Raw genomic sequence first — 57525 nt, forward strand, 5'->3', positions numbered from 1 at the left:
GAGGCGCGGGTTTGTACTTATAACAATAAGCTTGGCAAATCCGGCAAATAGCCTGTATGGTGAGTGGGTAGGAAAGATTTGGCACAGCTTCACGAATAAGACGTTTCTCTGTTGTTACTGGTAGTGCATCGTCCTGTTTTTGATTCCGCACGTTTTTTTCCGCACGTCCGCTGACCAGCCATCATGTCGATGGGGTGGCAGCATTTAAAATGATCAATATCAGGATAAAGTATTATGTCGACTACTACCGGTACCGTTAAGTTCTTCAACGAAGCGAAAGGTTTTGGTTTTATCACTCGTGAAAGCGGCCCAGACGTTTTTGTTCACTACAGCGCTATTCAAGGCGGTGGATTCAAGACTCTGGCTGAAGGCCAGCAGGTAGATTTCACTGTCACTGAAGGCCAGAAAGGCCCTCAGGCAGAAAACGTGGTTGCTGTTTAATAACAGCTAACTGACGTAAAAAAGGCAGCTTCGGCTGCCTTTTTTAATGGCTGAAATTCCTACCCGACCCTGGGCTGGCCCCCTGTCTCCCCATCTCTTTCGCGCTCTCAAACAGCCGTCTTCAACAGATCTCCGGTACGTCCAGAAGGAATGACCACGGGAAAGCCCTCGGGCTGATGTGTGACCCGTGCAGCCAGACCGTAAACCTCCCACAGCGCCGTTTCCGTCAGCACCCACTGAGGGCAGCCCTTACTGTGCATTGACCCCGACCTGAGAAGTATCAGGCTGTCCCCATGCTGGGCCGCCAGGTTCAGGTCGTGGGCTACGGCAAGCACCCCGAAGCCCTGCTCATGGGCAAGCTCCTTCAGAAGCCGGAAAACCATCTGCTGGTGTGCCGGGTCCAGGGCCGAGGTGCATTCGTCCAGCAACAACAACCGGGGTGCCGGACTGCCCCATATTTGCGCCAGCACCCGGGCCAGTTGGACCCGCTGCTGCTCGCCACCGGAGAGGGTGGGCATGGAGCGGTTGGCCAGGGCCTGAACGTCAAGCAGCTCCATAAGCTCATCAATAACCGGGTCCGCTGCCCTGGCCGAGCGGGCCGGCCTGCCAAGGGTTATAACCTCCCGAGCAGTGAGCGGAAAATTCACCTCCACCCGCTGGGGCATGACCGCCCGGCTTCGGGCCAGCTCAGGGGGCCGCCATTCGTCCAGTCGCCGACCATTGAACAGCGCCTCCCCCCGGGTCAGGCAGAGATCTCCGGCCAGGGCCTTAAGCAGGGTGGATTTGCCGGCGCCGTTTGGGCCAAGGACGACCGTAAATTCTCCAGACCGCAGCCCAAAACTTATGTCGCCAACAATGCTTTTACCGGCCAGCTCAATACAGACCGCGCGAACATCAAGCAGCATCACACCATCCTCGTGCGTAAAAGCAGAGCCAGAAAACAAGGGCCGCCTATCAGGGCCATCATCAGCCCGATAGGCAGTTCCGCCGGCGCGACCACCACCCGTGCTATACAGTCGGCAGCCACCAGCAGGGTGCCTCCGGCCAGAGCGCTGTAGGGAATCACCGTGCGATGGCTGGCACCCAGCAACTGGCGCACAACATGGGGCACGACCAGGCCAACAAAACCGATCAGTCCGGTTACCGCCACCGCCGCCCCGACCCCGAGACCCGCAATCAGAATCGCCCCACGCTTAACTGCGAGGGTGGAATAACCCAGGTGGCCGACCACCTGCTCGCCCATCAGGAAGGCATCCAGCGGGCGGGCCAGCAAGGGGGCCAGAATGAGTGCCAGCAGTAACCATGGCCCTGCCACCACCAAGTCGTCCCAACTGGCCTGACCAAGACTGCCCATGGTCCAGAAGGTCAGGGATCTCAGCTCGCTGTCGTCGGCATAGAAGGTCAGCAGCCCGGTTCCTGCCCCGGCAACGGCGTTAATCGCGATGCCAGCCAGCAACAGGGTGGCCACTGAGGTCTGGCCGGCTCTTCGGGCAATTTTCCAGGCCAGGAAGACGGTGCCACTGCCGCCGGCGAATGCCGCCAGGGGCAGAGCCCAGCGCCCCAGGAGGTCAACCCAGCCACTCAGAACCGTGCCTCCGAGCACAATCACGGTAATGGCGGCCAGGGCGGCACCTGCAGAAACGCCAATTAGCCCCGGGTCCGCCAAAGGGTTGCGGAACAAACCCTGAAGAATGGCCCCGGATACCGCCAGCACTGAACCGGCCAGAAACCCCAGCAGCAGGCGGGGCATTCGAACCTCAAACAACACCATATGGTGAACCGGATCACTGCTGTCCTGGCCCCCGAGCAGACCCAGTATGTCAACGAGGGCCAGAGGATAGGCGCCGCTGGCCAGGGAGATCAGCGCCACAGCAAGAGCCAGGCCGCTCATAACAACCAGGGCCGGGCCTTGGCTAACGCGCCCGGCAGCATCAATGAGCATGGTGAGCCGTGCTTTGCGGGAGCAGGCGGATTTTAAAAGCTTCCTGAAGCGGCGGCAGAGCGGCGGAAAAATCCGCCAGCGCCTCGCCCAGGCGGGGGCCAAACCCCAGCAGGAGCATACTGTCGCCCACGTATCTGTGGCCCTCACGCCAGGCGGCAAGGGAGGCGATCTCAGGCCAGTCTTCAATACGGAACTGGCCCGGCCTGGCTTCTGCGATCACCACGGCATCCGGTGACGTGGCCAGAATGGCCTCTCGGTTGGCCGGCTTGTAGCCGCTCACACCCGCTGAAACGTTGCGGGCGCCGAGCATCTGAATCAGCGCATCCGCGGCCGTGTCCTTGCCCGCCACCATCACGCCGTGGTTTCCGGCAGCAAGCAAAAAGAGAACACCAGGGCCAGGCCCGGATTGCGCCCTCGCCCTGGTGGTTGCCCCAATGCTCGTTTCCAGATCACGGGTCAACGCTTCAGCCTGCCGCTCCCGGCCCAGAGCCGCGCCCACATTGCGAATACGCTCAAGGGCGTCCTCGGCAGAACGGGGCACATCAAAACGGACCACCGGAACCCCTGCCCGCTCCAGGCGCTGGAGGTTTTCCTCAGGCGCGGCCTCATGGGTTGTTATGAGCACATCCGGTTCAAGTGCCAGGAGCCCTTCCAGGGGCAGGGCCCGAAGGTAACCCACTTTCGGAAGATGGCGCACCGCCGGGGGATAGCTGCTGGTCGTGTCCACGCCTACCAGCCGGTCCCCTGCCCCGAGGGCATAGACAATTTCCGTAATGGAGCCATCGGCACTGATCACCCTTCGCGCCTCAGCCAGTGGCTGTGCTGACACACCCTGGGTCAGCAGGATAAGGACAATGGCAACTCCCCTCATCAAGGGCATAGCCGCTCCTCCAGTCTCTTCACTTCGGCCTGCCAGGTGGTGTCTTCGGATTGGCCTGGTTTGCGGTGGCCAAACAGGGTCAGCACCAGTTCCCCTGCCTCATTGAACCCTTCCACCGAAGTAATGATGCCGTCGGACGAGGGCCTCCGAATTATCCACCAATGAGCAATACCGGAGGTATTGGCATGAAGGTTGAACCCGGGGTCCAGTATGTTCAGCCAGTCGCCCATCCGGCGGACATTGGCCGGAACGCCAGTATGAATCTGCACGATGCCGACATTGCCTACGAAGACCATGATTGGGCATTGCGCATCCCGGACCTGCTCAAGAAGCGTATCCAGTGGCGATGTTTTTTCTGCTTTGCCGGTGGCTGAAACGGCATCTGCCAATCTGCGGGCCCAGTCAGCCCCGATCATCTCCAGAGCCGTCAACCGGTCCACCTTGTGGTCCTGCAGCAAGGCGTTGAAGTGGTGGACATCCTTGAGGTCCGCCCAGCCCCGGCGAAGGGATTCAACATCAACCGTTGCCGAGTCGGTTCGTGCAGGAACAGGGCGGACACCCTTTTTGCGCTGTTTCTGCTGACCCCTCCGGGCCAGATCATGGTCAGTGAACCTCTGCACCAGACTTTGCCAGGCTCCGGGGTCTGTTTTTTCCACCCGGTAGATCTTCTGGACTGGCATGCCCCAGGGGTCGAAGAACTGAAGACTTTCGCGGATACCGGACCGCACCTCTTCCCGAACCCAGTACCCCTCTGTCCAGTGACGGAAGAATACCCGCACGTCGACGTTGCCCACCGCAAGGCCCATGACACCGGAACTGCTGACCCGGAAATTCTGGAACTGACCGGTCACTTCATGGACCACCTGCTCATTGCGGGCCAGTACCATGACTTCCCCTACGGATTCCATGGCGGTCAGGATGTCACCGAACTCCGGACGCAGACGCTTCAGGGCTTCTGCCGGCCGGCATAGCAGCAGATCCCGTTCGCTGACACCCAGCAGGGAGGCCGCCTGGCGAATCCGGAGCTGGGGCTGTTCGGCCCGGAGGTTTTCCCACCGGGAGGTTAATTCGGCGTCCGCTGCCGTGCGGGTTGATTGTGAAACAGCCTGTTCCATCACCGTACCTCCCCATCAGTCAGGGCAACCTGTTTCCAGCGAATCACCGGCTGGCCACTGGTGCCGTCTTCACCGTAATAACTGATGATCTGAACCGCGTAAACGGGCGCCTGGTCGTCGCTGGGATCGGTGTGTACCAGATAAACCCGGTAGTTGGGCCAGAGTTTATGGTTACCCTCAAGGCTGTAGGCATACCAGGTGTGTTCCAGGAAAACGCCGGTGCTGACGTCTGCGGAATAATGCCCGGTCAGGTCACCGCCATCCGGTGAGGTGGTGGCACTGGTGTAGCTGGCCAGGGTGTCCCACTCAAAAGGTCCGAAGGCACCGCCGTCGCCCACCCCTGATGGGCCGCTGTTGGTCACCAGAGCCAGGGATCGGGTGCCAAAGCTTAGCTTCAGGTCCCAGAGCGCACCGTCACAGGCAACCTCGGCACCGCTGTCGAAGTCGTAGCACTGGTCGCCCCCCTGCTCTGGAATGGTGCCGGCCCAGGTGACATCAGTGGTGAACTGGCTTGTATTCTCGGGCTGCACGTTAAAAGCCAGCCTGAACGTGCGCGGGTCAGCCTGGTAGGCCAGCTCCTCGACCCGAACCCTGGCATAGCTGTTGCCTTCACCGGATCTAATCAGCCATCCGTTGGTATCATTGGCGGATACCTCATGGGTCTGGAAGTTGTAGACGTACCAGTCATTGCCAAATTCGCTGCCTACGGAATCGAATATCCACCGATCCGGGCGGGCGAACTCACCCGCAAGGTGCTCCAGTTCGGAGTCGGCGGTGGCGTTCAGGAAGACATTTGCCACAGGGTCGCCGCTGGCGTCGTAGAAATCATCCTGGACCGCGCCCAGGGCACCTGCGACGGAGCCGGAACCTGAAGCGCCGCCGTTGAGCTGCACCGTGGTTCTGGCGAAGGCCATGTGCCAGTCACCAGAGTCGTCTACCAGGTCGCCGGTCTCCAGGTTCAGGTACTGCGGATTGCTGGCATCCTGGGCGGAAACAGCCTTTTCGATGAAGGTTTCGGTACTGTCGGCAGGTTCAGCCGGGGCCTCGATCTCATTGGAGCTGCCACCTCCACAGGCAGCCAGCAGAAGCGCCAGGGCCGGGGTCAGTCGCATCAGGGAGGTTGTGGGTATGGTCATCAGGTTCTTCCTTGTTACTGGCTATTGGTAGACTGGCGGGCCAGCCGGGGTTTCGTGCTGATCAGGGCTGCTAAGGGTTCATCGGGTACCGAATTCGAGGGCCAGGCCGGTGTAGATAAACCGTCCGGCCACGGGTCGGAAATCATCCGGATCGGCGAAATCCCGCTGGGCTGCGGTGACGTTGTCGACACCGGCAAAGAGTGCCAGGGACTGGGTTGCCTGATAGTTGAGCTTGATATCCGTGGCTGTGAACGAGGGCGATACAGTGCCCAGGGCTGAGTCCACAAACTCGTCGCTCTGGTATCGGGTCCGGATGGACCAGCTCAGGCCCGGCAAACCACCCGGCCCGTCCAGGGCCAGCTTGGCCTGATGCCTGGGCCGACGGTTCAGCTCCTTGCCGGACTCCACATCCTCGGTTCGGGTGTAGGTATAGCCGGCGGTCAGCTGCCAGTCGCTAGCCGGACGGACGCCAGCCGTCGTATCCAGGCCCCAGGTCCTGGCCTCACTGACGTTGTGGTAGCGGTACACCGACACATTGTCGCCTCGGCTATCAGTTGCGTCCGGGTCAAGGCCAGTCTGGATCAGGTCATCGATTTCGTTAAGAAAACCGTTGGCTTCGAACCAAAGGGTTTTGCGATGGTGGAGGCCAAAGCCGAGCTGGTAGCCAAGGGAAGTTTCCGGCTCCAGGTCCGGGTTTCCCTCCACCACATACCCGAGCTGGCTGTGGTCAAACCGGTAGTGGCGCTCTTTCAGATTGGGCGCCCGATAACCACTGCCGATGCCGCCGCGGGCATAGAGCCCCAGGGCATCGTTATCCACAAGATCCAGGCGGACATTGAGGTTGGGCGCGAAATGTGAGCCAAAATCGGAATCTTCCTGGCCACGAATGCCAGCGACCAGTTCCCAGTGCTCCGAGGGCATCCAGGTGTCCTGGAGCCAGAGTTCATAGCTTTCCCGGGAGAACTCTCCGCTTTGGGAAAGCTCGGACCGGCCGTCTTTTACTTGCTCCAGGGTTTCCCGTCGCGTATCCGCCCCTAGTTGCAGGTCATGGGTATCGCCAACGGGAATCCGGAGGTGGCCCGAGACCTGAGAAAGGCTAATATCGGCCTCGCGGTCATCGAACCGGCTGATGGCTGAGTACTTGAAGGTGTCGTCCTCCAGCTCTTCGTGGACCACCGCCCAGAAGCCGGACAGGTCAGCAACAAGGTCGTGCTCGCCCCGCACTTCCGCCCGCCAGCGCTGAACTTCTTCCTCTTTGCCCTGACGCACGGTTCTGCCGGGCAGGCGTTCCGAGTAGCGGGAACCCAGGGACTCCTCAAAAACAGAAGCCCGGGCCACAAAACGGTTCGCCAAGGAAGGGCGCCAGTCAAAACGGGAGGCCAGTTCAGCCCGGTCATACTCATCGCCGGGGCGATGCCAGTCAGAGGGCTCCGGATCAATGCCGTCCGAGTGGTCGAAGCTTCCCACCAGCCGGGCGCCGAAGCTCCCACTCCCGGCCTCAGCCATGACTCGACTGCTGTAGCGGCCAAGGTCCCAGTCGTCGCCACTGGGGTTCTGGTCACCCCAGGTACCACCGTCAAGCCGGAGGCTGCCGGCGAGTCCCTGACCTACCGGCCGGGTAATCACATTGACCACGCCCCCCATGGCCGCACTGCCGTATTGGGCCGAGGCCGCGCCTTTTATGACCTCGATCCGCTCCACTTCGAGCAGGGTGAGCTGGCTGACGTCCACCGCCGATCCTGTGGTCGCGGTGACCGGCAGCCCGTCGACCAGTACAAGGATACGATCCGCGCTCACGCCCTGTAACCAGACTTCATGGCCCGCTTTACCATGGATCTCCCGAAGCTGAAGCCCCGGCACATTTTCCAGCGCTTCCTTGACGTTACGGGCATGGGCCTTTTCGATCTCCTCCCTGGTGACCACTTCGGTTCGCACCGGCGTTTCCAGTACCGACCTTGCGGTACGGGTACCCGTTACCACCAGCTCGTCCAGATAGGCTCCGTCGCTGTCGGCAAGAACCACACCGGTCCACCCGAACATAAGGGCGGGTAAAACGAGCGTAGACAAACCGAATTTCTTGCAGACCATCCCAGCCTTTCCTGTTTTTAATAATCGTAATACGAATCATTCTTATTTTAATAATGATCAATGTCAAGGCTGACAGGATTTATTCTTCTATCGGTAGAGGAGGTATTCCGAGAAGGATTGGGGCTGGGTTCACAGAGGCACCACGATTGCAGGGGGCCGGGTAAATTCGTAGCAAAGATAAAGCCCGAGGTGAGGCGCTCCGACCTCAGGCCTTGGGGGAAAAGAGTCCTGGCTGGACTCCGGGCTGCCGGTCTTTAGGCCTCGACCTCAAACGGTACCGGTTCGGGCAGGTAATTCCGCAGTACGACTGTGCCGGCAAGCTTGTCATGCCAGCCCTGCTTCTTACGGTCGAAAGCGATCCAGAGCATACCAAGGCACAGCGGAATTATGGACACGTAATAAGCCAGGTAGCGCCCGATGAATTGCCCTGATGAAGGTTTGCCACCGGTTCGCGCATCGACGATCACCAGTTTGGTGGCTATCTTTCCCGGTGTTGCAGACTTGTAGATCCAGAAGGCTATTACCGCGATGGCGGGCAGGACGTAGGTGAAAAGAAGGTTCCAGCCCCCGACCACAAAAGAGTCGGCACGCCAGTAATACTCACCGTAAATCATGGTCAGGATCGGGCCTGTGATTATCAGTACCAGCATGGAATCGATTAACGACGCCCCGGTTCTGATCCAGAATCCCGCGTATTCCCGATCTTCCATAGCAACTGTGTCCTTTGCACGGCCTTGCACCGTGTGTTGTTCATCCGAAACCAGTGCTCAGTCTAGGAAAAAGCGGGGCACCGCGGCAGGTTTGTTTTGAAAACAAATGTAGCTTTATGCGCCAGAAGAATAAAAAAGGGTGAAACGACCCGGGGTCGATCCACCCTTCTGCCACCCTTCTGGCACCCTTTTGACAAACCGGACCTTTACGAAAGTCAGATCTGCTTGGTGAGTACTTCAGACAACTGGCTGGGTTTGCCATCAGTATCCAGGGTGCGGATGGCGAAGTGCCAGGTCCCTTCACCCAACTCATCAATCAACAGCTCATCAATTGAAGCGTCACCAATGGCCATGCTCTGATCCAGTGCGTCCGGGTTAACTCCGTAGACCACTTCATAGCCGGCTATTTCACCCATGCTGAGGCTGTCGCCATTGACCCGCGTAAAAGGCGCTGTCCAGCTGAGCAGAGCAGCATTGGCGGGAACATCTGCGCCGGTCGTGGTATCCGTCTGATCGCTGTCAGTATCTGTACTGCCAGAATCAGTGCCGCCAACCAGAGTATCGGTCCCGGAAGTGGGCGACTCAACGGTGGCGTCATCGGTATCCGAAACTACCGGACCACTAACAGGATCGGTCACGGTTTCCGGGGAATCCGGGCCATCAGTGGTGTCCCTGTCGTTGTCCGCAATTGAGGTATCGGTGTCCTCGTAGACGTCGGCAATGGTCTTCAGACGATGCACATTGCGATACTCAACCAATACCAGCTTATGACTTATCACACTGGAATCCACCGCCAACTGAAGCTGGGATGCCTGCAGAGCGGCGGTTGAAACCACGTCGGCCAGCGCCAGGTTGACGCCGTCGCCGGTAATGTCGATCAGTCCGTTTGTTTCGATCTGGGCAGTCACATCCGCAAGCACATCGGCGATGGACTGCCACTGGGGCTTTTCGTTAACCAGAGCCAGGAAGGCTGCGTTGACAATCGCGACCTGAAGGGCATCGGCAGAGACGTTATCGGTGTCATCAAGCCTGGTCAGATCCGGTGGCGCCAGTCTCAGGGCGCCGGCAGAAAGATCAAACCAGCCTTCCACTGCCTGATAGGCGTTCGACAGGGTGGCCGGAGACAGGCCATCCTCGCCGCGTTCCGCCAGAGTTACAGCCAGGTGGGTAAGCGGTGTCAGGTAAATAGTCTCGGCACTCAGGTCGCCGGCGCCACGTAGAATAAACTCGCGATCCAGACCAAGCGTCTCGCCAAAGGCCACAGGCTCGGCATCGGCCTGATCGCAGGAGGGCACCACATCGCAGACCATACGCGTGCTATCGTCCGCCCGAAGCTCAACCAGTGCCCAACCCTCTGCCTTGCCCCTCATCTGCAGATTGTAGCTGCCATCATCGGCTGTCCTCACAGCCTTGGCCGCCACCCGACCCGGGCCGTAATGGCCGGTCTTCCTGTCGGCTTCAAGGCGGTTTGCCGTCACTATGCCCTGCCGGATCACCCCTTTTACAGCGGCGCCAGAGACAGCAACGCTCGAATCATTGGCATCACCCGAGCCGACCCCGGCGCTCACGCCGTCAGCCAGATCCAGACCGCAGCCGGAAAGCAAAGCAGCCAGAGGTAACATCAGCAATCCCTGCTTTGATAGTTTTTTGCCGCGATATGACATTTGTTTGCACCAGTTTATTGACAACGTGGAGCAGATCATATCGATGGAATGGGCGCGTTTTTGGGGTACAGATCCCTCTTCAGGGGCTTAAAATCGACGGAAAACTGACACTTACAGACGCATACACAACGACATCCAATGTCACCGCGCTGTAATCAGGGATCAGCCAGCCAAGTTATTAATTTTAATTTAGAAAGTCAGGAGAAGCGGTGATCGACGATGGGCAGTCTGGCGGCCGGACCGGCCGCCGGGATACAAATTGAAACAGCTGGTATTTCTATTTCAGTGCGGCAGATTAACCAGAGATTTGGTTCAACTCAGGCGCGGCCGAGAAACCGGCGCTCGTCTACGTTGACCCTGATTCGGTCGCCGGTTGAGATGTGCTCAGGCACCTGAACCACCAGCCCGGTAGACAGGGTGGCAGGCTTGGTCCGGGCGGTGGCAGAGCCGCCTTTTACCGACGGCGCGGTATCCACGATGTCCAGATCCACTGTGGGCGGCAAAGCCACCGCCACTGGATCGTCACTGACCAGAACCACCTGTATGCCCTGGGTGTCCTCGCTGATAAACAGCAACTCATCGACGATGGCCTCCCTATTCAGGGCATATTGGGTGTAGTCCTCGGTGTCCATGAACACGAACTCTTCGCCGTCCGAATAGGAGAAGGTGGCGGGCCTGCGGACCAGGTCTGCCAGGGTAAGCATGTCCGAGTCCTTGAAGGTCTCGTCAATCTTGGCATTGGTGACCACATCGTACATGCGCATCCGGTAGAGGCTGCCCCCGGCCCGGCCCTGGGGCACAGAGCGCTCGATGTCCCTGATCAGGTAGACCCGGCCTTCGTATTCCACTGCTGCGCTCTTCTTTATTTCACTGGCTCTTGGCATTCCCAAATACTCCCACAATCACCTGACGCCGTTAAGGGCCCGGGAGTCCGGTCTCACCGTCAGCCCTGGCTGTTGCCGCTATTGTCTTCGGTTTTGTGACCGGAGTACACTGCAGCCCGTCGCAACCAACGGTAAACCCGTAGCCGCGATTCCTTTCCCTCTCCAGAACGCCAACACGCCCTGGAGTCTTGTCCATCTTCAATGTTGTCAGCCGGCCATTAACCAATGTCGCAGCCTGTTTTTACGTTTCCGCCCCTGATTCAGCGCATGCTGCCTAGGCTTGAGCCCTGGTTGCCGGTACTTGCTTTTGCCAGCGGCGTTGCCAGCTTCGTGCTGGTGGACCGGCAGGAGGGACTGGCAAAATGGATCGTGCTGGCGATTCTGCTTGGCTGGGTCTGGCTGCTGCTGGAGCGGGGCCTGAGAAATTTGTTCACCCGTTATACCGGCCGAGAGATTCCGCCCGTGGTGGGCCGGCTCGGGGTTCAGTGGGTCCACCAGGAATCCTTTTTTTTCGTTCTGCCATTTTTCTATTTCACCACCTCCTGGAACAGTGGCCAGGCGGTCTTTACCAGTCTTCTGGCCCTGGCCGGGCTGTTGTCCATTATCGACCCTATCTATTTTGGCACCCTTACACGGCGCAAGTGGCTGCTGATGCTCTACCACGGCCTGGCCGTTTTTGCGCTGACGCTTACCGCGTTGCCGATCATGTTCGAGATGACCACCGGCCAGAGCTACTACGCAGCTATCGTTGCCCTGGCGACCGTCAGCGTGCTGACACTTCCGGGTTTCATCAAGACCCGACCGGACTGGGGCAAATCCCATTGGTTCGCGGTACTGGTCGCGTTGCCTCTGCTGCTTTCGATCGCCTGGTGGGGGCGCTACTGGGTACCGCCGGCGGCCCTGTGGCTGCAGGAAGCGGCCATCACCACACGCATCTACACCGCCGACAAAGTGCCCGGCAATAATTTCCGGGTGGTTTCCCATGATGACCTCCACCGCCAGGGGCTGTATGCCTACGCGGCCATACGGGCGCCCCGGGGCCTGAGAGAGACCATCTACCATGTCTGGCTGCACGAGGGCGAGGTGGTTGACCGCATACCACTGGCAATCGAGGGCGGCCGGGAAGCGGGCTACCGCTCATGGACCCACAAGCTGGCCTTCCCCAACGACGCCCGCGGCAAGTGGCAGGTCCAGTTGCTGACGGAGCACGGCCAGATGATCGGCGTGCTGAGATTCAGGGTGGAATAGCGCCCGGTTCTGCAGCCCTTGCGGCGCTGATCCTTCTGGTGGTGTCGTTGATTGCCCTTATCGCCTGGTATCTGATGCGGCGGGCAGAGCGTAAACGGCTGCAACCGCCCGAACCGCGCTACGCGGCAGACTGCCTGCGGTCCCGGACAGTCTGTATCCATTTGTAGAAGATGGGCACCAGCAATGTACCGAGAACGGTAGCTGCAACCATGCCGCCCAGCACAGTGATGCCGAGGCTGATTCTGCTGGCTGCACCAGCGCCGCTGGCGAAGACCAGGGGCAATACCCCCAACACGAACGACAGGGCGGTCATCAGTACCGCCCGGAATCGCAGAACGGCAGCTTTCTGAGCGGCCTCTTCCGTGCTCGTGCCCGACTGGCGCAACTGCATGGCAAATTCTACGATCAAAATGGCTGTTTTGGTGGACAGCCCGATCAGTAACACCAACCCTACCTGAGCATAGATGTTATTCGCCAGCCCCATCAGCCATAACGCTGCCATAGCACCAAACATTGCCAGGGGTACCGCCCCGATAACTGCAACAGGCAGGCTCCAGCTTTCATATTGGGCAACCAGAAACAGATACACGAAGACCAGCGCCAGCAGGAAGATCACAGCCGCCAGGTTACCTGCCTGTATTTCCTGCAGGCTTTGCCCGGCCCAGCTGAACTCGTATCCCTGCGGCAGATTTTCCGCGAGCACTTCCATTGTGAAGATGGCATCACCACTGGCAAAGCCGGCCGCGGCCTCACCTGAAATCGTTACCGACCGTTTCAGGTTGAAATGCTGAATGCTCGAAGGCCCAAGCACCGGTTTCAGGCTCGCCAGCGTAGTCAGCGGCACCATATCACCGTCCTGGTTGCGAACAGAGTAATACGAAAGATCGTCCGGACTTTGCCGGAACTCTCCCTCGGCCTGCAAGAGTACACGGTAGTTCTTGCCAAAACGGGTAAAGTCATTCACGTACAGTGAACCGAGCTGGGTCTGAAGAGTAGAAAATATATTTGACAGCTGGATACCCAGCGACTTGGCCTTGTCCCGGTCCACTTCCAGAAGGTATTGAGGAATATTGGCTCGGTAGGTGCTGTAAACACCGGCGAGCGCCTCCCGCTGATTGGCCTCGAAAATCAGGCCGTTCATAACCTGAGCCAGCTCGGAAACATCCCGCCCCTGGTTGTCCTGCAGGCGGAAATCAAATCCGGCCGATGTGCCCAACCCTGGGATTGGCGGCGGGTTGAACACCATGACCTGAGCCTCTGCGATCGACCACAGGCTGGAATAAAGGCGGGGAATGGTGTCAGCGAGACCCAGTTCTTCTGTAGTCCGAGCCTCCCAGTCCTTGAGGATCACGATGCCCAAACCATTGTTCGAGCCGGCACCGCCCAGCAATGAAAAACCTGAAACAGTGATGAAGTCTGTAACTGCCGCATCGTTCAGGACCATTCCGGTGACCTTTTCAAGCACCGCGTCGGTTCTTTCCAGTGAGGCAGCATCCGGCAACTGAACATCCACAAACAGGAAGCCCTGATCTTCCGGTGGCACGAATGCCGAGGGCACGGATTTGAACAATCCCGCTCCGGCAATGAGAATCACAATCAGGGTCACACCTATCAATGCCCCTTTGCGCAGGAGGCGGGCCACCAGGCTCGAGTAACCACTGGTTCCCATGGTGATCAGTTGTTCGAACGGTCTGAGCCAGCGAATGGGCGCGGCATCCTGCTTGCCCAGCAATGCCACACACAGGGCCGGGCTGAGAGTCAGGGCGTTGATCGAAGAGATGATCACCGCCACAGAGATGGTCACAGAGAACTGCTGATACAACTTGCCCGTAATGCCAGGCATGAACGCTACCGGAACAAATACGGCCAGCAACACCAGGGTGGTCGCTATGACCGGACCGGTGACCTCGGCCATGGCTTTGGTGACGGCCTCCCGGATAGGCAGCTGTTCCTCCGCCAGAATTCGCTCTACGTTTTCGATGATAACGATGGCATCGTCCACAACGATCCCGATGGCCAGCACCAGGCCGAACAGTGTAATGGTGTTGACGGAGTATCCCAGCAGCGCCATGACCGCGAAAGTACCGATCAATGAGACCGGAATGGCGATGCTGGGAATGAGCGTGGCGCGCCAGTTCTGAAGGAACAGGAACACCACCAGGATAACCAGGCCGACTGCCTGAAACAGGGTGACGATCACTTCTTCGATGGATCGACTGATGAATTCGGTGGTGTCATACAGCACACTGTAACGTACGCCGTCCGGGAAGCTGGCTGCAGCCATTTCCACCGCCTTCCTGACCTTTTCCGCGACCTCCAGTGCGTTGGCGTCGGGCAGCTGATAGATCACGACAAAAGCCGTGTCCTGATTGTTCAGCTTGGCTGTGGATGTGTAAGAGCGTGAGCCAAGCTCAATGCGCGCCACATCCCTGAGCCGGACAAAACCGCCGCCGGACCTGGCGCGAAGAATGGTGTCGGCAAACGCCTCAGGGTCGGCTAACCGCTCTCGAGTCTGGATGCTGTACACGAACTGCTGGCCTTCTGGTACGGGTGCCTGCCCTAGCTTGCCAGCGGCGACAATCTGGTTCTGTTCACGAAGCGCCGCGGCTACTTCGGTCACAGTGACATCGAGCGAGGCCATACGCCTCGGATCCAGCCAGACACGCATGCTGTAGTCTTTCGCTCCCATGACCTCAGCGGATGCCACGCCGGGGACCCGGCCCAAGGCTTCCACCAAATTGTTGGAGGCATAATTACTCAGAAAAACGCCGTCAAGATCGGGGCGGTCCGACGTGAGGTTGATGCCCATCAGCATGTTACCTGCCTGCTTGCTGACCACGACGCCCTGGCGGCGTACTTCGTCGGGCAGGTAAGGCTCAGCCAACGCTACCCGGTTCTGAACGCTGACCTGGGCGATGTCGGTATCGGTGCCGCTTTCAAAGGTAAGAATAATCTTCGCTGTGCCATCACTTGAAGCGGTGGACTCGATGTATATCATGCCCTCCACCCCATTGAGCTGTTGTTCCACCGGGCCGATAACGGCCTCTTCCACTACCTGGGAACTTGCACCAGGCAGGGAGGCAGTGACCTGAATCTGAGGCGGCGCCATGTCCGGGTACATGTTGACGGGCAGTACCTGCAACGCCAGAAGCCCAGCCAGGGTAATCAGGATGGATATTACAAAGGCAAACTTCGGACGGTGAATAAAAACGCGACTGATCATGGCGCAGTCTCGTCTGCTTTGGCGAGGGCGCCGGTTTGGCGATCAATAAGCATCTGAACCGGATTGACCTTAATCCCAGAGCGGACTTTCTGAAGCCCTTCAACGACCACCCGCTCGCCGGCCTCAAGCCCACTCTCCACCACCAGCATGGCACCCTGGCGCGAACCGGTCCTGATAAAACGCTGGGCTACGCGCTGCTGTTCATCGACCACCAGGACGAACTTGCCTTCGATGGTTTCCTGAACCGCCATCTGGGGAACCAGCACCTGTTTGTCGCCGGCTTGCCCCTCGATCCGAAGGTTCACATAGAGTCCGGGCACCAGCAATGTATCCGGATTCGGAAAGATCGCCCGCATTGCAACCGTTCCGGTGCTGGCATCCGTCTGCACATCCGCGAAGTCAAGGATGCCCCCCTGGTCATAACGCACCCCATCCGGAAGCGTCAGTTCCAGGAATAGCTGACTGGCGGGTGCAGGCTCGGTAGCGCCACTCCTGGTCCTCCGAAAGGCAACGTAATCCGACTCGTCAAGCTGAAACTCCACATACATGGGATCAGTCACCAACACCTCGGTAATCGGGCCACTGGCAGGACTGACTACCGCTCCCTCATCGAAATTCAACCGTCCAATCCAGCCGTCAAAAGGCGCCCGAATCTCAGCGTAATCCAGGTCGGTATCGGCTTTGCGAACTGCAGCTTCAGCAGCCTGGAGGCGACTCTCTGCGGCACTGAAACGATCCTTGAGCTTGTCCAGATCCACATCGGACAGGAAGCCCTTGCCCGCCACTTCTTCACCACGTTTCAGGTTCTTGTTAGCGGACCCGACCTCCGCCCTGGCCGCAGTCAACTCAGCTTGAGCCTGCTGGAGATCAGCGCTGGCACGAGTATCCTCCAACCTCACGAGAATCTGCCCTTTATTTACCCGTGAGCCCTCCTTAAAAAGGATTTCCCGGATTTCCGCTTCGATACGCGGCATAAGGCCAGCCCGCGCCGAGGCCGCTGTTCGGCCAACAAAATCACGGGAGGGGCGTACTTCGGAATCGTCAAGAACTACGATGGAAACAGCCACCGGGCCGGTTTCGGGGGGTTTGGCTGGTTCAGAGCAGGCAACCAAAGCAGCGGCAAAACTCGCCACCAGTAAAAAGCGCTGGATCGATCTGGAGGGAACAGCACACTTGAAACAAGGCATTTTCTGGCTTCCTTGCTTAGAGAGGTAGGTGCGACCGTGACACAACTCCCTGGCGGTTCGACATTAAGCTTAGTCGAGCCCTCAATCGCTGGCCAAGATCTTTGACCCGTAAAAAGTCTGCTATCTTTATTACGAACAGGATCAGTTTTCGCGTCTGGTCGTACGCAAATTTCAACGATCCTTTTACAGGTGAACACGACGATGAAAACGCGTTTTTTACCGGTACTAGTGGGACTTTCTCTAGCGGGCTGTTCCGCCCAGGACAAACTGCAAGTGGGTGTTGAAGACCCATGCGACTCCTTACAGGGCATCGTTGCCGACTATCCCTCGGGATTCGGCAACTATCGCGGTAAGGCAATCAATTTCCGTTCAGTCACCGTGTTCAGTGCCCGCGAGGAAATAATCAAAGGCCACTGCGAAATCTGGGAATGGGCCAACATGGACACCGCCTATGTCTGCTCAGCTACAGCGCCCAACAGTGACGTGGCTTCGGCACTCTACGACCAATCTGTGGCGTCTATCGCTCAGTGTCTCGGCGGCAACTGGAGCCAGGAGGAAACTGACCGCATCCGTGACGGCGAGAATGCCGGTATTGCAACCCGCTTTTCCGAGTCGACGCAGGCAGGACCTAACGTGTCTGTTCACCGGGTGGGATTCCGGCGCAACCATTCTATCTATGTGTATGTAGGAACACCTCGCCGGTTGACTGACCTGAGATCCTGCGGCCGCTTAAGATCGGTGAGTCAAAGAGTACGCAGAATCTAATTTTTCCAGTGATTGGTGACGCTCGCCTTCGTTTTGAAACCTGCCGTTAATGACAGAGCCCGAAGGTACTGGTATCCAGGTGGAAATGGTTCTCGTGGGGCTGGTTGTAGTCCGGCCCCAGCACAGTCCCGAAGTAGTCGCAGGCGGCGGCGTGGGTCTCGCGCAAAAACCTGCGTTTACCTTGCTCGCTGTGGTTGCTCCAGTCCTTTAGCACGCTCACGGATTGGCCGTCCTCGGTGCGGAATGCCGCAATATCCACCGCTGATGCAGTGGCATGTTCGCTGCGCCTGGCCCGTTCACGGTTATAAATGTTCCGGCAGGCGAAGCTTCCATAATGCTGAATAGAAGCCACCTCTGAGCCCAGATGGGTCCTGGCCAGCGATTGCAATTGCTGGCGCTCGAACATTAGCCAGGAAACCGTCCAGGGACAGCTGACTGTAAAGGGGGAACTGAACTCAACGCCCGTGCTTTGCAACCTGACCACATTGGTGAGTGGGCAGGACGCCACCGGCGTGTAATCCTCCAGAGCAAGGTAATCCACCGCGCCCTCAGGCGCTGCCTGTAAAACCCCAAGGCACTGCTCAGGCTGGTCTTTGAGCCGGGTCAGCTTCCAGCCGGTAACCGGCGTCATCTTGTGCTCAATGGCCAGGGGTGCCCAGGGGTCCCAGGCCGGAGGTAGAAGTTCCCAGGGCCTGGTCGCCGCGACAGCTATCAGCACCAGAGCCAGGGTCAGCCATTTAACGGTACGGCCTATGTTGCTCTCCTTGTGACTTTACCTTCAGTGTCCACCGATCAGGCTGGCGCCGTAGGTAATCATGATCCATAACAGCACCACCACCGGCAGATATCGGCCCACGAGATAGATCCGCCATTCCCACCAACGGCTTTTGGAACCGAGGACAGTACGGATCCGCTGCGGCGGTATGAACCAGCACAGCAGTGCTGCACCGGTAATTCCGGAGAAGATAATGATGTTACCTCCTGCGACCCGGTCCACCACATCCAGTACCGGTTCACCTGCGATTCGCCACTCCAGCGGCGTGAAACTCAGGGCCGAAGCAGTGCCAAGGACAAGCATGACGACGGAGACCAGGATCACAGCATTGGTATTGTGCAGGCGGAATTCCTCTGCCACGGCGGCGATCATGACCTTCAGCCCAGCCAGCGACGAGGTAAAGGCGGCAGCGAAAAAAAGCCCGAAAAACAGGATGGCCAGCACGCCACCGCCGGCCATGCCGGTAAAAACCCGGGGAAGAGTCTCGAACGCCAGGGCGGGCCCTTGCCCCGGCTCCATGCCAAAGCTGAAAACAAAGGGGAAAATCATCCAGCCGGCAAGCAGGGCAACACTGGTTTCCACTGTCGCCACCGTGATACACGCCCGCGGAACGTGGGTTTTGCGCGGAATGAAGCTGCCATAGGTCACCAGGTAGCCCTGACCGATAGCCAGGGTATAGAAGGCCTGACCGAAAGCGAACCCCCACAGGCTGCCATCCAGCATCCGGTCCCAGTCGACCCGGAAGAAAAAGTCCCGGGTTTCATCCCAGCCGTCGGTCTGGGAGGCCCGATAGACAAGAAAGAGCACCACCGCCATCAACGCCGGCATCAGGATCTTGGACAGGCGCTCAATAGCCTGGACGTCACGGGCCAGTACCAGAGCCGCCAGTGCCGTGACTGCGATGAAATACCACAGGGAATTGAATCCTGAGCTGAAGTCTTCGAACACGCGGACATCACCCAGTACCGAGTCAACGGCATAGCCCAGGGTCCAGCCGGTGATCACCAGGTAATAGCTGGTAATGGCCATAGTCACCAGCACCACGAACCAGCCATAGACTGCGCCAAAACGACCGGCTTGCCGGTAGGTCCCCACCGTGCTGCCCTTGGTAAGCCGCCCCGCGGCAACTTCCAGGATCATGATGGGCATCACCACGACAACCAGGGCAATCAGGTAGGCAACCACAAAGGCGCCGCCGCCGTTCTCGCCCATCATGTAGGGAAAACGCCACAGGTTTCCGAGGCCCACCGCTGCTGCGGCCATGGAAGCAACGAAAGCCGGCTCTGAACTCCACTGCTTGCGGGACTCTTCAATGAAGTAGTGCTTACGGAACATGAGGGTCTTCCTGCCCGGGCTGGACCTGTCTAATGGTTAACGACGAGTACGAGCCCCATTCTGGCCGCTGTGGCACGAGGAATAAAGCCCTGCGCCATGTCCGCTATCGGTACCACGGCAGACATGGCCAACGGAGTGACGAAAATGTTAAATGCGTGGCTCGTCATGACCGTTACAATAATGCGGCAAAAGACCAACGCGGTGGTAATTCAACACTGGTATAACTGAGGCGATTTTGTTATCGCTGCAATTCACCGCCGGAGAAGGACCACGCTACCATGGGTCAACAGAACAACAGCGCGGCGCTTGCCCAGGCTCTGATGCAGTTTGACATGGCGCTGGCCGAGTTTGCCCGCAAGCGGCGTGGCGATCCCAAGGCCTCCAGCCTGGGCGTGCTGGAACGGGCCCGCCTGTTGATGACCCTGCCCGGTGGCTTCGATGCACTCTACCGGAGGGTATCAGCTCTTGAAGGCGCCGGCATTTTCGGTACCAGTGACTGGGCCCAGCCGGCCATATTGCAGCCCGCCCTGGCCAAACGTTCCCTTCGCGAGGCCGGTGCAGTCACCACTATCGTCGAAGCCATCAGCGAATTGCGCATGCTGGCGGTGACCCGTGGCGATTACTTTCACCCGGGCATTTCCTCCGAGCAGGCCAGACATTTTCTGACCCAGGTCATGGCCCTGAACCTGGACCTGCTGTCAGGTCAGCTCAACGAAGCCGACCGGGAGCGGCCCAAGCAGCTGGGCAGCATCGTCCAGGGGCTTTACCAGTACCTGATTTCCCACCTGGGTTACGACAGTCTGCTGGATAGCCTGGTAGCTGAGGTCTGGCGACTGCTCGACCAGGGGCCGGTCCAGGTCGACAGCATCTGCGACATGGTCGGCCAGATTGCCAGATGCCTCTACGATCCCCAACTGAAAACCACCGGCACCGCTGATGCCACCCGCCTTGTTCGCGCCCTGTTCGGGCCCACACCCGCCAGCAGAGAAGACCCGGGGCTGGAGCTCTACGAACAGCGCCTGACTGACATGGACGAGTTGGATCTGGCCGCTGAAGCCACCCATTTTGCCCGCAATATGCACAATACCGGTCTGGCATCGCCGTACCATGCAACCATGCTCCGCTTCCTTCGCGCCAGCTACATGGACGACATGATACCGGCTGCCCTGGGTCTTACCATGACAGGGCTGGACGACTACTACTGCTATAACGAACTGGTCCACACGCTTATAGACGAAGCCATCTACCCCGAGACCTGTCAGGCGGTATTTGGCCTGACCATGATGCTGGAGCGTGGCTCGCTGTTTACCCCGCCCCTGGCCCAGGCCCTCTGGCGGCAGACCAAGCTGCGGCTGTCGCCAGAGACCGAGCGGGCCCTGCAGCAGGCCTTTGGCAAGGCACGGCCGGCCAGGGTTTTTCTGCTGGCCGATGTGCTCAATCTGCTGGGCCAACCCCTTGGCGTGGGCCAGGGCAACAACCCGAGCTGCCAGTCGGCCATCGGGCTGTCCATGTGGGCGACCAACGAGGCTGACTATCTGCTCCAGGTGCTGACCTGGGCGGCCCGTGACAATGAGGTGTTGAGCCGTTTCGAAGGCTGGGAAGTGTCCTCCAAGAACCTGGACCCGGGACTGGTCAAAGAAACACCGGCGGACGTGGATGCGGTATCGCTGATTCTCATCCCCCATCTGGACCGGATCTACAGCGAAATGTGGTACCGGTGCGAGGGCCGCGACGACGATGCCCATCGCTGGATCAACCCGGAATTCTATGGCTGGTGGGTCAGCCACGGCTTCCGTGTGGTGGCTGACGTCCATACCGGCGAAGTGCGGGACTACGACGGCTTCGTGCGGCATTTCTACGCCAGTTACCACCCGTTCTATAACGGCAATATGCCGGTAATCCACCATCAGCCGGCTGGCATTGCGGTAACGGACAGCGCCGCCCGGTTCGTGGGTCGTCACGCGATTACCATTCTGCGGGTAACTCTCAGCCCGACCAACGAAATGCGGGTCTACTTCTTCAATCCCAACAATGACAGTGGCCAGGACTGGGGACAGGGCATCACCTGCTCGACCCGCGGCAACGGCGAGATCCGCGGTGAAGCGTCGCTGCCCATTGCAGAATTTGCCTCGCGTCTTTATGCCTTTCACTACGACACCCTGGAACTGGGCGACCTGGCGGCTATACCGGGAGAGGAAGTTGCCAGGGTGCTCGAGCTCGGGTACAGCAGTTGGGCAGCGCCAACTGAAGCGACTGGTTAAAGCCCGGGGTCTGGGTTACACCGGCCAGTCGGCAGCGTCCACCAGATGCAACCCGACAGGCTGGGACGCATCACCGCCCCAGCGCGTCACAAACTCGCCTTCGGGGTCAAACTGTTCCGCCTGTTTGCGGATATTGAACTGCCGATGGCCCCTGGGGTCCGCCCCTACCCCGGCGAGGTACTGCCAGTTGCCATAATTACTGGCCACGTCGTAGTCCACCAGCTGTTCCTCGAACCAGGCGGCGCCGTATCGCCAGTCCAGCTCCAGTTCATTAAGGAGAACGCTGGCCACGATCTGCCGACTCCGGTTGCTGATATACCCCGTCTTACGCAATTGGTTCATGGCGGCGTTCACCAGCGGATACTCGGTATTGCCGGCGCACCAGGCCTTGAAGCGATGGGGGTAGAAGGAGGCGCTGTGTTTTTTCTGCTGCACGCCGTCACGACGGAACAGATCAGCCCCATGCCTGTGCGCATACCAGTGGAAGTATTCCCGCCACAGCAGCTCGAACCAGAGCCAGTAGGTGGAGTCGTTTTTCACATGCTGACGCTCATACTCGGCAAGGGCCTGCGCTACCTCACGCACGGACAGCGATCCATTGGCAAGCCAGGGCGAAATCATTGAGTAGGCATCGGCATCGTCCAGGGCGTTGCGGGCTTCCTTGTAGCGGGCAACGTTGTGGCTGATGAACAGGAAGTCGTGCAATCTCGCCAGACCGGCAGCCTCGCCGCCTGTAAATGGAGTGCGATGGCCGGGTTCAGGGATGGGCGGGCAATCACCCCGATTATCCTCCGGGAATCCAGGCGGCGGAGGCAGTGCCGTTACCGTGCGGAGCCTGAGGCTCTCCGGGTGGTACTCTTCGGCTCGCTCCACCTGTTTGCGGAACTGGGAAAAGGACCCGGGCAGAGCCTCCAGCGCCATGGGCAGCGAGGCTTCGGTGTACAGACTCAGGGTCTCGAATTGCTGGCACAGGGTGTTCGGCAGGCAGTCCCGGATGTGCCGCCATTGCCGGGCCTCCCGTGTGCCCGGCATGCGCGAGGCGATGACCCGACCGATGCGGTAATCACTGACCAGTTCGGGAATGACTTTCTCCGGCTGGCCGAAGGCGATATGGAGCCTCTGGCCCTGCAGTCTCAGACTTCGCTCAAGCGCCATCAGGCTCTGCCAGAGAAACCGCCAGCGATGTTCGCCCATGGTCTTGCAGTGGAAGGGCCCTGGGGTGAACCAGCGCGGGTCAACCACATAGACGCACAGCAGCATGTCGGACCGGGACGCCGCCAGCAGGGCCGCATTGTCATGAAGCCGGAGGTCCCGGGTAAACCAGTAAAGCGTCTGCACAGCGTACGTCCTCTCTCAACGCCAGTGCCGGCCAGCCTCCTGGCACGACCGGCAGCTCCCCGGTTACTCCGAGGCGGCAATCAGACTGGCATTGCCGCCCGCAGCGGTAGTGTCCACACAAAGGTGGCGCTCGATCACGTAACGCTGGTCCAGGGTGTGCTCGGTCACCAGGGGAATCAGGGCCCCCTCCCGCTGGGCCAGGGCCAGCCGGTATTCCTTCAGCAGCGACTGTTCGGCACAGCTCGCTACAAGGTCAAAACCGCGGGCTTTGGCAAGTGCGTCGGGCTCGACCAGGGCTTCGGCGCCAACAATTGGCAGGCCAGCCTTGGCGGCCTGGCTGACGAAGTCGTCTGCGCCCGGCGCAATCACCACCACACGGTTACCCTGGGCCAGCGCTGTGCCGGCCTGCTCCAGGGCCGTCTGCCTGTCCGGCCCCAGGCACAGGACAACACCACGGCCATGATTGGACAGCATATTCTGTTCGCCTGTCGGCCCCGGCAGCTCTTCCACATGGTCATCAAGGGGCGCTGACACCTCCCCGAACACGGGTTTGACCGCCTCCATCCGTGGCCCGGGCGTCAGGGTTTTGAGACCCAGGACTTTGCTCACCAGGCCGTCCAGCTTTTTGGCGTCTAGCTTTTTAGCACCGGGGTCCGCCGGACGCTCGATGGTTTTACCTCTCAAAAAGCGGCGCACATATTGCGGTCCACCGGCCTTGGGTCCAGTACCCGACAGGCCTTCGCCACCGAACGGCTGGGACCCGACAATGGCACCAATCTGGTTACGGTTGACGTAGGTATTGCCGACCTTGATGCGCCGGGTGATGCGGTCAACCCGGTGATCTACCCGACTATGTACACCGAACGTCAGGCCATAGCCCTTGGCATTGATGTCATCCACCACCTTGTCGATGTTCTTCGCCTCGAACGTGCTCACATGGAGCACGGGACCGAAAATCTCCTCTTCCATCTCTTCGATGCCGGTGAGGCTGATCACCGCCGGCGAGACGAAGGTGCCCTTTTCAGACACCTGCATTTTCTTGAGCAACCGGCCCTTGCTCTCGAATTTGTCGCAATGGTCGGTGATTTTCTTGCGGGCGGTTTCATCGATGACCGGACCCACATCGGTGGACAGCGCCCAGGGGTCGCCAATGCCCAGCTCTTCCATGGCACCGTAGAGCATCTCCAGAAGACCCTCGGCGATGTCTTTCTGTACATACAGCATCCGCAACGCGGAACAGCGCTGACCGGCGCTCTGGAACGAAGACGCCAGCACATCCCGGACCACCTGCTCCGGCAGTGCCGTCGAATCCACGATCATTGCATTCAGGCCACCGGTTTCGGCCACAATCACCGCGTCCGGAGCCATGTTCTCAGCCATCACCTTGTTGATCTTCTGGGCGGTCACGGTGGACCCGGTGAAACAGACCCCGGCCAGCCGGAAATCGGACGTAAGCGCACCGCCCACCTCGGCACCTGTGCCCGGCAAAAGCTGGATCACATCCCGGGGAATACCCGCTTCGTGCATCAGTTCCACCGCCCGGGCTGCCAGCAGGGAGGTTTGCTCAGCTGGCTTGGCGAGCACCGCATTGCCAGCCGCCAGGTTGGCAAGAATCTGCCCGGTGAAGATGGCAAGCGGGAAGTTCCAGGGTGAGATGCAGCAGATGATCCCCCTTGAGTCACCGCTGTCTTTATAGCGGATGCCCTCGTTGGCGTAGTACTGGGAGAAGTCCACTGCCTCGCGGATTTCGGCCACCGCATCGAGCAGAGACTTACCCGCTTCCCGGGTGGTCAGCGCGAACAGCTCATAGGCGTGTTCCTCGTAGAGATCCCCCACCCTGCGCACGCATTCGGCCCGCTCCTCCGCAGAGCGGGCCGACCAGGACTTGAAGCCTTCCTGTGCTGCTTTAACAGCGGTATCAACATCCGCCTCTGACGCCAGGGTGATACGGCCGACCGTGTCTTCCGGCTCGGCGGGGTTACGCACCACCTGAACATCAGAGCCTGCGATCTCCCCGGCGATGATGGGCCCGAAGGTCCAGCTGTGCTCCCGGAACGCGTCCCGGCCCTGGTTGATCTCGGCTATGGTCACCGGATCATTGATGTCCCAGCCTTTGGAATTGCGTCTGTTTTCCCCGAACAGCTTCCTCGGGTGCACGATGGCTTTGCTGGAAATGTTGTCACCCATGGCCCGGACCGCCTCAATAGGGTCCCTGGCGATGTCTTCCGGCGTGATGCGGGTGTCGACGATCTGGTTTACGAACGAGCTGTTGGCCCCGTTTTCCAGCAGACGACGCACCAGATAGGCCAGCAGGTCACGGTGAGGCCCGACCGGAGCGTAAATACGGCAGGGAACGCCGCTCACCTTCATCACCTCGTTGTGGAGGGACTCGCCCATGCCATGCAGGCGCTGGAACTCGTAATTATCGACACCGCTTACTTTCGCCAGCTCGAGGATCGCGGAGACCGAGTGGGCGTTGTGGGTCGCAAACTGCGGGTAGATACGATCCGTCATATTCAGCAGCTTGGTAGCGCAGGACAGGAAAGACACATCGCTGCAGGCCTTGCGGGTAAAGACCGGGAAGCCGCTCAGACCGAGCACCTGGGCGCGCTTGATCTCGGCGTCCCAGTAGGCGCCCTTGACCAGGCGCACCATGATGCGACGGTCCAGCTTCTCCGACAGCGCGTAGAGCCAGTCGAGGGTGAACGACGAACGCTTGCCGTAGGCCTGCACCACCACGCCGAAACCATCCCAGCCCGCCAGCTCGGGGTCCGACAGAAGGGCTTCAATGACGTCCAGGGACAGATCCAGCCGGTCCTGCTCCTCGGCGTCAATATTGAACCCCATGTTCGACTTTGCCGCCTGCTTCGCCAGCTTGAGGGCCCGCGGTAGCAACTCGTTCATCACCCGCTCTTTGTTGCTGTACTCATAGCGGGCCAGCAGGGCTGACAGCTTCACCGAGATACCCGGGTTGGTGCGGACATCGCCTCTGCAATGTTTGGCCATGCTTTCGATGGCATTGGTGTAGGCATCGTAGTAGCGGCGGGCGTCGGCATCGGTGCGGGCCGCCTCCCCCAGCATGTCATAGGAGTAGGTGTAGCCCTTGTCCATATAGCTTTTGGCTTCGTCCTGGGCTTCCTCGATGTCCCGGCCCAGCACGAACTGACGCCCCATTTCTTTCATGGCCTGGCCTGCCACCGTACGGATGACCGGCTCGCCAAAGCGCTTCACCAGCTTGCGCAGAGTGTCGCCCACGCTGTTACGCTCGGAATCCTTAAGCAGGTTACTGGCCATCAACAGGCCGATTGTGGCGGTATTGATCATCGACGACGATGCCTTGCCCACATGGGAAGCCCAGCTGCCCGACGTAATCTTGTCTTCGATCAGGGCGTGAATGGTCATGTTGTCCGGCACCCGAAGCAGGGCTTCGGCCAGGCACATCAGGGCCACACCTTCCCGGGTGGTCAGACCGTATTCAGCAAGGAATTTCTCCATGATGGTGGACTTGGCATTTTTACGCACGCTGCGGACCAGGTCGGCGGCACGGCTGGAGATGGCTTCCCGCTCCTCCCTGGACAGCTGCGCGCCGGCAATCATCTCGCGCATCACCGTATATTCATCAGCGAGATAATAGTTGCGAAGGGCCTCTCGGCTGCCGTCCAGCGTGGGGGATTCTGCCTGCTGCGGTCTCATATTGTGCCTCCTAGCGGTTTGAACGGGTCTTGCGCGTCATATTTACCCTTGTCCTCGCGTTAAAAAATCAGTAACAATTTCAGAACGCTTGAAATTAACGGGCTGCCGAACGCAAGCGGGGTGTAATCGGCCCCTTTTGTTGCTGTCTTTTATATGTCTGTCTCTTAAAGTACCAGCATCGGCACCGTGACGGTAATTTTCAGAATCGCAAAGAACATAGGTTCGGTGCCTGGGCATCGATCTCGCGCTACGATTCAGAACTTGCGGGCCAGAACCTGCTGACCAGGTCCTGCCAGCCGCTATTCGCGAGATCCTGATTGCTATCCGTCATACCCGGCTATTCTGGTCGACCATGGGTGTACCTACGTCAGGGGCATCAGGGAAGATCAGGACCCGGATCCAAACAGGGAGAAACACATGTCACGGAACAGACAGTTTCAGTTAGACCCGAATACCGAAGAGGTTGTCTCAGAAGCCATTGAGGCGGCCAGCAAGGCGCCCGTGGCCTGGGCCAAGATTCTGCTATGCCTCATGATCCTACTTGTGATGGTGCTCGAACCCAGGGCCTGGGCCGTGGGACCGGCCGGTATTGTCGGTGAAGGTGGCGATGCCAATGCCCACCGGGTTATACAGTCGAAAACCACCTCAGACTCGGATAGTCCTTTGGCCATGGCGGCAGACGGTTCGGTCGAGGCTGAGGAGTGGTACGAGGATGACGATGGCTATCGCATCTGCGCAGACACCGAGCACGACCAAACCCTGCTGGGAATCGAGGATGGCTGCTACCTGAACCTGTGGAACGGATCGGTCTACAAAGCCAAGCGGGTGGCCGATGGCATAACCCCCCAGAGCTTTCTCGACATGGCGCTGGCAGATAAGCAGGCAGAAGTCGCCGGAACCCGGGCCCTGGCAGGCGAAGAGGGTGCCCTGACCATTTACTATACCCTGCCTGATTCACAGGACTGAATGGCCAGCTCTGCGTCGGCTTTTCACCTGCGGGTGTTCAGCTCAACGCCGACTGAAGCCACTGGTTGATCTGCGCCTCGTTCATGGCACCACTCTGACGCGCCAGTTCACGGCCATTACGGAACAGAATCATGGTGGGAATGCTGCGGATACCAAACTGTCCTGCAGGTCCCTGGTGCTGTTCGGTATTCAGCTTGGCAAAACGAACCTTGCCTTTCCAGCCCCGGGCGGCCTTCTCGAACTGGGGCGCCATCGCCTTACACGGTCCGCACCAGCTTGCCCAGAAATCCACCAGCACGGGCAGGTCGCTGCGCCCGGTGTGGGCGGCAAAGCTCTCGCCGGTCAGTTCGAGAACGGCATCCGGCCACAGCGGCTGCTTGCAGGCTCCGCAGTTGCCACCGGACGCCAGGCGCTCTGCCGGAACGCGATTGGTCTTGTGGCAATGGGGACATACGACGTGTCGGGTTTCAGTCATGGCATGGCCTCAAGTTTTGGTAGTTAACCCAGACGTTCGGGGCATCCGGGTCTTAATTCAAGCGCTCAGGGCCTGATTCAGGCGAAACCCGGCTTCAACCAACCTCAGCGATCCGAATGCCCCAGGTCCCGTTCCGGATCGATCTGGTCACGTACCCGTTGCTTGAGCACCTTGATTTCAGGGAAGCCCCCTTCCTCTTTGCGTGACCAGACCCGGTGGTCATTCACCCAGACCTCGAAAATGCCGCCAGTGCCCGGGTGCAGGGTCAGCGAGTCCAGTTCGCCCTCGAAGGTGGTCAGCAGTTCCTGTGCCATCCAGGCCGCCCTCAGCAACCAGCGACAGCCAGTGCAGTAATGGATATCAACCTTATTTGCCATCAGGACACGCTCCTTCAGCGGGCTGACAGTGAGTGGACGACAAAGCCCGGCACCCGCCAGACAATCCCACCGGGACCCGATGCTGTGCTGGGATCGTGACCTGCTTTAACCATTCAATCCGAGCGCCTGCGCATCTTTCTCAATACTGCGGTCCAGCAATGCCAGGTAGTCCGCCTTGGCCTTGAGCTTTGTTTCACTGTGGGCCCGCATGTTCAGTTTCCCGAACTGCTGGGCCAGCTCGTTTGCCCGGGCCATAAGCTGCTCTGGTGCCACGACTTCGTCCAGAAACCCGGCCTCGACCGCGCCTTCCGGGCCATAGATTTCAGCGGTGATCACCGAGCGGTAGAAGTGCGCCGGGGTCAGGCGATGGCGGGCAATTTCGATACCAGCGTGGTGCATGGTCATGCCAATCATCACCTCGTTAAGACCCAGCTTGAAGCTGCCTGCCACGCCTACTCGGTAATCGACAGACAGCAGGAGGAAGGCACCCTTGGCGATGGCATGGCCGCTGCACGCGCCAATGATTGGCAGCGGAAAGGCAGCGAGTCGGCGGGAGAAGGTTGAGCCCACCTTAACCAGCGCTTCGGCTTCGTGCTGGCCTTTCTGCATTTCTTTGAGGTCGTAGCCACCGGAAAAAATACCGGGCTGGCCGGTCAGGATCACCACGGCCCTGTCCTGCTCTGCCTGGTCAAGGGCCTCGTTCAAAGCCGCGAAGACTTCGTGACTGAGGGCATTTGCCTTGCCATTAGTGATGGTGATTGTCGCGACGCCGTCGTTCAACTGGTAATTTACAAGGTCGGTCACAAGCCTGTCCTTTGTGGATGGATTTAGGTTGGTGGAATACATAGCTGCGGACTTTGCCAGCTTCCGTGCATGGCCTCAATCCATTCTGCGGCGGTTAAACTGTTATCGAGCCGCTAGAAGTTCGAGAGCTCGGCCTTCAGGTCGTCGTTAAGCTCTTCCGGCCCGGTTATCCAGACGGTTTTGTCGGCACCGGGAAAGACGCCCACCTCCAGGCCATCTCGGGACAGACCGGGCACCCACTTTTTGAAGAAGTCAGGCAGGGAAATGCTTTTCGGGGTCAGGCCGCCAGAGCCCCCGGCATAGTCAGCCGCAAACTCCCGGGCGGGCCAGACCGGCACATACTCAACACCGTCTTCCTCAGAGACAATTTTCAGAAACCGGTTCTCGGCATTGATCAGGATCCAGATGTCCCGGGTGTCGGCGACCTGGCTCAGGAAGTAGTCGTACCGTTCCTCACCATTCAAATCAAGTAGATACTTAAGCTCATCGGTGTTCATAGCCGCTCCTTGCTGGTTCAGCGGTCGGTATCAAGCTCAGCACCGGCCCTGTTTGGCGCGGTACATGGCATCGTCAGCGTGCCGCATAAGCGCTCCGCTGTCAGCCCCATCTTCAGGAAACTCAGCCCTGCCAATGCTGGGCAGCATGGTCAGGCTGGCACGAGCCAGGTCATAAGGCTCACCTAGACGTGCAAGCAGTTTTTCGGCAACAAGCGCGGCATCACCGGCCTGCTCTATGGCATCGAGCAGGACCACAAACTCATCGCCGCCCAGGCGGCCGGCGGTATCACCCGTGCGAATACTGCTGGTCAGCCGCGCAGCCACGGCCTGGAGCAACTGGTCACCGATGTCGTGGCCATGGGTGTCGTTAACGGTTTTGAAATCGTTCAGGTCGAGAAACAGCAGTCCCAGACGTGTCTGTTGCCGACGCGCCCGGGCCAGCGCTGTGTGAAAGCGGTCCAGGAACAGGGCCCGGTTGGGCAAGCCGGTGAGCTGATCATGCTGAGCCATGTACTCCAGCCGTACCTGCATCCGCTTGCGCTCCATCGCCGCCGCCAGCTGCACACCAACAAATTTCAGCAGATCCCTGTCCTGTTCACTGTAGATGGCTGCACTGGAATCACCCTGAACTGCCAGGGCACCGATCGCTTCTGAATTCAACTCCAGCGGCACCCCAAGGCAACTGAAGCCAGCCAGTCCATCGACATCTGACCGCCCCAGCAAAAGCGGTTTGCCTGTTGCAGCCACCCGCTGGCATACACTTTCGGCGATCGCTCCCTGAAACCGGGCGATAGGCCCATCCCTGCCCATACAGTAGGGGAACACCAATGCCCCGGTGTCCGGTTCAAAGAATGCCAGGGTACAGCTGGTCGCCGGCAGCAGGCTTTCAATCAGTTGATGAACACGCTCAAACAGGCTCGGCAAATCAGCGCTGTTATGGGCTGCTTCGGAGACGGCGTAAAGCGCTGTGCGCATGGACTCCGCATGCTTGCGCAGGCTGATGTCGCGGGCTACCCCGATCCGTACGCCATCCGCCTCAGACCAGCGTGCAGACCACAGGATATGAGCGATGGTGCCGTCCTTGCGAAGATATCGATTCTCGAAGTGAAGCAGGGACTCACCACTCAGAACTTCGGAGGCAGAATCCAGGGTTTTGGCCAGGTCCGGCGGATATACGAAATCGAAGATGCGCCTGCCGATCATTTCTTCAGGGGTAAACCCGAAAATACGCTCACCGGCGGCGCTGACGAACAGAATCTGCCCCTCCCGGTCAACCACACAGATGGCATCGAGGAGAAGATCCGTGAAGCTGGCGAGAGAGGGATTTTCATAGGGGCGCATGGAAGGATTATATGGCAATGGCCTTTTTAAGCCAGCGTAAAACCCCTGCCCGGTCAGAGCCGTCTGATCCAGAAGGTCATGGTTTTTGCGAAGATGTGGCAGACAGTAAGGGCTCTGGGGCGCCATTCCAGTCTGTATCACCCTGACGTCCAGCAACTGTACCGGTCCGTTCCCTGACAGCTGTGCTAGATTGATATGTTTTCAGCCGAGGGATCGTAATGGGTACCGCCACACCGGAAGCCACCAAAGGCGCGCTGTTTGGTTTTGGCGCGTACGCCATGTGGGGCTGTTTTCCGCTGTTTTTCGCGTTGTTCGAAGGCGTACCGGCCTACGAGGTGCTGATTCACCGCATTATCTGGTCAAGTGTCTTCCTGGCTGTAGTGGTTACCGCATTGCGGCGCTGGCCACTGATCCGCAACGCCCTCGCCCATCCCCGAAAACTCGGCCGGGTACTGGCCTGTGCGGTTCTCATTGCCATCAACTGGGGTCTGTACATCTACGCTGTCGAAACCCATCGGGTACTGCAGGCCAGCCTTGGCTACTTCCTGACGCCCCTGGTGAATGTGGCCCTGGGCATGCTGGTGCTCGGGGAACGCATGGTCCGCCTACAGGCCATTGCCGTGGCTCTCGCTGGCGTTGGTATCCTGATGCAGCTGTTCCTGGTGGGCACCGTGCCCTGGATCAGCCTGGTGCTGGCTGCAAGCTTCGGCACCTATGGCCTGTTTCGCAAGCAGGTAGAGCTTGATGGTTTGTCTGGGCTGTTTGTGGAGACGCTGCTACTGCTGCCCGTAGGACTGGTGGTCCTGGCGTGGCTTGTGTCAACGGACGTTTCCCATTTTGCCAATGACAGCCGGGCAACGTCCCTGCTGATGGCCAGTGGTATCGTGACAGCCCTGCCGTTACTGGCCTTTGCCGGAGCAGCGAGGCGTCTGCGTCTGACGACCCTGGGTTTCCTGATGTACATCAACCCGACCCTGCAGTTCCTGCTCGCCCTGTGGGTGTTCAATGAACCCCTGGGCAGCATCCAGCTAGCCAGCTTCATTGTGATCTGGACGGCGCTTGCGCTCTACTCCTGGTCTACCTGGCAGTCAAGCCCGACAGCCATTAGCAGGCGGGCCAGGGCGGGTTTAAGGTGAGCCCGGTAGATTGCAACCCCGACCCAGTGTGCCGGTGCCGCCCGGCTCAGCGGTCCCTTAGGCCGCCCGGGCTTGCCCTGGCGTGTTCCGCCCAGGCCCTCTGCGAGCCCTCTCCCATGGCAAGCAGAGGCGGCCTCAGGCTTGGGAAACGGTCGCATAACTAGCTTTCAGAAATCAAAAAGCTCCCCTAACAGACCACCTTTCTTCTTCTTTTGATAGCCACGATTGTCGGCGTACCGGGGCGGCTCACGATAATCCCCCCGCCCCTGCGGATACTGGCTCTGGGGTTGGTGTTGGTGCGCCTGTGGCTGTGGCTGCGGCTGCGGCGCCTGGGCTTGCGGCGCAGCGACGGCCGTACGCTCGATTATCTTGTCCAGTTCACCGCGGTCAAGCCAGACACCCCGACACTTCGGGCAATAGTCGATCTCTATGCCTTGACGATCAGCCATAACCAGATGCTCATCAATACAGATCGGACATTTCATGCTTCATCCCTCGGATATGCGCGAATTCTGAATTTGCCTGATTCACACAAGCCTACTTGAGGATTTATAAGGGCAGCTACTCAAGCTGCCATTTGACCTGGAATTCAATCTCTTCCTCGTCGTCAGACCGTTCGTGCTCAACCGTAAACTCTGCCCTCACAGGCACATAAATACGTTCGCCTGCAATCTGTATGTCAAATCGCTCACCCTTTTCAATAGCGTCCGCAAGGCGACGCAGTTTGGCCACAAATTCCGCCTTCGGGTAACCCTTTTCTATATCTCTTTCTGGCTTTGACATGGTTTTTATCACGCTCACTGTGGTGGGAATTTCAGCTTAGCAGATCCTGGAAAAATGTAACGAATCGTTGCCAGCAGGCTCCGGTTTGCACAAGCGGGTCAGGTTCCGTCTCCGGGAAAGCGGTCCTTTTCATCCGGTGACAGCACCCTGCCCTGCGTCCTCTTACCAAACAGGCGGTAGCGGCGTCGGGCAAAGGCTCGGTAAAACCAATCACGGAAAGCCCGGGGAAGAATGCGGAAGACATTTAACAGCCACCAGAAGCCGTCCAGGTCCCGGGTTATTTCCAGTACTGCGTCGGTGCGAAGGTAGCAGCGCCCCTCCTTGATCAGAACCAGGGTGTCCACGCCCGCTTCACTACCCTGCTCTATGCCATGGTTCGACATGAGCTCCCGGGCCAGCTTCGACTGAACAGGCACAAACGCAAACCGCTTCTCAGGGTCCCGTGCAATGATAAAATTCACAGCGCCGTTGCAGAAATTGCAGACACCATCAAAGATGACAATATAGCGAGTGTCCATGTGCAATCCGTTTCTGTGGCTCATCATTTCCGGTAGCACCAGCGGACGCCCCAAGGTCAGACCAGGTCGCGGGGAATGGTAAAATCCCAGCAGTCGCTGAAAATTCGGCGCTCCCCTTCGTAGGCATCCAAGTAGCCATGTAGAAAGAAATTATCCTGGTCCGATGTCATGATTGTACGCGTGTAGGTTTCTATGGCCCATCCGTCACGTCGCAGCCCCAGGGTCCATTCAGTTTCCCCGCGAATAGAGTCGAAGTCATCAGCAACGGAGCTATAACGCTCCACCGAGCGCCGTGTGACCTCCAGGTTGATGTCATCAACCCGAAAGGTGCCATCGTCGTTTATCACCTCCAGGGTTGAGCGGTCGGTAGCCAGGTCCCGATGGACATACCAATTGTTGTGAACCGGCTCGAGCATTGTGACGGGTTCCGGTGCCGTGCCAACGACTGGCCGGTCCAGAGGATGGCTACCTACCCTTTCTTCTGCTTCACGCCGTGGTAGATGAAGGCAGCTGCCCCGGTCGTAGAAGGTCAGGCGGACCGCCTCCGGCGGTGGCCAGGCCAGGGGCCAATAGGAAGTGGAAAGCGACACACGCAGCCGGTGGCCAATCGGAAAGACATGGCCTATGTCGTTGAGCTTGAGGCTGACTGTGTAACGCCGTCCAGGCTCAAGTGCGGCCGGATTTTCGTCGCTGTCACGATGGGTAAGATTGAGAAGGCCATAGGTCACCCTTGTCGCCTTGTCATCCGGTGCTACATCCGAGAGCCGGGCAACCACCATGGCCACCGGCCTGTCTGCCGACAGCTCCAGCTCCACCTCGGGACTGCCGAGTATTTCCAGAGTTTCGGTTAGCGGATCACTGTCCAGCGTCAGAGCACCACCGTCGTCTTCACGCTGGTCATGGGCAAGGTCCGGCCCCTTGGCATAAGAGCACCATTTGCCAGCAAACAGACCGCAGGTTAAGGGAGACTGGACCGATCGGGCAGCGTCTTTATCGGGCCTCGCTCCATCCGAAACGACCGAAACGAGCTTGGCCCCGCTGAACCGGAACCGCCGGGTCTGTATCCCTGGCGATGGCCATGCCGGCTCTCCGACCCAGCGACCGGGACGATGACGGTAGCGGGTGGTCGGGGGTATGCTGTCCTGCATCCAGGCGTTCAGCATGGGCTCTGAAGTAACACCTGTATCATGCCCTTTCAGCCACTGATCCCACCAACGTACACACTCATGGAGGAAATCCATCGCCGGCCCTGGCTCGCCCATGTGCGGATACTTATGGCTCCAGGGTCCGACAAACCCACGACGAGGCACTTCAAGCTGGTTCAGGAGGCGAAACACGGCGTTGGAATAGCCGTCTGCCCAGCCACTGGCGGCCATGACCGGTATCTGGATCCGGGAAAAATCCTCACACACAGAGCCGTGCTTCCAGTAACTGTCACGATGCTGATGCTGCATCCATTTGGCCAGCCAGAATCCGCTGTTCTTCAGCCGATCCTGCCACATATCGTACCAGCGCTTCCCGACCACGTCCGGGTCCGGCGGCAGGGAATTGATTGCGAACATGGTCGACGCCCAGGACAGGTTATCGCCCAGAACACAGCCACCCATGTAGTGCACATCGTCAGCATAGCGGTCATCGGTGGAGCAGGCGGTCACGATCGCCTTCAGTTCAGGTGGCTGGCGCGCAGCCAGCTGCAGACCGTTGAAGCCACCCCAGGATATGCCAATGACTCCCACCGAACCGTCGCACCAGGGCTGGCTTGCAAGCCACTTGAGGACATCTTCGCCGTCGGTCAGCTCCTGCTCCAGGTACTCGTCGGTCAGCACACCTTCGGAATCACCGCTGCCCCGTAAGTCCACCCGTATGGCGGCATAGCCGTGGCCGGCAAAGTAAGGGTGCATGGTGGTGTCCCGGCGGACGGTGCCGTCCCGGCGCCGGTAGGGAATGTACTCCAGGATCGCGGGAACGGGCGCCCGCTCGGCGCCCTCGGGAAGCCAGGCACGGGCTGCCAGGCAGGTCCCGTCCCGCGTGGGAATCCACAGGGGATCCTCGCGCTGGTAACGATGGGGCAAGTCGTCGATGACCTCCATGCTGCACCACCTCCTTTATTGCCGCATTCGGGGATGAACGAACCTCAGGACTCGTTCACCGGCGAAAACCGGAACGGCAGGTTATCAATACAGAACCGCTCCTTTTCCATGAGCTCCTCCTCGCTGTCTGCGCCGAGAAATAGGTCGGCGATCTCATAGGAGTAGGAGTCGCGATGGAGCAGATCCGAGAGCCGTGCTCCTGGCCGGGCCTTGATCTCGACCCGGCTGCCGGGCAATTCCGTTTTCACCCGCTCAATGTCCTTCGCTTCAGGGACAGCTTCCACCCACTTGTCTTCAAACTCGCGCTCCATGAACTTGGCCGCCAGACGGAAACTCCCTTCGCCTTCAGGCAACCGCGGCTCCAGTCCGATCGCAACATCAACCATGACCTGCAGATGGGAAGCCCCGTCCACCAGTTCGAACAGGGGCGTATGGGACCGCGACAGGCGACTGTTGATCTCAAGCAGCCAGAGGCGGTCGTTGCCCTCCTCATAGTAAAACTCGACGTTGAACGGAGCGTTGTCATAGCCAATCCCGGCCATCAGTTTCCGTGCGATCTCCACCATCCGGTCGGTAACACTTTTCGGCAACCGGGAAGGGTACTGGTAGCGGGAGAAAACTGAACGGAAGTGCTCATGATGTATGGAGTCGATGATGCCGTAAACCCGGGTTTCACCGTTGTATACATAACCTTCGAGGGTGCACTGGTACGCTTCGGGAATGATCGCCTCAGCGATACAGGTGTAGCCATCAGCCTTCTCCAGCCAGTCCGGCGTCTCGGCCCGCTGGAGGAATTCGTTGAAGGGTTTGCCAATGGCGCCGATACCGCGGCGGATCTTTTGTAGCGCCTGGCAGTATTCCTTAGCATCGTTGATCCTGAACCCAAGCTTGGAAGAATGGCCTTTCACCGGTTTTATCCAGAACGGGAACTCCAGCGGGATGGCCTCCATGGCGTCATCCGCAAAGGGATTGACCAGTTCGAATGATGGCACTGTTTCAGGCGCAATGTCTGCCTGCAGGCAACGGCTCCAGTACTTGTGCTCACACTTGAGAACCGCCTCAAGCTTTGCACCAGGCAAGTCCCTGGGCTGCCGCAGGAGTGGGAGTAATGTGCTGGAGGGAAAATCCCACGCACTGACGATCGCATCGACCGAACCGGTAAATTCATCCAGGGTCTGCTCAGCCTGCTGCAGAAGTCCGGGAATATCGTAGTCGTCTGTGTGTACGACCTCATCAAGTGGGAGAAGCGGGTGAAAACGGAATTCCTGAGCCCGGGGCAGCCCTTCTAGCTGGTCCTGGACGAACTTGTCCATTCCGATGACGAAGACGTTGTAGGGCATGGACGGCTCCTTCTGTCAACATGGCCTTCGGAACACCATCTGTTCCTGATACCGCTCCTCTAGAAAAACAAATTCCCGGGCCATGAGCAAGGATAACCGGGCTCTGGAAACGGCCGATTTTCCGGATTAAAAACGCACCGGTCACCAGACCGGCGCGTTCAGGGTTCTGCAGCGGCTAATTTGCAGTAAGGCAGGCGCATCCATCTTATCGATCAAGCTGAGAGGGGCTTGGTAGCGGGCCGGCAAGGCGCTGTTTCTGGGCCCGGATGGCTTCAGTCAGAAAGTCCATCAACGCATGGATCCTCACAACCCCACGCAGGTCCGGATGCATCAGAAACCACAGGCCGTATTCCAGTTCGGGGATGGGGCTTGTGAGTTGCACGATGTCTGGCTCTCCATCCGCCAGGTAGCAGGGCATGACCGCCAGCCCCATGCCAGAGCGGATAGCGCTGAGAATGCTGACCAGGGTATCGACGCGGTAGACGCAGGCTTCTTTTAACTGGTTGGTGTCCATCCACTGGTCCAGGGCCGAGTCCTGCAGGCGCGGGCCGGCGCCGATCCAGGGCTGGCCGGCCAGGCTTTCGATGGGGGCACCCGGTTTCAGACCGAAGCTGCGGTGGCCGTAAACGGCCTGACCAATGGTGGCCAGCGGCCGGCCGATGAGGTTCTCAGGAGGCCGGTTGGACGGACGAATGGCGACATCGGCCTCCCTGCGAGTGAGGTTGAACAACTGGTTGGATACGGCAACGTCCAGCACTATGCGTGGGTATTTATGCCGGAATTCTGTAAACAGTGGCGCCAAAAGACCCATCAGCAGAGAGTCAGTTGTGGTCGCCCAGATCTCTCCGCTGGGCTCCAGGTCGCGGCCGGCGACCTTACGTTCAGCTGCAAGGGCCGCCTCGTCCATAATCCTGGCAGTTTCAGCCAGCTCTTCCCCGGCCAGGGTTGGCCGGTAGCCGGTGCGGCTCCTCTCGAAGAGAGTAACGCCCAGACGCTGCTCGATCTCACCTATCCGGCGAAAAACCGTCGCGTGGCTGACGCTCAGGGACCTTGCGGCGCCGGACAAAGAGCCTGAGGTGGCTATCGCAAGAATGGTCTCAAAGTCATTCCATGCCAGATGACTCCGTGTTCTGGCTGGCTTCAAGTTCGTATTTCCAGCGAGAATACCTGTTCGTTTTTGCAAAGTCTGTACTCATATTTAGGGAATACCTTGCAGTATAGAACAGGATTAGCATGTACCTGAACCCATGAAATGACAATGCACCTGGGGTCCCAGGGGCAATATGAGGGAGGTCAGATACATGATGATTTCAGGTGAAGCACATTACGGTAACGGCGACAGCTCTTTGTTCCGCCAGCCAGACACGGTCGTTGATGAACGGAATGTCGACGGATCTCCCAAGGGCACCATCCCGAACAGGTATCGGGATGGGCTGGGTGGCATCAACCTGGAGCAGGTGAGGCAGGATCAGCGCCAGGCCCGGCGCGATGTGGTTCGGGGCATGCTACGGCGCCTTCTGAATCTGCGGCGCCGGCACTGACAAGCCAGGGGATGAAAGCACTCGCTATGATTCGGAGGCTTTGATATCGCTGGCAGAAGGCAGGTTGCCCCCCAACATGTTTTCAACCACTGCCGCGTTGTAGAAGGCTTCGACGGTCTGGATCTTGTCGTCACGGACACGGAACCAGACCGCAAGCCGCACATCGCCGATCGGTTCGAAGTTGGTCCGGTAATCCAGGATCGCGAACACGTGCTCGCCGTCGGCGCCGAGCTGACGGACGATCAGGTCTTTCTGGATAGCCGCCATGCCAAACTGGTAAGCCATCATGTCGTCGGGACTGAGGAAATGCATGTTGGGCCCGACATATTCAAAGCCTTCAGCAACCAGCAAGGTCTTTGCCTCATCAAAACGCTGGTCATGAATGTCAGCGATGAACTGCGCCACGATGTCTTTTGGCTGCATTAATAGACTCCATTCTGTAAAGAGATGTTTTTGGGCGCCCGGAACACTTGGATGCCGGGAGGGCTGCTAACTCATCCACCTGTATATCAAAAATGCGCGGGGAAAAATAAGTTTTCCGGGGATTATTTATCGACTCTGCCACCTTACCGACAAATCAAGGACGAACGGGGGCGAATGCGATGGAGCCTGAGAAAAACAGGGGCGGATCAAGCTGTTTGCGACAACACGAAGGCTGACAGATCCCGCCGGCCCCGCCCTCACATAGGGCGGAGCCGGACAGGTATTCTTACTCCCCGGCGGCGCGGGCTTCTTTCAGCCAGCCGTCGAAGGTGTCACGGTTGGCTTCGATCCAGAGATCGGTGTGGCGCTGAATGTCTTCCTCGCTGTCCTGACCGTCGCGCATGGCAAGGTTCTGGCCACTGATGTCGTTGGCAGACAGTTTCATGATAGCGAACAGCTTCGCCGCTTCCGGATTGTTGTCAGCAAATTCCTGGTTGGCGATGATGCGCTGGTCGTTGGCCTGGAAGCCGTAGTTGGTGCCATCTTCCAGGGCAGTGTCGACGCCGTCCCGATCGCCGGGCAGTGATGAGAACGGCACTTCAAGCCAGACTACGTCGTCACCGGGAACCATGACACCGCTGACCCAGTATGGGGTCCAGGTGTAATAGAACACCGATTCACCCTGCTCGAAGCGGGTAATGGTGTCGGCGATTATTGCGGAGTAGGAGCCCTGGTTGTGGGTGATGCTGTCGCGGAGCTCATAGGCGTCCAGGTGGTGCTCGATCACTTCCTCACAGCCCCAGCCCGGCGTGCAGCCGGTCAGGTCAGCGGTGCCGTCGCCATCAGTGTCGAACAGGGCCGCTATCTCGGGGTCCTTGAATTGTTCGATGTTGGTGATGCCGTGCTTTTCAGCGGTCTTCTTGTCGATCAGGTAGCCCTGCAGGGCACCCGGTGAATAGACCCCTTCCCGGTAGATCTTGTCTTCACCGCCCGCCCGATTAAAAAAGTTGGTGTGCAGCGGATCCCAGTGGTCGGCCATAAAGGTCCCGTCGCCGTTTGCAATGGCGACATGGGCAGAGGCGTATTCGATCTCCTTGATGTCGCCAACCTCGTAGCCCAACTCCTCAAGCGCCCGGGACACCAGCAGTGTCTGGAAGGTTTCTTCCGCGATCGAGCTCTTGAGGGGTTGCACTTCGATACCCTCACCTGGCTTGTCAGCGGCCTGGAGGGAAATGCTTGTGGTCAGGAGGGTCGCTGTCGCAAGGGACAGCAGTGACTTATTCATAAAGGTGTTCATCGGGATGTTCTCCTCGGTATGAGTTTTCGAACAAGTGCGGCTGGGCCGCGGTCGTACCAGTTTCGGGTTCCCCGGCTACGTGAATTCTCACCCAGTGACTGGGTAAGACGGTCAAGAATGATGGCAAGCAGAACGATGCTCAGGCCGCCAACGGTGGCCAGGCCCATGTCCAGTCGACCGATGCCGCGAAGCACCATCTGGCCAAGTCCCCCGACGGCAATCATTGAAGCTATCACCACCATGGAAAGAGCCAGCATCAGGGTCTGGTTTACACCAGCCATAATGGTTGGCATGGCCAGTGGCAACTGAACCTTGAACAGCAACTGCCGTGGGCTTGCGCCAAACGAACGGGAAGCCTCCACCAGATCCGAAGGCACCTGCCGGATGCCCAGGTTGGTCAGCCGGATCAGCGGCGGCAAAGCAAAGATGATGGTGACTACCACCCCCGGCACATTGCCAATACCGAACAGCATGACGATGGGCACCAGGTAGACGAAGGCGGGGGTGGTCTGCATGGCATCCAGAACCGGACGCATGGTAGCTGCAACGCGGTCATTGCGCGCCAGCCACACCCCGGTGGGCAGACCGATCACGACGCAGAAGATGACCGAGGTCAGCACCAGCGAGAGGGTCACCATGGCCTCCTGCCAGGCCCCGATAGCGCCCACTGCCACCAGAGACAGCAGTGTACCTACGGCCAGCGTGCGGCTGGCCATATGCCAGGCCAGAAGTGTGAAAATCAGGATAATGACAAGGGACGGTGTGGCCAGCAGGGCCGACTCGACGCCGCTTAACACCCCATCCACCGGCCACCGGACGGCCTGGAATACCGGCCGGAAATTGGTCACCACCCAGTCAAGGCCGCTATCGACCCAAGTGCCCAGCGGAATCCAGGCCTCGGCGAAGGGCTCCAGAATATCGAACTGTACTTCGGGAATGGGCTCATCACTTATCAGCCAGCTGTTGTCGCTGGCCTCCGGTGATTCTGAAGACCGGGAGCCACCCCAGGGATTGCTGCCCGACTCGGCCTGCTCGCCGGTTTTGCCCGAGTCCGTGAAGAGGTCGGAGCCCTCTTCGGCCCCGCTGCCTTGGTCTTCCTTACTGTTATCTGCCCACGGGTTTGAGGATTCTGTCATGCGGCCTCTTTTTCTCTATCCAATGCCTTGAGAAGAATGGCCCGGGATACGACGCCGAGGTACTGGCCATCCTCCGCAACCACGGGCAAGGGAAAACCGGCGCCGGCCACCTGGCCGATCAGCTGGCTGAGTGGTGTATGGCCTTCCAGAGGCTGGGTCTCGAGGAAAGCGTCAGCGACCGAACCGCCCCGTTGTTGGGCATCCAGCAGGGATTCCATGGAAACCACGCCCCGGAAGGCCTGGCTGGAGGTGACCACATAGCCATAATCCTGATCATTGCTGCGCACCCGCTCGATGGCCGCGGTCAGGCCGGCGCCTTCCCGCTCGATAATGGTGACTGCTTTCTTGCGGGCTATATCGGCGGCGGTGAAGATGGACGTGACGTCCACATTGCGAAAAAACGACTTCACGTATTCATTGGCCGGGTTCTTGAGGATTTCATCGGGGGCGCCTACCTGAACCACCTTGCCGCCCTGCATGATGGCAATGCGGTCGCCGATTCTCATGGCCTCGTCCAGGTCGTGGGAAATAAACACCACCGTGCGCTTGGACTTGGCCTGCAACTTGAGCAGCTCGTCCTGCATTTCAGTACGGATAAGCGGATCCAGCGCGGAAAATGCCTCGTCCATCAGCATGACTTCAGGGTCGTTAGCAAGGGCGCGAGCCAGCCCTACCCTCTGCTGCATACCGCCGGAAAGCTCGTCGGGGTAGCTGTTCGCCACCGGCTCAAGCCCCACCTGGGCCAGGGCCGACAACGCCCTTTCCTCCCGCTCGGCCACCGGCATGCCCGCAAGTTCAAGGCCGAAGGCCGCGTTGCTGAGCACGGTCAGGTGGGGCATCAGGGCGAAGGACTGGAACACCATGCTGATCTGCTTGCGGCGTACTTCCCGCAAAGCCTCTGGCGACATGGCGGCAATATCCTTGTCGTTAAAGAGGATCTTGCCGGAGGTGGGATCAATCAGCCGGTTCAGGAGGCGAACCATGGTGGACTTGCCGGAGCCGGACAGCCCCATGATGACAAAGATCTCGCCCTCACGGATATCGAAGGAGGCGTCCTGAACCCCGACCGTCTGGCCGGTTTTCTCGAAAATGGCGTCTTTATCCAGGCCCTGCTCGAGAAGCTGAAAGGCTTTTTCCGGCTCGTCACCGAAAATCTTGTACACGTTCCTGATGGACAATTTGTACGTCATCTAGGGCTCTCGGTGGCTTTACTGCGTGTCTTTAGCCTCCTCATTTCTGCGACACATGTCAAACCGGTAATCTTTTACGGAGCTCTCAAGGACAGAATACGGGCTGGCAGTTGACTCTGGGTCAGTCAGCTTAACCGACAGTTAATCTCTTTCTTTCCTTAACGGGCTGGCTAGGCTGAGAGGCCCGTTACCTTCTCAACAGGTTCATAAAAACAGAGCCGGTTGGAGCCGGATTTTTTGGCCTTGTACATGGCCTGATCGGCAGCGTTCAACAAGTCCTCCGGAGAGGCGGCATCCTGGGGAAAAAAGGTCGCACCGATGCTGACGGATATCCGGACCGGCTTTTCGGCAATCTGAAACGGCATCGCAAGGGCATCAATAATGGTCCGGGCCACCAACTCGACATGCTCGCGCTGCCTGGCACCGGAGAGGATAACGGTGAATTCGTCACCACCCAGCCGGGCAACGGTATCATCTTCCCGAACACAGTCGGTCAGTCGCTCTGCCACATCCACCAGAAGTCGGTCGCCCGCCTCGTGGCCCAGGGAATCGTTGATCTCCTTGAAGCCATCCAGATCCATGAAGAGTACCGCCAGGGGCAAACTGCTGCGCTTTGCGTGTTTTGTTTCCTGCTCCAGACGATCCAGGAACAGGCGACGGTTAGGCAGGCCAGTCAGAAGATCATGGTGTGCGTTATGCCATATCTGCTCTTCTGCCAGCGCCTGTGCCGTGATGTCCCGCGCGATACAGACGGTAGCTTCAGTGTTGCTGTACTGGTCCAGTACCGGGGCCAGCAGGTACTCGAACTTTTCCCCGTGACCCGAGGCGAAGGTATGAACGAATTTGCCGCGATAGGTTGCGTGCTCGGCAACCACTTTTTCCAGATTGCGCTGGAAGTCCGACGCAAATGAGAAGCCAAGATCAAAGGTAGACTTGCCCATGATCTCCTCGCGCTTCAGGGCGAACAGGTCCGCTGTCGCCTTGTTGGCATAGACAAAGCGGCCCTCGAGATCCAGCACGTAGATCGGGTCGGGGGAGGCTACCAGGATGGCGCCGAACAGCCGCGTTTCCATCTCCTTGACTGTGGCGTACTGTTCAAGGGATTCAGCAACAGCCTGGTCGATGGCTTCGTGGAAGCGGGTCAACTCCTCAAGCTGCTGGCGGGCAATTGTTGGTGATGCCTTGGTCCATTGGGAGACCACGCTGGCACGCAGGGCACGGAACTCGGATACCGTCTCATTGACGCTGAAGCCGCTGGTCTGCCGGTCCCCGCCGTGCACCTCTGCCCAGGATATCTCCTCATCCTTCGGCTCATGCCCCCGGGATTTGGCCACCTGCTCTGACTCACTCTGATCGGAATCGAGATCGTCAGCAATCTCGAGGAGCATGTCCCTGGCGTGATCACGCAGCCCGGTCTTGTCCATACGTCTGGCATGAAGAAGGGTTTCGGCAAACTCCTCCCAGTCCTGAAGAATCGGCTCTATTTCAGCCCGAATAAAATCAGCTAATCGCATTATTCACCTGCATGTGTTGGCCTGGATAAGCACAGAAGGGATCGGGAGAGGCTTTGGGCCCACGCCCTGTGTCGTCACTGTTTCTTCGGCCATACTCAGCAAGCTGAAGCAGTATCTTCCGTGATCCGGAACCCCGGCGTTACCCTAACACGGCTAGTCACTTCAGAAGATGAAGCTTTGGGCATGTCGGGTGCCAGGGATTGCCTTACATGACGCGTGGCGTTGACTGCAGTCACATCCGTCAATAGCAAGCGATACAGGAAAGGCCTGTTTTGGGATGTTGACTGAAACTCTTGTGAACGGAGCCCTGCAGGAAACAGGGCCCTTCTGAACGTTCTGGAGTGGGGCGAGTTCGATGACCAGCTTGGGGCCGGCCACGAACAGGATGGTCAGACCGCGCCGACGGCATGGTCCCTAGACTGCAAAGACATCTCGGAATGTCCGGTCGACACTACCAGATTGGGCATCCAGTAAGGCCTGAATACCGGGATTGTCCACCTCGCTTTCACTGTCGTGTTCAAACTCCATCGCCAGGCCTTCGTCGGTTTTGCGTACCACCACGGCGGCGATGCGTCGGGGCACATCGCGATCTTTTTCCGGAACCCGGAATTCGACTTCCAGTTTCTGGTGCAAGCCCACCTCGGCAAAATCGGTGACCATAAACATGCCGCGCTTGCTCACATCCCGAAGCCTGCCCGTCGCTATGGGAAGGCCGCGTTTATAGACCAGAAGGCTTTTACCAACCGGGAGTCGTTGGCTGAGTCGATGTTCCATTGCTTTATCCTTACCTGCTGCTCAACAGGATGTGTGGTTATTGGCCTATCAAAATCTGATATCCACACCGACTATTGCTATTCACTTTCAAGCGATAAAACACAAACGACCAATCGGCACATCGTGAATTGAGGCCCACGATTCCTTCTATAAAGCCGCCATAAACGCCTCTACAAACCAGGATTTCGCCTGCCTCTTCTATAAGAATAACCCTGTTCATCAGGTCGTGGATTAACCTGAGTCAAAAAAAGGCCAGAAGTTTGTCACCCCTTAAATCGACGTGAACCGGGAATCAGATCAGCTTGGTCGCGGGCTTCGATTCACCTGAAAGCGAAGCCCTGCCAGAGGATCACAGGAGGTGAAATAGGGGTAGCGCAAGAGCCCATCACGGCGTCATTGTCCTGAGCACCGGATTCAGCCTAAACTTGCCTTAGATCACTAATTCAGGGTCTTGTTAATTGTAATGTAGCAAGGAAAGCTCCGGAGGAAAGGCCATGGTTCCAGGGATCGGAAACACGCAAGCGGAGGTGCCGCAAAAAAAGCCTGGCGCACAAGGGTCAGCCTGATGCGGATCCTCTTCGCGACCAGTGAGCTCTACCCACTGATCAAGACCGGGGGCCTTGCCGATGTGTCGGCAGCGCTCCCCAGCAGTCTCGCCAGCATGGGACATTCGCTCACTGTGCTGCTGCCCGGCTACCTGCCGGTGCTCGAGCAGGCCCGCGAGCAGGGTGCCCGTATCCTGACAGACCTTTTCATCATGGACTACCCGGTCACCCTCTGGGCTACTACCCTTCCGGGCACCGAGGTTAGTGTCTGGCTGGTGGATATACCCGGAATATTCGATCGCCAGGGCGGCCCCTACCAGGATATAACCGGACGTGACTGGGAGGACAATGCCTGGCGTTTCCGATTGTTTGCCGAGGTAGCCAGGAGGCTGGCGACGGCAGAGTCACCGCTGGGGTCCGGGCGGCCCGATATCGTCCACTGCAACGACTGGCAGACCGGCCTGATTCCGGTTCTGCTCAGCATGACTCCCGGCTCACCGCCCACCGTCTTCACCGTACATAATCTGGCCTACGCCGGGCTCTTTTCCCGGGACACCTTCGATCGACTGGCTCTCCCCGGCGAGCTGTGGCATCCGGATGCCCTTGAGTTCCATGGCCGCCTGTCACTCATCAAGGGTGGTCTGGTCTACGGTGACCAGCTCACCACCGTGAGCCCGCGCTACGCCGAGGAAATCCAGCAGCCGCCTATGGGCTACGGACTTGAGGGACTGCTCAGGCATCGGGGTGACCGGCTGAGGGGTATCGTTAACGGGATAGACGAACGGCAATGGGATCCTGCCCACGACCCCTACCTCTTCATGACCTACGATGCCGGGCGCCTTAATGGCAAGGCCCTTTGCAAGGCCGACCTGCAACAGACAACCGGTCTGGCCTGTGAGCCAGATACACCGCTGGTGGGCTTTGTGGGGAGACTGGTGGAGCAGAAAGGTGTCGATCTGATTGAAGATATGATTCCCAGGCTGGTGGCCGCCGGCTGCCAGGTGGTGTTGCTGGGCTCCGGTGACCGGGCAGCGGAACAGGCCCTCGCCAGCAAAGCTCTGCAACATTCCTCGCGGGTAGCCGTGTCGCTGGGATATGACGAGGCACTGGCGCACCGGATCACCGCCGGCGCCGATATCTTTCTGATGCCCTCCCGCTTCGAACCCTGCGGCCTGAACCAGATGTACAGCATGCGCTATGGCACCCTGCCCGTAGTACATGACGTCGGCGGCCTGCACGATACCGTACGGGACCCCGAATTTGACGGCCTGGAACGGGGCACCGGCTTTGTCTTCGGCAGCGATTCCGCTGCTGAATGCTGGCACGCCCTGACCCGGGCACTGGCCCTCTACCGGCAACCGCAGCACTGGCAGCGCATGATGTTTAACGGTATGAGCCAGGATTTCTCATGGCGCCGAAGCGCTGAGCAGTATCTTGATATTTACCGGTCCCTGCATAACCGGACCCTGAATAAGAGGAACTGACATGCCCGGCACACCTTTTGAACTCGAGGTTCGTTCACGTTTACCACAAGCACTCACCAGGCTCAACGAACTGGCCGGAAACCTTTTATACAGCTGGAACCACGACGTCCGCCATCTGTTCTCACGCCTCGATCCGGACCTGTGGCGCTTGTGTGGACACAACCCCCGGATTTTTCTGCGACGAATCTCCCAGGAAAAGCTCGACCACGCCAGTACGGACCGAAACTACCTCGCAGACCTCAACCGGGTATTAGGCGTTTACGACGCCTACCGTGTTCTTGCGCCCAGACCCGAAGTGCTCGATCAGATTGACCCCGGGTCGGATCTTGTGGCCTATTTTTCAGCCGAGTTCGGATTTCACGAGAGCTTTCCCATCTATTCCGGTGGGCTGGGCATCCTGGCCGCAGACCATTGCAAGGCCGCCAGCGACCTGGGCTTGCCCTTCGTGGCTGTGGGCCTGCTCTACCAGGAAGGCTTCTTCATCCAAAGTATTGATGGCGAGGGCAGCCAGCAGGTCCGATGGCATCGTCATTCCGGCGATGACCTTCCTGTCAGTCCCGCATTAACTGATGCCGGTGAGCACCTTATCGTCGAGGTGCCGCTGCCGGGACGCATTATCCGGGTCGGCGTGTGGGAGGCGATGGCGGGAAATAACCCGCTATACCTGCTGGATACCTGCGTCGATGGCAACAGCGAAGAAGACCGTCGCATCACCCTGCAGCTTTACGGTGGCGATGAGGAAACCCGCATCCAGCAGGAGCTTGTTCTGGGCATTGGCGGCGTGCGCGCCCTGCTCGCCCTGGGGTTGGCACCCACGGTCTGGCACATCAACGAGGGCCATGCGGCTTTCCTGATTCTCGAGCGCTGCGCAGAGTTCGTCGAAAGTGGCCTGTCTTTCGAAGCAGCATTGGAGGTCGTGGCCTCATCCACTCTATTCACAACCCACACCCCGGTGCCGGCCGGACACGATATTTTCCATATTGAGCTTTTTCGCAAGTATCTTTTTGGCCTCGGCGACAGGCTCGGCATCAGCTTCGAAGCTCTGTTCCAACTGGGGACAATTCCCGGTGGTCAGACCTTCAATATGACTCTGCTTGGCCTGCGGGGGTCCCGTTATCACAACGGCGTAAGCCGCCTCCACGGCACCGTCGCCGCTGCCATGGAGGCAGATCTCTGGCCCCAGGTCCCGCCAGAGGACAACCCCATCACCTACATCACCAACGGCGTGCACGTGCCTACCTTCCTGGCCCGGGAGTGGTCCAACCTGTTTGACATGCAGGCCCCGAACTGGCGGGAAGAGCTGCGTAACGTCCGCTTCTGGGATTTCCTCGACCGGGTGCCTGACTATCACTACTGGAGCGTCCACAAGACGCTCAAGCAACAGATGCTTGATTATGTCCGGCGTCACGTTGAACGCCAGCACCGTCGCAACGGTACCAGCGTGGCAACGACTCGTCGCACCACAGCAGCTCTATGCAAACCCGACCGCGACCTGCTGGTAATCGGCTTTGCACGTCGTTTCGCAACTTACAAGCGGGCGACCCTGCTATTTTCCGACCCGGCGCGCCTGGAGCGGCTGATAGGGGACCCGGACCGTCCAGTCCTGGTGATTTTTGCAGGCAAGGCCCATCCCAGGGACAAACCCGGGCAGCAACTGATCAAGGTAATCCACGAACTGTCACAGAGCCCGCAATTCATCGGCCGGGTATTGCTGCTTGAGGGCTATGACCAGGCCATGGCCCGCCAGCTGCTGGCGGGGGTGGATGTCTGGCTGAACACACCGGAGTACCCTATGGAAGCCTGCGGCACCTCGGGCCAGAAAGCCGCGATCAATGGCGCACTGAACCTGAGCGTACTGGATGGCTGGTGGGGCGAAGGTTATGAGGGCGATAATGGCTGGGCTATAACACCCAGAGATACCGAGCTTGACATGGCGTACCGTAACCTTGAGGAAGCCAAGGATCTGCTGGATATACTCGAGTACGAGGTCCTGCCACTGTACTTTGACCATGCCGGACGGGACTATCCGAAAAAGTGGGTAACGGCATCAAAAGCAGCCATGAAGTCCATATTGCCTAGATTCAATGCCGAGCGGATGGTCATGGATTATCTCACCCGTTTTTACCGTCCCGCCGTCGGGCAACGGGCAAAAATGACAGCCAATGGGTACGAGGCCGCCCAGAATCTGTCGCAGTGGAAACAGAAAGTTCGCGAAGCATGGCCAGAGGTTACCATCCGCGTCGCCGGGAAAATGCCCGGCCACTGCCATGGCGACGAACCAGTAACGTTTTCAGTGGCCGTTGAGCACCCGGGGCTGGACGCCGACGATCTGCGCGTTGAGTGTGTCGTGGAGTCCGAGTCGCGCCACCCGGGCAGGGAGCCGGACCGCACCATCCTCCAGCTCAGTTACGAGGATGGTCTGTTCAGAGCCGGCTTTGAGCCGCCGTTCACGGGCCAGCAGGTTCTACGGGTTCGCGCCTACCCCTGGCATCCCATGCTGTCCCATCCTTTTGAGATGGGCTGCATGGTTTGGGTATAGGTAGTGTGTGCAAACCCCGCTTGTATCGAAAGCGGGGTCAGTCGTACCGAGCTGATCGCGCATTCGAATAAACGCTCAAAGCTGTAACAGTGACCAGAATCAGGCCCATTCCGAAAATCTGCAGACCCACAAGATTCTGGTTCAACACCACAAAGCCAAACAGTGAGGCAGTAACCGGTTCCACCATGGCCACAATTGAGGCCACCGCCGGCGCAGTATGGTTCAGGCCAACGATGTAGAGAATGAAGGATATGCCCCCGCCAAGGACGCCCAGCACAACGAACAGGGGCCAACTCGGAGTGGTCAGTACCGCCACGATCTGCTCGTTATCAACCAGCCAGACAAGCACGGCAACGAGCGTGGCGAACGCTATCGCAAGAATTGCCTGTGGACTGCCATGGGGGGCTGCGTACTTGAAGCCGAAGATGAAAACTGCATACGACAATCCGGAAAGCAACCCGGCTACCACACCGATCCCCGTCACTGAGCCGGCACCGATGTCGTAAATACGCGTCAGCAACACCACCCCGACCATCACCATCGCGATGGCGATCCACTTCACCGGGGTGGCACTCTCCAGCTTGAGTGCGAATGACACCAGATAGACGAACACCGGAGCGCAATACATCAGAGTCGCCGCGACAGCGACACTGCCCTCTGCGATGCTCATGAAATAGAATGAGAAGTTACCCGCTACACCCAAACCCGCGATCACCGACCAGAACCACAGGCGGCGATCTGTCAGGCCACTGCCCCGAGGACGAACCGCCAGCCATATCAGGACGAACAGAAGCCCGATGCCTCCGCGGTAGAACGCGACTACAAAGGCGCTCCAGCTTTCAGCCATGAGGATGGCGCCTATTCCCCCGGACAACCCCCAGCAAAGAGCTGCCAGTGCCACAAGCGCGGTGCTCGTTGCTGCCGTTCTGGCGTTGAGGCTCATCGATTGCTGTATGTGTCGGGCGCGTGCTGTGTCCTTGCGGTCGTCATCCTTTACCTCCCATAGTTCGGAATCCTTTCATAAATTCAGTCGAGCTATTGTGACTTTTTGGCCTGGCTCTGCGCAAACCTGCATAACGGCTCAGCGCTCGCCGCCGGAGCCCAAACTTCTGTCGTCCATGGGATCTGCTTGGTTTATTGCCACAGATCAAATTACGAATAACCTTGTGCTCATAAGATATATATACGAAGCGCGGGAGCATCCCGATGTCGTCGCTGTCCCTTGGATGAAGATAATCAATGCGGAGGTTGCAATGAAACATCTGGTTTTGAGCCTCGTAATGAGTACGTTCGCCACGGCAGCCTTTGCCGAGAACGCGGCTCCGCTGAGCCCGGAGCAGACCTGGCAATTACTGCAGGATAAAGGGGACGAGGTTCTGTTCGTTGATGTGCGGGATCCCGTCGAAATCATGTTTATCGGATTCACGGACGCCGTCGATATCAACCTTCCTTTCAAACTTGTCGACCGCCACGAATTTATTGAACAGAAAAAGCAGTTTGCGATGAAGACCAACCCGGATTTTGTGTCAGGTGTTGAGAAGGCACTGCATGACAAGGGGCTGGACAAGGATGCGCTCGTCATCACTATGTGTCGCTCCGGCGCTACCCGCGGCAAGCCCAGCGCCGAGTACCTGATGGAGCACGGTTTCACTAACGTGAACTATGTAGAGACGGGCTTTCAGGGCGACAAAGCGAAAGAAGGTGACCAGAAGGGGATGAGAGTCGTGAACGGCTGGATGAACTCAGACCTGCCCTGGTCCGGCTCGATCAATCCGGACAAGATCTACCAGCCCTGATGGGATGACCGACATGTAAGGCAGGCCTGGCGGGGCCATCCTCTGTTGTCCCCGCCTGGGCTTATTGCACTGTCAGAAGCTGAACACTCGGTAGCCAGGGTCCAGCATTTGTGCGGCCATATCTGGGGGTGTGGCCACATTGACGCCGTCAAGCAAGTCATCCTTGGTGTGCTCGCTGTTAGGCAGATACAACGCGCAAACGCTCACACTGGCGCCCTCCTTCATCAGGCGTCGCAGCATCTGACCAGGCGTAAGATCTTTAGGCTTCAGGGCCTCGGCCTCGTAAGAGCTGAGCGCGAGATCGCCAGCGCTGTCGCACAGTAGAACGTTTACCTCTGCCCCCTGGTCGGACATCGTATTACTTAGCACCATGGCCATTCCCTGGGTTTGCAGGGAGTCGTCGGAAAGAATTACCAGCACCTTCTCGACTGTCTGTTGATCATTCTCGGCAAGCACATGCGTCGTCAGGGACAACGCCACCAATGTGGCTAACAATAAGCGAGTGGTTAATCTAATCATGGCTTGATCTCCTGGGTTAACGGGTTGGTTTTGCTTTGCAGGTTTTTATGCCCAGCAGGGAGTAGGCTGGACAAAGGCCAACCACTGCAGTGGCCAGCGGTATAACGCCTAACCAGCCCCAGGCAGTTTGTGGGCCGATAAACACAAGGGCGATAAGCACCAGGCCCAGAATGGCTCGAACGGTTCGGTCTACGGTCCCCATATTGCGGCTCATCATCTTCTCTCCTATAGGATTATGAGGGGTGCTTTTACTTTAGGAGCCTGCGACAAAGCACTCAGTGACTAAGTCACACAGGGAGTCTGTAAATGAGCAAAAACGACCAGACGCTGAAACACCCTATTCTCGAGGTCTTGCCCGCGCAGATAAGGCAAGAGGCAGAGACCACGCTGACGTTGCTGTCTTTACCGCCTGGAACAGTCATTTTCCGACCTGGCGATCCCTGTTCAGGTCTGCCCCTGGTGGTCACTGGCTCCGTAAAAGTTCAGATGACCGGGGCCTCCGGGCACGGCATAGTGCTGTACCGCATGGGAGCCAGTGAAATATGCACCTTGTCCATCGGCTGCCTGATGTCCGGCCACGGCTATCGGGCTGAGGCGGTGGTGGAAGAGCCTGCCGAGGCCATTATGGTGCCTCGTCCCCTTTTTGATCAGATGATGGCTGTATCGGCCGAGTTCCGGGCCGGCATCATGGTGTCCTACGGCCGCCGGCTCGACGACCTTATGCTGCTTGTGGAGGAAGTAGCGTTCCGCCGCATGGACGAACGCCTGGAAGAATGGCTGGGCAGCCGGGCGAAACAGGGGGCGATCTGCATTACCCATCAGGAACTGGCGGTGGAACTGGGCACCGCCCGTGAAGTGGTCAGCCGCCTGCTGAAAGAACTGGAGCGGCAGGGGCGCGTTGTGCTTGGCCGGGGGCGTATACAGTGCCTGTAGAAACAGGGAAGCAGGTATTCCATACCGTGGGACTGACCAAAACCTACCACCAGGGAGAGGTCGAGGTACAGGCGCTACGTGGTGAGCCTATCAGCTCTCCAAGTCCTTTTTTATTTGCTCAAACTCATCCCGGCTTATCTCGCCCCTGGCATAGCGTTTCCGGACAATATCGAGCGCAGTTTCCCTGGAGTTCACCGCGCTGTCCGAATCGTTTCCCCAGGGTCTACTCGACCCGCCACGGCCGAATATGAAGTAGAGTAGGACCACAAACGCCGTTATCATCACCAGGGGCATGAGAAAGGGAAACACCCACCAGCCACCCCATCCATAATGTTCCGGTCCCATGTATGCCTCCTGACAGATTTGCTGAGCTCAATCGACCGTCAACTATGCATTACCTTAGAGTGAACAGCCGCGCTTGTCGTTAGGTCTCGACCAATGAGCCCGGCTGCACGTAGTGTTCGACCGGACTCGATATATCGCTCCGGGTTGTCAAGCTCACCGGGCACTCGATCGACATCGCCAGTTTTACCTGCCCGACCTGACCCCCGACCTGCCGTGCCGCAGCTTTCTGCTCCAGCGCTGCTTGGCGAATTTACGCAGGTTGGAGACATTGTCAGTCTCATCCATGATCTCGGTGCCCAACAGAGTCTCCATGATATCCTCGAGAGTGACAATACCAAGCCAGGTGCCCAGCTCATCATAAACAAGCACCATGTGCTGGCGCTCGCGAAGCATTTCCGCGAACAGAAACTCGATGTTGGTGGTGCCCTTGACCCGCTTGGCCGGCCGCAAGTGGTCCATGAGGTTGGCGTCTTCATCAATGGTGAGCAGGTCGGACTTGTGGATGTAGCCCCAGGCCTCGTCGTCCTCGTCGATCACCGGATAGCGCGAGAAGGGCAGTGACGTCACCAGATTACGGAATTCCTCCACCGTGGTATCAGGCCTGATGGTCTTGCAGACGGTTCTCGGGGTCATTACCCCGCTCACCTTGATCTCGTGGAAACGCAGGACGTTCTGAATCATGCGGCGCTCGTCCTCATCCAGGGCCTGCTGGTCACGCCCGATTTCCACCAGGGCACTGATCTCGGCCCGGATGTCGGTTTCATCCTCGCCGGGCGTAAGTCGCCGGGTCACCTGCTTCGACAGCCAAACGAAGGGAAGCAGACTTTTCACCAGGAAGCCGAGCACGCCGGGCAAATAGGGCGCTATGGCGCGCCAATATTTTGCACCGATGGTCTTGGGTATGATCTCCGAGAAGAACAGAATCGCCAGTGTCATTATTGCCGAAGCCGCACCCAGCCAGGCTTCGCCAAACAGCACCGCCACCTGCGCACCGACGCCTGTCGCGCCCGCGGTATGAGCGACCGTGTTAAGAGTCAAGATAGCAGCAAGTGGATCCTCGATATCATCCTTGAGCTTGCGTAGACGCTGAAACAGGGAAGGCTTGTCTTTTTTCAGCGAGGCTACATAGCTTGGGGTTACCGATAGAAGCGCTGCTTCAAGAATTGAGCAAAGAAATGAAAAGGCGATAGAAAGAACCGCGAACGCGATCAGGAGACTCATACGTACCTTGATTTGGGGAACAGGTCTGTATTATACCAACTTCCTTTGGTACGGAAATGGGGCCCCTGACCGGAAAGGCTCGCCAGTTACAAAAAGCCGGCCCGCTTTTGCTTGCCTTCGGTCAACGGTTTTTACTGGTCAAAGGCGAGCAGCGCTAGGCCCCATCGGCTGCCGGCTGAAAATGCCCACGATCGGCGTGCCATGGGCGCGCAGAATAGGTTCGATTTCACGATGCAGGCCGTGGTACCGATAAAACGGCACACGGGGAAACAGATGGTGTATTGAGTGCAGGTTCTGGCCCATCCAGAACCACTCCAGCGGCTTCATCCATTTCGGCATGATCAGGCTGTTGGTGTTGCGGTAGCGTTTCGGCTCCTGGTAGGGAATGTGGGGCCGGTAGGCAAACCAGTAAGCGGTGAAAAAGCCACCAAACAGATAGCCCAGAACAACGACGCTGAGGGTGCCGGGCAGGTCCACCGCCACCACGAACACTACCCGCCAGCCCAGGGAAACCAGCACCTCCATGCAGTAGATGGTGCGGTCCTTCACTGATGCTGTTGCCCAATGCTGCCGGGCAAAAAAGCTGTTCTGGACTCCGAGGAACCGGATGACCGTGATGACCGCGGGTATCAGGCCCCTGCCCATGCCGCTGACCATGTAGTCCGGGTCCCTGTCCGGCTGGTTGGTATACCGGTGGTGGGTGAAGTGCTCGTGGCGGTGGGAAGCGTAAGGTATGGCAATCAGCGGCGCCACCAGGTAACCGCAGAGATCGTTCAGCCACCTGAGCCGTTCATGACCGCCGTGAATATTGCCATGCACGGCCTCATGCAAAGGGGTATAAGCTAGGTAGGTCAGAGCCCCAAGCACAGGCAGAGCCAGCCAGACAGACAGCGCCCCGCTGGCGAACAGCCAAAGGTTCGTCACAAACCCGGTGAGCACGACCGCCACAAGCATGACGGTGGGCCAGGCCACATCCCCCATATGATTCTTGGCCGCGGAAATGGCCTGTTTGTTCAGTACAGCAAGATCCTGAGACACGTATAAACCTCTGGCGAAAGCATGGTTAGCTAGCCCAGTCTAATTAGCGCGTGGCACGCTAGCCAGGGGTATAGGGGCCAGATGCCTCGCCAGAGTTGGTGCCGGATATCAGCCAGCCAAGGGCTGGCGAGTATTAGCAGCCCGAACCTCGTGCAACTTTTTATAGCTCTCAATCAGCCGCAGGTGCCTGTCCAGGCCGTCGAGCTGCATGTTGGTTGGCGTGAGACCTGGGAAGCGAAGGCTGCCGTTCACTGCACCCAGTACGGTTTCCATGGTCGGCTCTGTGAACATGCGACGAAGGTTGAACAGGAAATCGTTCAGCTCGAGCTCGCCGTCCAGCTCAATTTCCAGCACCGCGTTCATGGCCTGGTAGAACAGGTTGCGCTCCACGGTGTTGTCGTTGAACTGCAGGAAGGCGTCCACTGAATCAAGGGCTTCTTCATGCTGCTGCAGCGCCAGGTAGATCATCAGTTTCAGCTCAAGGATGGTGAGCTGGCCCCAGACGGTGTTTTCGTCAAACTCAACACCGATCAGGTTGATGATCTTCATGTAGTTGTCCAGCTGACTTTCCTCCAGACGCTCCACGAGGTCGGTCAGTTGCCCCTCATCAAGGCGGTGAAGGTTGAGAATGTCTTCCCGGTAGTCCAGGGCCATGTTGGTGTTGTCCCAGACCAGGTCCTCCACCGGGTAGACTTCCGAATAGCCAGGCACCAGGATGCGGCAGACCGGGGCACCCAGATCTTCATGGACCGACACGTAGACTTCTTTACCCATCGCCCTGAGGATACCGAACAGGCTGTCCGCCTCTTCCTGGTTAGTGCCAGAAAAATCCCATTGGCAGAATTGGTAGTCCGACCGGGCACTGAAGAAGCGCCAGGAAACCACCCCCGAAGAATCGATAAAGTGCTCAACGTAGTTGTTGGGCTCGGTCACCGCCTGGCTGTTGAAGGTGGGCGGCGGTACATCGTTCAGTCCTTCAAAGCTGCGGCCCTGCATCAGTTCCGTCAGGCTGCGCTCCATGGCCACCTCGAAGCTCGGGTGGGCGCCGAAGGAGGCAAAGACGCCCCCGGTTTTCGGGTTCATCAGGGTGACGCAGGCCACAGGGTACTGACCACCCAGTGAGGCGTCCTTCACCAGTATGGGAAAGCCCTGCTTTTCCAGCGCCTGCACGCCTTCCAGGATATTGGGAAACTTTTCCAGCACCGACAGGGGCACATCCGGCAGGGCGATTTCCTCTTCAATGATCTGCTTCTTCACTGCCCGCTCGAAAATCTCCGACAGGCATTGCACCTGGGCTTCAGGCAGTGTGTTGCCCGCGCTCATACCATTGCTGAGAAACAGGTTCTCGATCAGGTTGGAGGGGAAGTACACCACCTCGCCGTCGGACTGGCGCACGAACGGCAGCGAACAGATGCCCCGATCCGCCCGGCCGGAGTTGGTGTCGATCAGGTTGGAGCCGGCCAGCTCCCCGTCCGGGTTGTAGATGGACAGGCAATGATCGTCCAGGATGCCCTCAGGCAGCTCGTCCTCCGGCCCTGGCTGGAACCATTGTTCGTCCGGGTAGTGAACGAAGTCCCGGTGGGCGATATCTTCACCGAAATACTGGTCGTTGTAGAAAAAGTTACAGCTCAGTCGCTCAATGAACTCGCCCAGGGCCGAGCACAGGGCGCTTTCCTTGGTCGACCCCTTGCCATTGGTGAAGCACATGGGCGAAGCCGCGTCGCGAATGTGCAGAGACCAGACGTGGGGCACGATGTTGCGCCAGGACGCGATCTCAATTTTCATGCCCAGCTTCGCCAGAATGGCGGTCATGTTGGCGATGGTCTGTTCCAGGGGCAGGTCCTTGCCCTCGATGTAGGTATGGCCGGCTTCTGGGGTGGTCATCAGCAGGGCCTGGGCGTCTTCATCCAGGCTGTCCACCGACTCAATCTCGAAGGTGGGCCCGGTCTGCACCACCTTCTTGACGGTGCAGCGATCGATGGAGCGCAGGATGCCCTGCCGGTCCTTGTCGGAGATGTCTTCCGGCAGCTCTACCTGGATCTTGAAGATCTGGTTGTAGCGGTTTTCCGGGTCGACGATATTATTCTGGGACAGCCGGATATTGTCGGTGGAAATGCCCCGCGCCAGACAGTAGACCCGCACAAAATAGGCTGCACACAGCGCCGAGGATGCCAGGAAGTAGTCAAAGGGGCTGGGTGCCGAGCCATCGCCCTTGTAA

General features: G+C 58.7%; 50 protein-coding genes (1 of these 50 cut by a window edge). 11 read left to right on the forward strand and 39 right to left on the reverse strand.

Annotated features, from left to right (window positions below):
- The first annotated feature begins 234 nt into the window (after positions 1-234).
- On the forward strand, positions 235-441 hold the full coding sequence (locus tag G7W63_RS06305) for a cold-shock protein (protein WP_027831301.1): 207 nt from the start codon (positions 235-237) through the stop codon (positions 439-441).
- Between the two features lie 107 nt (positions 442-548).
- Here G7W63_RS06305 and G7W63_RS06310 read toward each other — a convergent pair whose 3' ends face one another.
- The 9 genes from G7W63_RS06310 to efpL all read right to left on the reverse strand — a co-directional run bounded on the left by G7W63_RS06310 (position 549) and on the right by efpL (position 10860).
- Positions 549-1346: a heme ABC transporter ATP-binding protein gene (locus G7W63_RS06310; protein WP_166254808.1), complete on the reverse strand. Its 798-nt coding sequence runs from the start codon at positions 1344-1346 to the stop codon at positions 549-551.
- Complete coding sequence (locus tag G7W63_RS06315; RefSeq protein ID WP_166254811.1) at positions 1346-2383, reverse strand: FecCD family ABC transporter permease; 1038 nt, start codon at positions 2381-2383, stop codon at positions 1346-1348. Before G7W63_RS06315 ends, G7W63_RS06310 begins: the two co-directional genes overlap by 1 nt.
- On the reverse strand, positions 2373-3263 hold the full coding sequence (locus tag G7W63_RS06320) for a heme/hemin ABC transporter substrate-binding protein (protein WP_242634330.1): 891 nt from the start codon (positions 3261-3263) through the stop codon (positions 2373-2375). Before G7W63_RS06320 ends, G7W63_RS06315 begins: the two co-directional genes overlap by 11 nt.
- On the reverse strand, positions 3254-4378 hold the full coding sequence (locus G7W63_RS06325; RefSeq protein ID WP_166254814.1) for a hemin-degrading factor: 1125 nt from the start codon (positions 4376-4378) through the stop codon (positions 3254-3256). The genes G7W63_RS06320 and G7W63_RS06325 overlap by 10 nt, the downstream gene beginning before the upstream one ends.
- Positions 4378-5514, reverse strand: a complete 1137-nt coding sequence (locus G7W63_RS06330) for an HmuY family protein (protein WP_166254816.1) — start codon at positions 5512-5514, stop codon at positions 4378-4380. Before G7W63_RS06330 ends, G7W63_RS06325 begins: the two co-directional genes overlap by 1 nt.
- A gap of 78 nt (positions 5515-5592) precedes the next feature.
- Positions 5593-7602 (reverse strand): TonB-dependent receptor plug domain-containing protein, encoded by a 2010-nt coding sequence (locus G7W63_RS06335; RefSeq protein ID WP_166254819.1) that lies wholly within the window; start codon positions 7600-7602, stop codon positions 5593-5595.
- Between the two features lie 254 nt (positions 7603-7856).
- Complete coding sequence (locus G7W63_RS06340; protein ID WP_166254822.1) at positions 7857-8312, reverse strand: RDD family protein; 456 nt, start codon at positions 8310-8312, stop codon at positions 7857-7859.
- Positions 8313-8527: 215 nt separating this feature from the next.
- Entirely contained in the window at positions 8528-9976 is a 1449-nt protein-coding gene (locus G7W63_RS06345; RefSeq protein ID WP_166254825.1) for a hypothetical protein, read from the reverse strand.
- 317 nt (positions 9977-10293) lie between these two features.
- A complete protein-coding gene (gene efpL / locus G7W63_RS06350; protein ID WP_166254828.1) occupies positions 10294-10860 on the reverse strand; it encodes an elongation factor P-like protein EfpL in 567 nt (188 codons plus the stop codon).
- A 225-nt stretch (positions 10861-11085) separates the two neighbouring features.
- Here efpL and G7W63_RS06355 point away from each other — a divergent pair, with 225 nt between their 5' ends.
- Positions 11086-12108, forward strand: a complete 1023-nt coding sequence (locus G7W63_RS06355) for a DUF5924 family protein (RefSeq protein WP_166254831.1) — start codon at positions 11086-11088, stop codon at positions 12106-12108.
- Positions 12109-12226: 118 nt separating this feature from the next.
- On the opposite strand, the gene G7W63_RS06360 is transcribed toward G7W63_RS06355, so the two are convergent.
- Together G7W63_RS06360 and G7W63_RS06365 are read right to left on the reverse strand one after the other, a co-directional pair.
- Entirely contained in the window at positions 12227-15331 is a 3105-nt protein-coding gene (locus G7W63_RS06360; RefSeq protein WP_166254834.1) for an efflux RND transporter permease subunit, read from the reverse strand.
- Positions 15328-16518, reverse strand: coding sequence for an efflux RND transporter periplasmic adaptor subunit (locus tag G7W63_RS06365; RefSeq protein ID WP_166254837.1), 1191 nt, complete (start codon positions 16516-16518; stop codon positions 15328-15330). Before G7W63_RS06365 ends, G7W63_RS06360 begins: the two co-directional genes overlap by 4 nt.
- 201 nt (positions 16519-16719) lie before the next feature.
- Here G7W63_RS06365 and G7W63_RS06370 point away from each other — a divergent pair, with 201 nt between their 5' ends.
- Positions 16720-17283, forward strand: coding sequence for a hypothetical protein (locus G7W63_RS06370; RefSeq protein ID WP_166254840.1), 564 nt, complete (start codon positions 16720-16722; stop codon positions 17281-17283).
- A gap of 46 nt (positions 17284-17329) precedes the next feature.
- On the opposite strand, the gene G7W63_RS06375 is transcribed toward G7W63_RS06370, so the two are convergent.
- A complete protein-coding gene (locus tag G7W63_RS06375) occupies positions 17330-18001 on the reverse strand; it encodes an extensin-like domain-containing protein (protein ID WP_207308897.1) in 672 nt (223 codons plus the stop codon).
- Between the two features lie 60 nt (positions 18002-18061).
- Positions 18062-19393 (reverse strand): sodium-dependent transporter, encoded by a 1332-nt coding sequence (locus tag G7W63_RS06380; protein WP_166254843.1) that lies wholly within the window; start codon positions 19391-19393, stop codon positions 18062-18064.
- 278 nt (positions 19394-19671) lie between these two features.
- Between G7W63_RS06380 and G7W63_RS06385 the strand changes: the two genes are divergently transcribed.
- Positions 19672-21654 (forward strand): hypothetical protein, encoded by a 1983-nt coding sequence (locus tag G7W63_RS06385; RefSeq protein WP_166254846.1) that lies wholly within the window; start codon positions 19672-19674, stop codon positions 21652-21654.
- A gap of 15 nt (positions 21655-21669) precedes the next feature.
- Here G7W63_RS06385 and G7W63_RS06390 read toward each other — a convergent pair whose 3' ends face one another.
- Positions 21670-22992, reverse strand: a complete 1323-nt coding sequence (locus G7W63_RS06390) for a DASH family cryptochrome (RefSeq protein ID WP_166254849.1) — start codon at positions 22990-22992, stop codon at positions 21670-21672.
- A 63-nt stretch (positions 22993-23055) separates the two neighbouring features.
- Entirely contained in the window at positions 23056-26685 is a 3630-nt protein-coding gene (gene putA / locus G7W63_RS06395) for a bifunctional proline dehydrogenase/L-glutamate gamma-semialdehyde dehydrogenase PutA (RefSeq protein ID WP_166254852.1), read from the reverse strand.
- Positions 26686-27102: 417 nt separating this feature from the next.
- On the opposite strand from putA, the gene G7W63_RS06400 reads away from it, so the two are divergent.
- A complete protein-coding gene (locus tag G7W63_RS06400; protein WP_166254855.1) occupies positions 27103-27651 on the forward strand; it encodes a hypothetical protein in 549 nt (182 codons plus the stop codon).
- A gap of 37 nt (positions 27652-27688) precedes the next feature.
- Here G7W63_RS06400 and trxC read toward each other — a convergent pair whose 3' ends face one another.
- From trxC to G7W63_RS06425, 5 genes are all read right to left on the reverse strand, one after another.
- On the reverse strand, positions 27689-28126 hold the full coding sequence (gene trxC, locus G7W63_RS06405) for a thioredoxin TrxC (protein WP_166254858.1): 438 nt from the start codon (positions 28124-28126) through the stop codon (positions 27689-27691).
- A 104-nt stretch (positions 28127-28230) separates the two neighbouring features.
- The gene (locus tag G7W63_RS06410) at positions 28231-28503 is read right to left on the reverse strand and encodes an Rdx family protein (protein ID WP_166254861.1); all 273 of its coding nucleotides are present in this window, start codon (positions 28501-28503) and stop codon (positions 28231-28233) included.
- A gap of 105 nt (positions 28504-28608) precedes the next feature.
- Entirely contained in the window at positions 28609-29307 is a 699-nt protein-coding gene (locus G7W63_RS06415; protein ID WP_166254864.1) for a crotonase/enoyl-CoA hydratase family protein, read from the reverse strand.
- Positions 29308-29420: 113 nt separating this feature from the next.
- A complete protein-coding gene (locus tag G7W63_RS06420; RefSeq protein WP_166254867.1) occupies positions 29421-29804 on the reverse strand; it encodes a DUF2750 domain-containing protein in 384 nt (127 codons plus the stop codon).
- Positions 29805-29840: 36 nt separating this feature from the next.
- Positions 29841-31145, reverse strand: coding sequence for a GGDEF domain-containing protein (locus tag G7W63_RS06425; protein WP_166254870.1), 1305 nt, complete (start codon positions 31143-31145; stop codon positions 29841-29843).
- 218 nt (positions 31146-31363) lie between these two features.
- Between G7W63_RS06425 and rarD the strand changes: the two genes are divergently transcribed.
- Positions 31364-32281, forward strand: a complete 918-nt coding sequence (rarD, locus tag G7W63_RS06430) for an EamA family transporter RarD (RefSeq protein WP_166254873.1) — start codon at positions 31364-31366, stop codon at positions 32279-32281.
- 167 nt (positions 32282-32448) lie between these two features.
- Here the strand turns inward: rarD and G7W63_RS06435 are convergent, their stop codons facing one another.
- The 6 genes from G7W63_RS06435 to G7W63_RS06460 all read right to left on the reverse strand — a co-directional run bounded on the left by G7W63_RS06435 (position 32449) and on the right by G7W63_RS06460 (position 38156).
- Positions 32449-32766, reverse strand: coding sequence for a TFIIB-type zinc ribbon-containing protein (locus G7W63_RS06435; RefSeq protein WP_166254876.1), 318 nt, complete (start codon positions 32764-32766; stop codon positions 32449-32451).
- 76 nt (positions 32767-32842) lie between these two features.
- A complete protein-coding gene (locus G7W63_RS06440; RefSeq protein WP_166254879.1) occupies positions 32843-33064 on the reverse strand; it encodes an amphi-Trp domain-containing protein in 222 nt (73 codons plus the stop codon).
- A 98-nt stretch (positions 33065-33162) separates the two neighbouring features.
- Entirely contained in the window at positions 33163-33582 is a 420-nt protein-coding gene (locus G7W63_RS06445; RefSeq protein ID WP_166254881.1) for a thiol-disulfide oxidoreductase DCC family protein, read from the reverse strand.
- A 56-nt stretch (positions 33583-33638) separates the two neighbouring features.
- Positions 33639-35672, reverse strand: coding sequence for a CocE/NonD family hydrolase (locus tag G7W63_RS06450; protein WP_166254884.1), 2034 nt, complete (start codon positions 35670-35672; stop codon positions 33639-33641).
- Between the two features lie 44 nt (positions 35673-35716).
- A complete protein-coding gene (locus G7W63_RS06455) occupies positions 35717-37012 on the reverse strand; it encodes an ATP-grasp domain-containing protein (protein ID WP_166254887.1) in 1296 nt (431 codons plus the stop codon).
- A gap of 205 nt (positions 37013-37217) precedes the next feature.
- A complete protein-coding gene (locus G7W63_RS06460) occupies positions 37218-38156 on the reverse strand; it encodes a LysR family transcriptional regulator (RefSeq protein ID WP_166254890.1) in 939 nt (312 codons plus the stop codon).
- Between the two features lie 157 nt (positions 38157-38313).
- Between G7W63_RS06460 and G7W63_RS06465 the strand changes: the two genes are divergently transcribed.
- A complete protein-coding gene (locus G7W63_RS06465; protein ID WP_166254893.1) occupies positions 38314-38553 on the forward strand; it encodes a hypothetical protein in 240 nt (79 codons plus the stop codon).
- Positions 38554-38577: 24 nt separating this feature from the next.
- Here G7W63_RS06465 and G7W63_RS06470 read toward each other — a convergent pair whose 3' ends face one another.
- The 6 genes from G7W63_RS06470 to G7W63_RS06495 all read right to left on the reverse strand — a co-directional run bounded on the left by G7W63_RS06470 (position 38578) and on the right by G7W63_RS06495 (position 44887).
- Positions 38578-38976, reverse strand: a complete 399-nt coding sequence (locus G7W63_RS06470; protein WP_166254896.1) for a nuclear transport factor 2-like protein — start codon at positions 38974-38976, stop codon at positions 38578-38580.
- A 286-nt stretch (positions 38977-39262) separates the two neighbouring features.
- A complete protein-coding gene (proX, locus tag G7W63_RS06475; RefSeq protein WP_242634331.1) occupies positions 39263-40273 on the reverse strand; it encodes a glycine betaine/L-proline ABC transporter substrate-binding protein ProX in 1011 nt (336 codons plus the stop codon).
- On the reverse strand, positions 40270-41409 hold the full coding sequence (gene proW, locus G7W63_RS06480; RefSeq protein ID WP_166254899.1) for a glycine betaine/L-proline ABC transporter permease ProW: 1140 nt from the start codon (positions 41407-41409) through the stop codon (positions 40270-40272). Before proW ends, proX begins: the two co-directional genes overlap by 4 nt.
- Positions 41406-42599 (reverse strand): glycine betaine/L-proline ABC transporter ATP-binding protein ProV, encoded by a 1194-nt coding sequence (proV, locus tag G7W63_RS06485; RefSeq protein ID WP_166254902.1) that lies wholly within the window; start codon positions 42597-42599, stop codon positions 41406-41408. The genes proW and proV overlap by 4 nt, the downstream gene beginning before the upstream one ends.
- Positions 42600-42769: 170 nt before the next feature.
- On the reverse strand, positions 42770-44113 hold the full coding sequence (locus tag G7W63_RS06490; RefSeq protein WP_166254905.1) for a diguanylate cyclase domain-containing protein: 1344 nt from the start codon (positions 44111-44113) through the stop codon (positions 42770-42772).
- 414 nt (positions 44114-44527) lie between these two features.
- A complete protein-coding gene (locus G7W63_RS06495) occupies positions 44528-44887 on the reverse strand; it encodes a PilZ domain-containing protein (RefSeq protein WP_166254908.1) in 360 nt (119 codons plus the stop codon).
- 565 nt (positions 44888-45452) lie between these two features.
- On the opposite strand from G7W63_RS06495, the gene glgA reads away from it, so the two are divergent.
- Both glgA and glgP read left to right on the forward strand, forming a co-directional pair.
- Entirely contained in the window at positions 45453-46916 is a 1464-nt protein-coding gene (gene glgA / locus G7W63_RS06500) for a glycogen synthase GlgA (RefSeq protein WP_166254911.1), read from the forward strand.
- A 1-nt stretch (position 46917) separates the two neighbouring features.
- Positions 46918-49455 (forward strand): alpha-glucan family phosphorylase, encoded by a 2538-nt coding sequence (glgP, locus tag G7W63_RS06505; RefSeq protein ID WP_166254914.1) that lies wholly within the window; start codon positions 46918-46920, stop codon positions 49453-49455.
- Positions 49456-49492: 37 nt separating this feature from the next.
- Here the strand turns inward: glgP and G7W63_RS06510 are convergent, their stop codons facing one another.
- Positions 49493-50398 (reverse strand): EamA family transporter, encoded by a 906-nt coding sequence (locus G7W63_RS06510; protein WP_166254917.1) that lies wholly within the window; start codon positions 50396-50398, stop codon positions 49493-49495.
- A gap of 310 nt (positions 50399-50708) precedes the next feature.
- Here G7W63_RS06510 and G7W63_RS06515 point away from each other — a divergent pair, with 310 nt between their 5' ends.
- The gene (locus G7W63_RS06515) at positions 50709-51251 is read left to right on the forward strand and encodes a rhodanese-like domain-containing protein (protein ID WP_166254920.1); all 543 of its coding nucleotides are present in this window, start codon (positions 50709-50711) and stop codon (positions 51249-51251) included.
- Between the two features lie 72 nt (positions 51252-51323).
- Here the strand turns inward: G7W63_RS06515 and G7W63_RS06520 are convergent, their stop codons facing one another.
- Together G7W63_RS06520 and G7W63_RS06525 are read right to left on the reverse strand one after the other, a co-directional pair.
- Positions 51324-51770 carry a DsrE family protein gene (locus G7W63_RS06520; RefSeq protein ID WP_166254923.1) on the reverse strand — a complete coding sequence of 149 codons (447 nt, stop codon included), beginning with the start codon at positions 51768-51770 and terminating at the stop codon, positions 51324-51326.
- Between the two features lie 16 nt (positions 51771-51786).
- Positions 51787-51984 carry a YgaP family membrane protein gene (locus tag G7W63_RS06525; protein WP_166255127.1) on the reverse strand — a complete coding sequence of 66 codons (198 nt, stop codon included), beginning with the start codon at positions 51982-51984 and terminating at the stop codon, positions 51787-51789.
- 92 nt (positions 51985-52076) lie between these two features.
- On the opposite strand from G7W63_RS06525, the gene G7W63_RS06530 reads away from it, so the two are divergent.
- The gene (locus G7W63_RS06530; protein WP_166254926.1) at positions 52077-52703 is read left to right on the forward strand and encodes a Crp/Fnr family transcriptional regulator; all 627 of its coding nucleotides are present in this window, start codon (positions 52077-52079) and stop codon (positions 52701-52703) included.
- Positions 52704-52793: 90 nt separating this feature from the next.
- On the opposite strand, the gene G7W63_RS06535 is transcribed toward G7W63_RS06530, so the two are convergent.
- From G7W63_RS06535 to G7W63_RS06550, 4 genes are all read right to left on the reverse strand, one after another.
- On the reverse strand, positions 52794-53048 hold the full coding sequence (locus tag G7W63_RS06535; RefSeq protein WP_166254929.1) for an SHOCT domain-containing protein: 255 nt from the start codon (positions 53046-53048) through the stop codon (positions 52794-52796).
- Positions 53049-53231: 183 nt separating this feature from the next.
- Positions 53232-54269: a CNNM domain-containing protein gene (locus G7W63_RS06540; RefSeq protein ID WP_166254932.1), complete on the reverse strand. Its 1038-nt coding sequence runs from the start codon at positions 54267-54269 to the stop codon at positions 53232-53234.
- A gap of 138 nt (positions 54270-54407) precedes the next feature.
- Complete coding sequence (locus G7W63_RS06545) at positions 54408-55307, reverse strand: fatty acid desaturase family protein (RefSeq protein WP_242634333.1); 900 nt, start codon at positions 55305-55307, stop codon at positions 54408-54410.
- Positions 55308-55415: 108 nt separating this feature from the next.
- A protein-coding gene (locus G7W63_RS06550) for an OsmC domain/YcaO domain-containing protein (RefSeq protein WP_166254935.1) crosses the window boundary here: on the reverse strand, positions 55416-57525 show its 3' portion. It continues 86 nt past the right edge of the window; the window shows 2110 of its 2196 coding nt (coding positions 87-2196); its start codon lies beyond the right edge, outside the window; its stop codon occupies positions 55416-55418.

This window comes from Marinobacter salicampi (assembly GCF_011074795.1).
GTDB classification, from domain to species: Bacteria; Pseudomonadota; Gammaproteobacteria; order Pseudomonadales; family Oleiphilaceae; genus Marinobacter; species Marinobacter salicampi.

What these genes read in the sequence shown, in the direction of transcription:
- G7W63_RS06305 (WP_027831301.1), top strand. Translation starts at nt 235, where the DNA reads ATGTCGACTACTACCGGTACCGTTAAGTTCTTCAACGAAGCGAAAGGT.
- G7W63_RS06310 (WP_166254808.1), bottom strand. Translation starts at nt 1,346, where the DNA reads ATGCTGCTTGATGTTCGCGCGGTCTGTATTGAGCTGGCCGGTAAAAGC.
- G7W63_RS06315 (WP_166254811.1), bottom strand. Translation starts at nt 2,383, where the DNA reads ATGCTCATTGATGCTGCCGGGCGCGTTAGCCAAGGCCCGGCCCTGGTT.
- G7W63_RS06320 (WP_242634330.1), bottom strand. Translation starts at nt 3,263, where the DNA reads ATGCCCTTGATGAGGGGAGTTGCCATTGTCCTTATCCTGCTGACCCAG.
- G7W63_RS06325 (WP_166254814.1), bottom strand. Translation starts at nt 4,378, where the DNA reads ATGGAACAGGCTGTTTCACAATCAACCCGCACGGCAGCGGACGCCGAA.
- G7W63_RS06330 (WP_166254816.1), bottom strand. Translation starts at nt 5,514, where the DNA reads ATGACCATACCCACAACCTCCCTGATGCGACTGACCCCGGCCCTGGCG.
- G7W63_RS06335 (WP_166254819.1), bottom strand. Translation starts at nt 7,602, where the DNA reads ATGGTCTGCAAGAAATTCGGTTTGTCTACGCTCGTTTTACCCGCCCTT.
- G7W63_RS06340 (WP_166254822.1), bottom strand. Translation starts at nt 8,312, where the DNA reads ATGGAAGATCGGGAATACGCGGGATTCTGGATCAGAACCGGGGCGTCG.
- G7W63_RS06345 (WP_166254825.1), bottom strand. Translation starts at nt 9,976, where the DNA reads ATGTCATATCGCGGCAAAAAACTATCAAAGCAGGGATTGCTGATGTTA.
- efpL (WP_166254828.1), bottom strand. Translation starts at nt 10,860, where the DNA reads ATGCCAAGAGCCAGTGAAATAAAGAAGAGCGCAGCAGTGGAATACGAA.
- G7W63_RS06355 (WP_166254831.1), top strand. Translation starts at nt 11,086, where the DNA reads ATGTCGCAGCCTGTTTTTACGTTTCCGCCCCTGATTCAGCGCATGCTG.
- G7W63_RS06360 (WP_166254834.1), bottom strand. Translation starts at nt 15,331, where the DNA reads ATGATCAGTCGCGTTTTTATTCACCGTCCGAAGTTTGCCTTTGTAATA.
- G7W63_RS06365 (WP_166254837.1), bottom strand. Translation starts at nt 16,518, where the DNA reads ATGCCTTGTTTCAAGTGTGCTGTTCCCTCCAGATCGATCCAGCGCTTT.
- G7W63_RS06370 (WP_166254840.1), top strand. Translation starts at nt 16,720, where the DNA reads ATGAAAACGCGTTTTTTACCGGTACTAGTGGGACTTTCTCTAGCGGGC.
- G7W63_RS06380 (WP_166254843.1), bottom strand. Translation starts at nt 19,393, where the DNA reads ATGTTCCGTAAGCACTACTTCATTGAAGAGTCCCGCAAGCAGTGGAGT.
- G7W63_RS06385 (WP_166254846.1), top strand. Translation starts at nt 19,672, where the DNA reads ATGGGTCAACAGAACAACAGCGCGGCGCTTGCCCAGGCTCTGATGCAG.
- putA (WP_166254852.1), bottom strand. Translation starts at nt 26,685, where the DNA reads ATGAGACCGCAGCAGGCAGAATCCCCCACGCTGGACGGCAGCCGAGAG.
- G7W63_RS06400 (WP_166254855.1), top strand. Translation starts at nt 27,103, where the DNA reads ATGTCACGGAACAGACAGTTTCAGTTAGACCCGAATACCGAAGAGGTT.
- trxC (WP_166254858.1), bottom strand. Translation starts at nt 28,126, where the DNA reads ATGACTGAAACCCGACACGTCGTATGTCCCCATTGCCACAAGACCAAT.
- G7W63_RS06410 (WP_166254861.1), bottom strand. Translation starts at nt 28,503, where the DNA reads ATGGCAAATAAGGTTGATATCCATTACTGCACTGGCTGTCGCTGGTTG.
- G7W63_RS06420 (WP_166254867.1), bottom strand. Translation starts at nt 29,804, where the DNA reads ATGAACACCGATGAGCTTAAGTATCTACTTGATTTGAATGGTGAGGAA.
- G7W63_RS06425 (WP_166254870.1), bottom strand. Translation starts at nt 31,145, where the DNA reads ATGCGCCCCTATGAAAATCCCTCTCTCGCCAGCTTCACGGATCTTCTC.
- rarD (WP_166254873.1), top strand. Translation starts at nt 31,364, where the DNA reads ATGGGTACCGCCACACCGGAAGCCACCAAAGGCGCGCTGTTTGGTTTT.
- G7W63_RS06435 (WP_166254876.1), bottom strand. Translation starts at nt 32,766, where the DNA reads ATGAAATGTCCGATCTGTATTGATGAGCATCTGGTTATGGCTGATCGT.
- G7W63_RS06440 (WP_166254879.1), bottom strand. Translation starts at nt 33,064, where the DNA reads ATGTCAAAGCCAGAAAGAGATATAGAAAAGGGTTACCCGAAGGCGGAA.
- G7W63_RS06445 (WP_166254881.1), bottom strand. Translation starts at nt 33,582, where the DNA reads ATGGACACTCGCTATATTGTCATCTTTGATGGTGTCTGCAATTTCTGC.
- G7W63_RS06450 (WP_166254884.1), bottom strand. Translation starts at nt 35,672, where the DNA reads ATGGAGGTCATCGACGACTTGCCCCATCGTTACCAGCGCGAGGATCCC.
- G7W63_RS06455 (WP_166254887.1), bottom strand. Translation starts at nt 37,012, where the DNA reads ATGCCCTACAACGTCTTCGTCATCGGAATGGACAAGTTCGTCCAGGAC.
- G7W63_RS06465 (WP_166254893.1), top strand. Translation starts at nt 38,314, where the DNA reads ATGATGATTTCAGGTGAAGCACATTACGGTAACGGCGACAGCTCTTTG.
- G7W63_RS06470 (WP_166254896.1), bottom strand. Translation starts at nt 38,976, where the DNA reads ATGCAGCCAAAAGACATCGTGGCGCAGTTCATCGCTGACATTCATGAC.
- proX (WP_242634331.1), bottom strand. Translation starts at nt 40,273, where the DNA reads ATGAACACCTTTATGAATAAGTCACTGCTGTCCCTTGCGACAGCGACC.
- proW (WP_166254899.1), bottom strand. Translation starts at nt 41,409, where the DNA reads ATGACAGAATCCTCAAACCCGTGGGCAGATAACAGTAAGGAAGACCAA.
- proV (WP_166254902.1), bottom strand. Translation starts at nt 42,599, where the DNA reads ATGACGTACAAATTGTCCATCAGGAACGTGTACAAGATTTTCGGTGAC.
- G7W63_RS06490 (WP_166254905.1), bottom strand. Translation starts at nt 44,113, where the DNA reads ATGCGATTAGCTGATTTTATTCGGGCTGAAATAGAGCCGATTCTTCAG.
- G7W63_RS06495 (WP_166254908.1), bottom strand. Translation starts at nt 44,887, where the DNA reads ATGGAACATCGACTCAGCCAACGACTCCCGGTTGGTAAAAGCCTTCTG.
- glgA (WP_166254911.1), top strand. Translation starts at nt 45,453, where the DNA reads ATGCGGATCCTCTTCGCGACCAGTGAGCTCTACCCACTGATCAAGACC.
- glgP (WP_166254914.1), top strand. Translation starts at nt 46,918, where the DNA reads ATGCCCGGCACACCTTTTGAACTCGAGGTTCGTTCACGTTTACCACAA.
- G7W63_RS06510 (WP_166254917.1), bottom strand. Translation starts at nt 50,398, where the DNA reads ATGAGCCTCAACGCCAGAACGGCAGCAACGAGCACCGCGCTTGTGGCA.
- G7W63_RS06515 (WP_166254920.1), top strand. Translation starts at nt 50,709, where the DNA reads ATGAAACATCTGGTTTTGAGCCTCGTAATGAGTACGTTCGCCACGGCA.
- G7W63_RS06520 (WP_166254923.1), bottom strand. Translation starts at nt 51,770, where the DNA reads ATGATTAGATTAACCACTCGCTTATTGTTAGCCACATTGGTGGCGTTG.
- G7W63_RS06525 (WP_166255127.1), bottom strand. Translation starts at nt 51,984, where the DNA reads ATGAGCCGCAATATGGGGACCGTAGACCGAACCGTTCGAGCCATTCTG.
- G7W63_RS06530 (WP_166254926.1), top strand. Translation starts at nt 52,077, where the DNA reads ATGAGCAAAAACGACCAGACGCTGAAACACCCTATTCTCGAGGTCTTG.
- G7W63_RS06535 (WP_166254929.1), bottom strand. Translation starts at nt 53,048, where the DNA reads ATGGGACCGGAACATTATGGATGGGGTGGCTGGTGGGTGTTTCCCTTT.
- G7W63_RS06540 (WP_166254932.1), bottom strand. Translation starts at nt 54,269, where the DNA reads ATGAGTCTCCTGATCGCGTTCGCGGTTCTTTCTATCGCCTTTTCATTT.